This window comes from Micromonospora sp. NPDC048898, from assembly GCF_043198035.1.
Lineage (GTDB): Bacteria > Actinomycetota > Actinomycetes > Mycobacteriales > Micromonosporaceae > Micromonospora.
In genome coordinates, this window is the sequence record NZ_JBICUF010000007.1 from 227,895 (window position 1) to 282,411 (window position 54,517).

57 protein-coding genes (1 of these 57 running past the window's edge) are annotated in these 54,517 nt (G+C 72.7%); 28 read left to right on the forward strand and 29 right to left on the reverse strand.

Annotated elements, in window-relative coordinates; genetic code table 11:
• Positions 1–137 precede the first annotated feature (137 nt).
• Positions 138–2,147 carry a threonine--tRNA ligase gene (gene thrS, locus ACGFIQ_RS20730; protein WP_393245824.1) on the reverse strand — a complete coding sequence of 670 codons (2,010 nt, stop codon included), beginning with the start codon at positions 2,145–2,147 and terminating at the stop codon, positions 138–140.
• A 189-nt stretch (positions 2,148–2,336) separates the two neighbouring features.
• Between thrS and ACGFIQ_RS20735 the strand changes: the two genes are divergently transcribed.
• Positions 2,337–3,278 carry a DUF1775 domain-containing protein gene (locus ACGFIQ_RS20735; RefSeq protein WP_393245826.1) on the forward strand — a complete coding sequence of 314 codons (942 nt, stop codon included), beginning with the start codon at positions 2,337–2,339 and terminating at the stop codon, positions 3,276–3,278.
• Between the two features lie 190 nt (positions 3,279–3,468).
• Here ACGFIQ_RS20735 and ACGFIQ_RS20740 read toward each other — a convergent pair whose 3' ends face one another.
• On the reverse strand, positions 3,469–4,389 hold the full coding sequence (locus ACGFIQ_RS20740; protein ID WP_393245828.1) for an ADP-ribosylglycohydrolase family protein: 921 nt from the start codon (positions 4,387–4,389) through the stop codon (positions 3,469–3,471).
• A gap of 73 nt (positions 4,390–4,462) precedes the next feature.
• On the opposite strand from ACGFIQ_RS20740, the gene ACGFIQ_RS20745 reads away from it, so the two are divergent.
• Both ACGFIQ_RS20745 and ACGFIQ_RS20750 read left to right on the forward strand, forming a co-directional pair.
• Positions 4,463–5,152, forward strand: a complete 690-nt coding sequence (locus tag ACGFIQ_RS20745) for a response regulator transcription factor (protein ID WP_030489108.1) — start codon at positions 4,463–4,465, stop codon at positions 5,150–5,152.
• 29 nt (positions 5,153–5,181) lie between these two features.
• Positions 5,182–6,585, forward strand: coding sequence for an ATP-binding protein (locus ACGFIQ_RS20750; RefSeq protein ID WP_393245831.1), 1,404 nt, complete (start codon positions 5,182–5,184; stop codon positions 6,583–6,585).
• A gap of 248 nt (positions 6,586–6,833) precedes the next feature.
• Here the strand turns inward: ACGFIQ_RS20750 and ACGFIQ_RS20755 are convergent, their stop codons facing one another.
• The gene (locus ACGFIQ_RS20755; RefSeq protein ID WP_393245833.1) at positions 6,834–7,856 is read right to left on the reverse strand and encodes an adenosine deaminase; all 1,023 of its coding nucleotides are present in this window, start codon (positions 7,854–7,856) and stop codon (positions 6,834–6,836) included.
• A complete protein-coding gene (locus ACGFIQ_RS20760) occupies positions 7,853–8,647 on the reverse strand; it encodes a trans-aconitate 2-methyltransferase (RefSeq protein ID WP_393245835.1) in 795 nt (264 codons plus the stop codon). The genes ACGFIQ_RS20755 and ACGFIQ_RS20760 overlap by 4 nt, the downstream gene beginning before the upstream one ends.
• Positions 8,648–8,729: 82 nt before the next feature.
• Between ACGFIQ_RS20760 and ACGFIQ_RS20765 the strand changes: the two genes are divergently transcribed.
• Together ACGFIQ_RS20765 and ACGFIQ_RS20770 are read left to right on the forward strand one after the other, a co-directional pair.
• Positions 8,730–9,713, forward strand: a complete 984-nt coding sequence (locus ACGFIQ_RS20765) for an aldo/keto reductase (protein ID WP_393245837.1) — start codon at positions 8,730–8,732, stop codon at positions 9,711–9,713.
• An 82-nt stretch (positions 9,714–9,795) separates the two neighbouring features.
• Positions 9,796–9,990, forward strand: a complete 195-nt coding sequence (locus tag ACGFIQ_RS20770) for a hypothetical protein (protein ID WP_393245839.1) — start codon at positions 9,796–9,798, stop codon at positions 9,988–9,990.
• Positions 9,991–10,112: 122 nt separating this feature from the next.
• Here ACGFIQ_RS20770 and ACGFIQ_RS20775 read toward each other — a convergent pair whose 3' ends face one another.
• The 7 genes from ACGFIQ_RS20775 to ACGFIQ_RS20805 all read right to left on the reverse strand — a co-directional run bounded on the left by ACGFIQ_RS20775 (position 10,113) and on the right by ACGFIQ_RS20805 (position 14,494).
• A complete protein-coding gene (locus ACGFIQ_RS20775; RefSeq protein ID WP_030338233.1) occupies positions 10,113–10,316 on the reverse strand; it encodes a cold-shock protein in 204 nt (67 codons plus the stop codon).
• A gap of 287 nt (positions 10,317–10,603) precedes the next feature.
• Entirely contained in the window at positions 10,604–10,876 is a 273-nt protein-coding gene (locus ACGFIQ_RS20780; RefSeq protein ID WP_393245841.1) for a DUF4235 domain-containing protein, read from the reverse strand.
• Entirely contained in the window at positions 10,873–11,247 is a 375-nt protein-coding gene (locus tag ACGFIQ_RS20785) for a DUF3618 domain-containing protein (RefSeq protein ID WP_393245843.1), read from the reverse strand. Before ACGFIQ_RS20785 ends, ACGFIQ_RS20780 begins: the two co-directional genes overlap by 4 nt.
• Complete coding sequence (locus ACGFIQ_RS20790; protein ID WP_357069109.1) at positions 11,244–11,678, reverse strand: phage holin family protein; 435 nt, start codon at positions 11,676–11,678, stop codon at positions 11,244–11,246. The genes ACGFIQ_RS20785 and ACGFIQ_RS20790 overlap by 4 nt, the downstream gene beginning before the upstream one ends.
• A 297-nt stretch (positions 11,679–11,975) precedes the next feature.
• Positions 11,976–13,163 (reverse strand): mechanosensitive ion channel family protein, encoded by a 1,188-nt coding sequence (locus ACGFIQ_RS20795; protein ID WP_393245846.1) that lies wholly within the window; start codon positions 13,161–13,163, stop codon positions 11,976–11,978.
• Between the two features lie 83 nt (positions 13,164–13,246).
• Complete coding sequence (locus ACGFIQ_RS20800; RefSeq protein ID WP_393245848.1) at positions 13,247–14,068, reverse strand: DUF1206 domain-containing protein; 822 nt, start codon at positions 14,066–14,068, stop codon at positions 13,247–13,249.
• A 60-nt stretch (positions 14,069–14,128) separates the two neighbouring features.
• The gene (locus ACGFIQ_RS20805; RefSeq protein ID WP_393245850.1) at positions 14,129–14,494 is read right to left on the reverse strand and encodes a hypothetical protein; all 366 of its coding nucleotides are present in this window, start codon (positions 14,492–14,494) and stop codon (positions 14,129–14,131) included.
• A 96-nt stretch (positions 14,495–14,590) separates the two neighbouring features.
• Here ACGFIQ_RS20805 and ACGFIQ_RS20810 point away from each other — a divergent pair, with 96 nt between their 5' ends.
• Positions 14,591–15,817: a cysteine desulfurase-like protein gene (locus ACGFIQ_RS20810; protein WP_393245852.1), complete on the forward strand. Its 1,227-nt coding sequence runs from the start codon at positions 14,591–14,593 to the stop codon at positions 15,815–15,817.
• Positions 15,814–16,098: a GNAT family N-acetyltransferase gene (locus ACGFIQ_RS20815; protein ID WP_393245854.1), complete on the forward strand. Its 285-nt coding sequence runs from the start codon at positions 15,814–15,816 to the stop codon at positions 16,096–16,098. The genes ACGFIQ_RS20810 and ACGFIQ_RS20815 overlap by 4 nt, the downstream gene beginning before the upstream one ends.
• 14 nt (positions 16,099–16,112) lie before the next feature.
• Here the strand turns inward: ACGFIQ_RS20815 and ACGFIQ_RS20820 are convergent, their stop codons facing one another.
• The gene (locus ACGFIQ_RS20820; protein ID WP_393245856.1) at positions 16,113–17,603 is read right to left on the reverse strand and encodes a glycoside hydrolase family 3 protein; all 1,491 of its coding nucleotides are present in this window, start codon (positions 17,601–17,603) and stop codon (positions 16,113–16,115) included.
• Between the two features lie 216 nt (positions 17,604–17,819).
• Between ACGFIQ_RS20820 and ACGFIQ_RS20825 the strand changes: the two genes are divergently transcribed.
• The 4 genes from ACGFIQ_RS20825 (at position 17,820) to ACGFIQ_RS20840 (ending at position 21,292) form a co-directional block, all read left to right on the forward strand.
• Positions 17,820–17,945 carry a hypothetical protein gene (locus ACGFIQ_RS20825; RefSeq protein ID WP_255421242.1) on the forward strand — a complete coding sequence of 42 codons (126 nt, stop codon included), beginning with the start codon at positions 17,820–17,822 and terminating at the stop codon, positions 17,943–17,945.
• 89 nt (positions 17,946–18,034) lie between these two features.
• A complete protein-coding gene (locus ACGFIQ_RS20830; protein ID WP_393245858.1) occupies positions 18,035–18,985 on the forward strand; it encodes a TIGR03557 family F420-dependent LLM class oxidoreductase in 951 nt (316 codons plus the stop codon).
• A gap of 104 nt (positions 18,986–19,089) precedes the next feature.
• A complete protein-coding gene (locus tag ACGFIQ_RS20835; protein ID WP_393246030.1) occupies positions 19,090–20,721 on the forward strand; it encodes a RecQ family ATP-dependent DNA helicase in 1,632 nt (543 codons plus the stop codon).
• 67 nt (positions 20,722–20,788) lie between these two features.
• Entirely contained in the window at positions 20,789–21,292 is a 504-nt protein-coding gene (locus ACGFIQ_RS20840; protein ID WP_393245860.1) for a hypothetical protein, read from the forward strand.
• Positions 21,293–21,382: 90 nt separating this feature from the next.
• Here the strand turns inward: ACGFIQ_RS20840 and ACGFIQ_RS20845 are convergent, their stop codons facing one another.
• A complete protein-coding gene (locus ACGFIQ_RS20845; protein WP_393245862.1) occupies positions 21,383–22,915 on the reverse strand; it encodes an MFS transporter in 1,533 nt (510 codons plus the stop codon).
• 91 nt (positions 22,916–23,006) lie between these two features.
• Here ACGFIQ_RS20845 and ACGFIQ_RS20850 point away from each other — a divergent pair, with 91 nt between their 5' ends.
• A complete protein-coding gene (locus ACGFIQ_RS20850; RefSeq protein WP_393245864.1) occupies positions 23,007–23,771 on the forward strand; it encodes a TetR/AcrR family transcriptional regulator in 765 nt (254 codons plus the stop codon).
• A 13-nt stretch (positions 23,772–23,784) separates the two neighbouring features.
• On the opposite strand, the gene ACGFIQ_RS20855 is transcribed toward ACGFIQ_RS20850, so the two are convergent.
• Genes ACGFIQ_RS20855 through ACGFIQ_RS20890 form a run of 8 tightly spaced genes read right to left on the reverse strand, consistent with a single transcriptional unit; the run spans position 23,785 to position 32,379 of the window.
• On the reverse strand, positions 23,785–24,768 hold the full coding sequence (locus tag ACGFIQ_RS20855; RefSeq protein WP_393245866.1) for a DNA topoisomerase IB: 984 nt from the start codon (positions 24,766–24,768) through the stop codon (positions 23,785–23,787).
• Positions 24,752–25,705, reverse strand: coding sequence for a glycosyltransferase family 9 protein (locus ACGFIQ_RS20860; protein WP_393245868.1), 954 nt, complete (start codon positions 25,703–25,705; stop codon positions 24,752–24,754). The genes ACGFIQ_RS20855 and ACGFIQ_RS20860 overlap by 17 nt, the downstream gene beginning before the upstream one ends.
• Complete coding sequence (locus ACGFIQ_RS20865; protein ID WP_357069081.1) at positions 25,702–26,403, reverse strand: SDR family oxidoreductase; 702 nt, start codon at positions 26,401–26,403, stop codon at positions 25,702–25,704. The genes ACGFIQ_RS20860 and ACGFIQ_RS20865 overlap by 4 nt, the downstream gene beginning before the upstream one ends.
• The gene (locus tag ACGFIQ_RS20870; protein ID WP_393245871.1) at positions 26,400–27,824 is read right to left on the reverse strand and encodes a PfkB family carbohydrate kinase; all 1,425 of its coding nucleotides are present in this window, start codon (positions 27,822–27,824) and stop codon (positions 26,400–26,402) included. The genes ACGFIQ_RS20865 and ACGFIQ_RS20870 overlap by 4 nt, the downstream gene beginning before the upstream one ends.
• A 16-nt stretch (positions 27,825–27,840) precedes the next feature.
• Positions 27,841–28,533: an SIS domain-containing protein gene (locus ACGFIQ_RS20875; protein WP_393246032.1), complete on the reverse strand. Its 693-nt coding sequence runs from the start codon at positions 28,531–28,533 to the stop codon at positions 27,841–27,843.
• The gene (locus tag ACGFIQ_RS20880; protein ID WP_393245873.1) at positions 28,530–29,747 is read right to left on the reverse strand and encodes a glycosyltransferase; all 1,218 of its coding nucleotides are present in this window, start codon (positions 29,745–29,747) and stop codon (positions 28,530–28,532) included. Before ACGFIQ_RS20880 ends, ACGFIQ_RS20875 begins: the two co-directional genes overlap by 4 nt.
• Positions 29,732–30,706: a glycosyltransferase gene (locus ACGFIQ_RS20885; RefSeq protein ID WP_393245875.1), complete on the reverse strand. Its 975-nt coding sequence runs from the start codon at positions 30,704–30,706 to the stop codon at positions 29,732–29,734. The genes ACGFIQ_RS20880 and ACGFIQ_RS20885 overlap by 16 nt, the downstream gene beginning before the upstream one ends.
• Complete coding sequence (locus tag ACGFIQ_RS20890) at positions 30,703–32,379, reverse strand: HAD-IIIA family hydrolase (protein ID WP_393245877.1); 1,677 nt, start codon at positions 32,377–32,379, stop codon at positions 30,703–30,705. Before ACGFIQ_RS20890 ends, ACGFIQ_RS20885 begins: the two co-directional genes overlap by 4 nt.
• A gap of 154 nt (positions 32,380–32,533) precedes the next feature.
• Here ACGFIQ_RS20890 and ACGFIQ_RS20895 point away from each other — a divergent pair, with 154 nt between their 5' ends.
• The 3 genes from ACGFIQ_RS20895 to ACGFIQ_RS20905 all read left to right on the forward strand — a co-directional run bounded on the left by ACGFIQ_RS20895 (position 32,534) and on the right by ACGFIQ_RS20905 (position 34,227).
• Positions 32,534–32,980 (forward strand): SRPBCC family protein, encoded by a 447-nt coding sequence (locus tag ACGFIQ_RS20895; RefSeq protein WP_393245879.1) that lies wholly within the window; start codon positions 32,534–32,536, stop codon positions 32,978–32,980.
• Positions 32,977–33,312, forward strand: a complete 336-nt coding sequence (locus tag ACGFIQ_RS20900) for an SDR family NAD(P)-dependent oxidoreductase (RefSeq protein WP_393245881.1) — start codon at positions 32,977–32,979, stop codon at positions 33,310–33,312. The genes ACGFIQ_RS20895 and ACGFIQ_RS20900 overlap by 4 nt, the downstream gene beginning before the upstream one ends.
• A 147-nt stretch (positions 33,313–33,459) precedes the next feature.
• On the forward strand, positions 33,460–34,227 hold the full coding sequence (locus tag ACGFIQ_RS20905; protein ID WP_357069067.1) for a polyprenol monophosphomannose synthase: 768 nt from the start codon (positions 33,460–33,462) through the stop codon (positions 34,225–34,227).
• A 145-nt stretch (positions 34,228–34,372) separates the two neighbouring features.
• Here ACGFIQ_RS20905 and ACGFIQ_RS20910 read toward each other — a convergent pair whose 3' ends face one another.
• On the reverse strand, positions 34,373–35,980 hold the full coding sequence (locus tag ACGFIQ_RS20910; RefSeq protein ID WP_393245883.1) for a phytoene desaturase family protein: 1,608 nt from the start codon (positions 35,978–35,980) through the stop codon (positions 34,373–34,375).
• A 72-nt stretch (positions 35,981–36,052) separates the two neighbouring features.
• Between ACGFIQ_RS20910 and ACGFIQ_RS20915 the strand changes: the two genes are divergently transcribed.
• Positions 36,053–37,486, forward strand: a complete 1,434-nt coding sequence (locus tag ACGFIQ_RS20915) for an aldehyde dehydrogenase family protein (protein WP_393245885.1) — start codon at positions 36,053–36,055, stop codon at positions 37,484–37,486.
• 71 nt (positions 37,487–37,557) lie between these two features.
• On the opposite strand, the gene ACGFIQ_RS20920 is transcribed toward ACGFIQ_RS20915, so the two are convergent.
• Positions 37,558–37,959 (reverse strand): ChaB family protein, encoded by a 402-nt coding sequence (locus ACGFIQ_RS20920; RefSeq protein WP_357069061.1) that lies wholly within the window; start codon positions 37,957–37,959, stop codon positions 37,558–37,560.
• Between the two features lie 178 nt (positions 37,960–38,137).
• Between ACGFIQ_RS20920 and ACGFIQ_RS20925 the strand changes: the two genes are divergently transcribed.
• From ACGFIQ_RS20925 to ACGFIQ_RS20940, 4 genes are all read left to right on the forward strand, one after another.
• Positions 38,138–39,124, forward strand: coding sequence for a YihY/virulence factor BrkB family protein (locus tag ACGFIQ_RS20925; RefSeq protein WP_393245888.1), 987 nt, complete (start codon positions 38,138–38,140; stop codon positions 39,122–39,124).
• A gap of 101 nt (positions 39,125–39,225) precedes the next feature.
• On the forward strand, positions 39,226–39,642 hold the full coding sequence (locus ACGFIQ_RS20930) for a DUF2795 domain-containing protein (RefSeq protein ID WP_110564927.1): 417 nt from the start codon (positions 39,226–39,228) through the stop codon (positions 39,640–39,642).
• A gap of 53 nt (positions 39,643–39,695) precedes the next feature.
• A complete protein-coding gene (locus ACGFIQ_RS20935) occupies positions 39,696–40,157 on the forward strand; it encodes an SRPBCC family protein (RefSeq protein ID WP_357556763.1) in 462 nt (153 codons plus the stop codon).
• Between the two features lie 102 nt (positions 40,158–40,259).
• Positions 40,260–40,520 (forward strand): hypothetical protein, encoded by a 261-nt coding sequence (locus ACGFIQ_RS20940; RefSeq protein WP_357069053.1) that lies wholly within the window; start codon positions 40,260–40,262, stop codon positions 40,518–40,520.
• Here ACGFIQ_RS20940 and ACGFIQ_RS20945 read toward each other — a convergent pair.
• On the reverse strand, positions 40,478–41,839 hold the full coding sequence (locus ACGFIQ_RS20945; protein ID WP_393245891.1) for an MFS transporter: 1,362 nt from the start codon (positions 41,837–41,839) through the stop codon (positions 40,478–40,480). The two genes, ACGFIQ_RS20940 and ACGFIQ_RS20945, sit on opposite strands and share 43 nt — an antisense overlap.
• Before the next feature lie 158 nt (positions 41,840–41,997).
• Here ACGFIQ_RS20945 and ACGFIQ_RS20950 point away from each other — a divergent pair, with 158 nt between their 5' ends.
• Positions 41,998–42,207, forward strand: coding sequence for a hypothetical protein (locus ACGFIQ_RS20950; RefSeq protein WP_357069049.1), 210 nt, complete (start codon positions 41,998–42,000; stop codon positions 42,205–42,207).
• A 75-nt stretch (positions 42,208–42,282) separates the two neighbouring features.
• Here the strand turns inward: ACGFIQ_RS20950 and ACGFIQ_RS20955 are convergent, their stop codons facing one another.
• Positions 42,283–42,732 carry a hypothetical protein gene (locus ACGFIQ_RS20955; RefSeq protein ID WP_393245893.1) on the reverse strand — a complete coding sequence of 150 codons (450 nt, stop codon included), beginning with the start codon at positions 42,730–42,732 and terminating at the stop codon, positions 42,283–42,285.
• Positions 42,733–42,911: 179 nt separating this feature from the next.
• On the opposite strand from ACGFIQ_RS20955, the gene ACGFIQ_RS20960 reads away from it, so the two are divergent.
• The gene (locus ACGFIQ_RS20960) at positions 42,912–43,265 is read left to right on the forward strand and encodes a DUF6401 family natural product biosynthesis protein (RefSeq protein ID WP_393245895.1); all 354 of its coding nucleotides are present in this window, start codon (positions 42,912–42,914) and stop codon (positions 43,263–43,265) included.
• 72 nt (positions 43,266–43,337) lie between these two features.
• Here ACGFIQ_RS20960 and ACGFIQ_RS20965 read toward each other — a convergent pair whose 3' ends face one another.
• Entirely contained in the window at positions 43,338–44,150 is an 813-nt protein-coding gene (locus tag ACGFIQ_RS20965; protein WP_393245897.1) for a hypothetical protein, read from the reverse strand.
• 198 nt (positions 44,151–44,348) lie between these two features.
• On the opposite strand from ACGFIQ_RS20965, the gene ACGFIQ_RS20970 reads away from it, so the two are divergent.
• The 3 genes from ACGFIQ_RS20970 to ACGFIQ_RS20980 all read left to right on the forward strand — a co-directional run bounded on the left by ACGFIQ_RS20970 (position 44,349) and on the right by ACGFIQ_RS20980 (position 48,594).
• Positions 44,349–46,487 carry a SpoIIE family protein phosphatase gene (locus ACGFIQ_RS20970; protein ID WP_393245899.1) on the forward strand — a complete coding sequence of 713 codons (2,139 nt, stop codon included), beginning with the start codon at positions 44,349–44,351 and terminating at the stop codon, positions 46,485–46,487.
• Between the two features lie 26 nt (positions 46,488–46,513).
• Positions 46,514–47,191, forward strand: a complete 678-nt coding sequence (locus ACGFIQ_RS20975) for an HAD family hydrolase (RefSeq protein ID WP_393245901.1) — start codon at positions 46,514–46,516, stop codon at positions 47,189–47,191.
• 107 nt (positions 47,192–47,298) lie between these two features.
• Entirely contained in the window at positions 47,299–48,594 is a 1,296-nt protein-coding gene (locus ACGFIQ_RS20980; RefSeq protein ID WP_393245903.1) for a cation:proton antiporter, read from the forward strand.
• Positions 48,595–48,603: 9 nt separating this feature from the next.
• Here the strand turns inward: ACGFIQ_RS20980 and ACGFIQ_RS20985 are convergent, their stop codons facing one another.
• Entirely contained in the window at positions 48,604–49,542 is a 939-nt protein-coding gene (locus ACGFIQ_RS20985; RefSeq protein ID WP_393246034.1) for an NAD(P)/FAD-dependent oxidoreductase, read from the reverse strand.
• Between the two features lie 109 nt (positions 49,543–49,651).
• On the opposite strand from ACGFIQ_RS20985, the gene ACGFIQ_RS20990 reads away from it, so the two are divergent.
• Positions 49,652–49,867, forward strand: coding sequence for a DUF3072 domain-containing protein (locus ACGFIQ_RS20990; RefSeq protein WP_393245905.1), 216 nt, complete (start codon positions 49,652–49,654; stop codon positions 49,865–49,867).
• Between the two features lie 408 nt (positions 49,868–50,275).
• On the forward strand, positions 50,276–51,502 hold the full coding sequence (locus ACGFIQ_RS20995; protein WP_393245907.1) for an IS110 family transposase: 1,227 nt from the start codon (positions 50,276–50,278) through the stop codon (positions 51,500–51,502).
• Positions 51,503–51,584: 82 nt separating this feature from the next.
• Here the strand turns inward: ACGFIQ_RS20995 and ACGFIQ_RS21000 are convergent, their stop codons facing one another.
• Both ACGFIQ_RS21000 and ACGFIQ_RS21005 read right to left on the reverse strand, forming a co-directional pair.
• The gene (locus ACGFIQ_RS21000; protein ID WP_393245909.1) at positions 51,585–52,085 is read right to left on the reverse strand and encodes a metallophosphoesterase family protein; all 501 of its coding nucleotides are present in this window, start codon (positions 52,083–52,085) and stop codon (positions 51,585–51,587) included.
• Between the two features lie 83 nt (positions 52,086–52,168).
• A complete protein-coding gene (locus ACGFIQ_RS21005; RefSeq protein WP_393245911.1) occupies positions 52,169–53,995 on the reverse strand; it encodes a glycoside hydrolase family 15 protein in 1,827 nt (608 codons plus the stop codon).
• Between the two features lie 110 nt (positions 53,996–54,105).
• Here ACGFIQ_RS21005 and ACGFIQ_RS21010 point away from each other — a divergent pair, with 110 nt between their 5' ends.
• A protein-coding gene (locus ACGFIQ_RS21010) for a general stress protein (protein WP_393245914.1) crosses the window boundary here: on the forward strand, positions 54,106–54,517 show its 5' portion. Its footprint extends 176 nt past the window's final position; 412 of the gene's 588 nt are visible here — the first part of the coding sequence; its start codon is at positions 54,106–54,108; the stop codon falls past the right edge of the window.

Genomic DNA, 54,517 nt, shown 5'->3' on the forward strand with positions numbered 1-54,517 from the left:
CCCCCCCCCCCCCCCCCGGCGGGCCCCCCCCCCCCCCCCCCCCCCCCCCCCACTTCCTGGATCGAGCACGATCATGCGGCAGGGCCCGGCACGACCGCGAAGGGCCAGGCACGCCCGCGCCCCAGCCGGCGCGCGTGTTACTCCGCGGCGGCCGAGGGGCCGACGTTGCTGCGGGAGTTGACCACGTCCAGGACGTGGGTCACCGCCTCGGCGATCGGCACCCCGTTGCGCTGGGAGCCGTCGCGGTAGCGGAAGGAGACCGTGCCGGCGGCCACGTCGTCGTCACCGGCGATCACCATGAACGGGATCTTCTGCTGCTGCGCCGTGCGGATCTTCTTCTGCATCCGGTCGTCACCCGCGTCCACCTGGGCCCGGACACCCTCGGCGCGCAGCGCCGCGACGAAACCGTGCAGATAGTCGGTGTGGTCCTCCCGGATCGGGATGCCCACCACCTGCACCGGCGCCAGCCAGGCCGGGAACGCGCCCGCGTAGTGCTCGGTGAGCACCCCGAAGAACCGCTCGATCGACCCGAACAGCGCCCGGTGGATCATGACGGGCCGTTGGCGGGTGCCGTCGGCGGCCTGGTATTCCAACCCGAACCGCTCCGGCTGGTTGAAGTCGACCTGGATGGTGGACATCTGCCAGGTCCGGCCGATGGCGTCGCGGGCCTGCACGGAGATCTTCGGCCCGTAGAACGCCGCGCCGCCCGGGTCGGGCACCAGGTCCAGGCCGGAGGTCGCGGCGGCGGTCCGCAGCGCCTCGGTGGCCTCGGCCCAGTCCTCCTCGGCGCCGATGAACTTGGGCGAGTCGTCGCGGGTCGACAGCTCCAGGTAGAAGTCGTCCAGGCCGTAGTCGCGCAGCAGGTCCAGCACGAAGCTGAGCAGCGTGGACAGCTCGCCGGCCATCTGCTCGCGGGTGCAGTAGATGTGCGAGTCGTCCTGGGTCAGGCCACGGACCCGGGTCAGGCCGTGCACGACACCGGACTTCTCGTACCGGTAGACAGTGCCGAATTCGAACATCCGCAGCGGCAGCTCCCGGTACGACCGCCCGCGCGACCTGAAGATCAGGTTGTGCATCGGGCAGTTCATCGCCTTGAGGTAGTAGTCCGCGCCCTCCAGCTGCATGGGCGGGAACATCGTGTCCGCGTAGTACGGCAGGTGACCGGAGGTCTGGAACAGCTGCGCCTTGGTGATGTGCGGCGTGTTGACGAACTCGTACCCCGCCGCCTCGTGCCGCTGACGGGAGTAGTGCTCCATCTCGCGGCGGATGATGCCGCCCTTGGGGTGGAAGACCGCCAGGCCGGAGCCGATCTCGTCGGGGAAGCTGAACAGGTCCAGGTCCGCGCCGAGCTTGCGGTGGTCGCGCCGGGCGGCCTCCTCCAACAGCTTCAGGTACGCCTTGAGCTCGTCGCGGGTCGGCCACGCGGTGCCGTACACCCGCTGTAGTTGGGGGTTCTTCTCCGACCCGCGCCAGTACGCGGCGGCCGAGCGCATCAGCTTGAACGCGCCGATCAGGCGGGTGGTCGGCAGGTGTGGGCCCCGGCACAGGTCCGACCAGCAGACCTTGTCCTCCTTGGCGTCGAGGTTGTCGTAGATGGTCAGCTCGCCGCCGCCCACCTCCATCACCTCGTCGGTGTCCAGGCCCTCGCCCTTGACCTCGATCAACTCCAGCTTGAACGGCTCGTCGGCCAGCTCGGCGCGCGCCTCGTCCAGGCTGCCGAAACGGCGGCGACGGAACCGCTGGCCGGACTTGATGATCTCCTGCATGCGCTTCTCAAGCTTGCTGAGGTCATCGGGCTGGAACGGCTTGTCGACGTCGAAGTCGTAGTAGAAGCCGTTCTCGATGGGCGGGCCGATGCCCAGCTTGGCCTCGGGGAAGATGTCCTGCACGGCCTGGGCGAGCACGTGCGCGGTGGAGTGGCGCAGCACGGTGAGCCCGTCGGGCGAGTCCAGGCTGACCGGCTCGACGACGGTCTCCTCGGCCGGCGACCAGTCCAGGTCGCGCAGCTGACCCTGCGGGTCGCGGACCACGACGATCGCCTTGGGGCCGTTCGCGGGCAGTCCGGCCGCGGCCACCGCGTCGGCCGCCGTGGTCCCGGCGGCGACGACGACGGGGTCGGCCACGGCGGGGGTACGGGGTGCGGACACGGTGACTCCTCCAAGTGGTACGAAACGGTGCCGATCCTCGGCTCCTGCCGATGCTATCGGTCCACCCACCCACGGTCGGGAACGGCACCTTCCTGTCGGTTGGCGTTGAACCTTTCGGGCCCCGGAGCCGAACTAGAGGGTGTGGTCGGAAACCGGTGCCGGTCGCGTCGACAGGGATGGGGGCACAAGATGGCGAGCACGCACGGCGGTGGACGTCGGCGGCGGATCGGGGCGGTGACCGCGCTGGCCGCGGCCGGGTTGCTGCTCTGGCCCGGTACGGCGCAGGCCGTGGACGTGACGACCACCCCGAGCGAGGCACGGCAGGGCGACGCCGTACGTCTGGAGTTCACCGTGCCGGAGGAGCGGGCCGGCACGAGGACCAACCAGATCGAGGTGCGGTTGCCCGCCGGCGCGCCGATCGCCGAGGTCTACCCGATGTCGGTGAACGGTTGGGCACCCAAGATCAGCTCCCGCACGCTGGACAAGCCGGTGGCCGGTATCCACTCCTCCGGGGTGAGCACGGTGACCACGGCGGTGACCTGGGTCCGGGTCGGCGAGAGCGACCCGGGGCCGGCCCGGCTGGCGCTGTCCATGGGCCCGATGCCGCAGGCGGAGCGGCTCACCTTCGAGGTCGTCCAGACGTACGCCGATGGCACGGTGGTCCGGTGGGCGGACGCCGCCGGTCCGCACCGGGCCCCGGCGCTCAACCTGCTGCCGGCGGCACCCGGTGCGGCGGGTCCGGTCGCCCACGGCGGGCACGGCGGCCCGGCCGCCGGCGCGCCAGCCGCCGCGGACAGCGGTGTCGACGCCCCGGCCGCCGATGCGGGCGGCGCCGACGAGGAGTCCGGCAACGCCGACGGGATGCTGGCCGCCGGCCTGCTGGCCGGGCTGGGCGGCGGTGCGGCGATCGGCTGGCTGGTCAGCCGGTGGCGCCGACGCGACCCGGCCGAGGCCACCGCGCTCGCCGAGGTCACCGGCGGCCCCGACGAGGACGAGGCCGCCACCCTCGCCGAGATCACCGGCCGCGCGGACGACACCGCGACGCCCCCCGACCGGATTCCGGCCGACGCGACGCCCGCCGACCCCCAGCCCGCCAACCCGCAGCCCGCCGTGTCCGCGGCCTCGCGGTAATCCACGCCGCTTCCGCCACCTCGCGGTGACCCACTCCGGTTTCAGAAACCCGTGGCATCCCTGCCGTGCGGATGCCCCGAGTTGCAGAAAGCCGAGTTGACCTTGGGCAGGGCAGCCCGACGCACGCGGATCGCAGCCCGGCCAACACCGACACAGCCCGGCCGGGGCAGACACAGCCCGGCACGGGCGGTCAGGCTGCCCAGGTGGGTAGCGGTTCGCGGGCGGACAGCCACGACTCGGGTACGCCGCCGGGGGTGCCGACACCCGTGTACGCGGCCACGATCGCCCCGGCGATGGCGGCGGTGGTGTCCAGGTCACCACCGGCCTGGACGCAGCGCTGGATCGTCGCTGGATAGTCGTCGAGGTGGGTGGCGGCCACCCAGAGGGTGAAGCCGACGGTGTCCTGGGCGGTCACCCGGGAGCCGTTGCCGAGTTCCGCCACCACCCGATCCAGTGGCCGACCGAGCAGCGCCGCCGCCCGGTTGACACTCCGGTGTACCTCGGTGCCCGGGTCCAGCCTGGCGGCGATCCCGGCGAGCAGCCGTTCCGGGGTCGGCCGGTGCCCGTCGAGGCGGGCCCGGGCGGCCAGCGCGGCGGCGACGGCCACCGCGACCGCCCCGGCGATTCCCTCCGGGTGCGCGTGCGTCACCTCGGCGGAGGCTCGGGCCTGCGCCGCGGCACGCGCGGTCGAGTCGGCGAAGTACGCGCCCAGCGGACCGACCCGCATCGCCGCGCCGTTGCCGCAGGAGCCCTGGCCGTCGAAGGCGGAGGCGGCGGCCAGCGGCCACGGGGTGCCGGTGCGGATCAGCCGCAGGATCGACATCGCGCCGACGCCGTAGCCCCGGCGCGGAGAACACCGCCCGGCGAAGGCGAGGGCCAGCCGGTCGGGGTTGATGCCGCCGGAGTGGGCCAGCTCGGCGAAGACCGAGCAGGCCATCTCGGTGTCGTCGGTCCACTCCCAGGGGGCCGGCGGCAGTACGCCCCCGGCGAGATCCGGGGGCGCCGCCCTCGGCAGGAAGAACTGTGCGCCGAGCGCGTCGCCGGTGGAGAGACCGGCGAGGCTGTCCCGGGCGAGCGCCAGGCGGGCATCGACGAACAGGGTGAACGACATCGTCGTACCAGCTTGCCCGCTCGCCAGGCACGTCGCAACGCGATCAACTTGCCAGGCCAAGTACGGTCTTGTCGTGGCCTCCGTGCTCCTGGTCGAAGACGATCACGTCGTACGCGGCGCGATGCTGCGGTCCCTCACCGACCGGGGGCATGCCGTGCACGCCGTGGGTACGGCGCTGGACGCGTTGCGCCGGGTCGCCGCGGAGACACCCGACCTGGTGGTGCTCGACCTGGGCCTGCCGGACCTGGACGGCTCGGACGCGCTGCGGATGCTGCGCGGCATCACCGATGTCCCGATCATCATCGCCACCGCCCGGGACGACGAGCAGTCGGTGGTCAAGCTGTTGCGTGCCGGCGCGGACGACTACATGGTCAAGCCGTTCACCGGGGCGCACCTGGACGCGCGGATCACCACCGTCCTGCGCCGGGCCGGACGGGCCAGTCGGACGGTGCAGCCGGCGGTGCACAGCGTCGGCGGGCTCCGGGTGGACGTGGGCGAGCGCAGCGCCCAACTCGACGGGGAGCCGCTGGCGCTGACCCGTAAGGAATTCGACCTGCTGGCGTATCTCGCCGCACGACCCGGGCGGGTAGTGTCCCGCCGGGAACTCTTGGAGGAGGTATGGCGGCAGCCATCGGTCGGCGAGGATCAGACCATCGACGTTCACCTGTACTGGCTCCGCAGAAAGATGGGCGAGTCCGCGGCGAAGCCGCGCTACCTGCGCACCGTGCGGGGGGTCGGGTTCCGGCTGGTGGCACCGGACTGAGGACGGCGCTGGCCCTGCTCACGGCCGGCATGTGCAGCCTCGTCGCGCTCGCGTTCCTGATTCCGCTCGGGCTGAGCCTGCGGGAGCAGAGCCGGGACGAGGCGATCGCCGACGCGGCCCGGCGCAGCGCGCTGGTGACCGGCGCGCTGGCGGTGAGCACCGACCCGGCGGTGGTCGAGCGGGCCGTGGTGGCGAGCGCCGAGGGCGCACCGACCCGGCCCGTCGTACACGGCCTGGGGCTGGACGAGTCCGCTGGTCGGGCCAGCGGCGGCGACCTGGACCGGGCCCGTGCCGACCGGCGGTCGCTGGTCGTCGACGTGGACGGGGGCGTGGTCCGGCTCGACCCGGTCGTCCTCGGTGACCGCACGGCCGTGGTCGAGGTGTTCCTCCCGGACTCGACGCTGGGCGAGGGTGCCGGCGGCACCTGGCTGCTGCTGTTCGCGGTCGGGGCGGCGATGGCCGGCGCGGCGGTGCTGGTGGTCGACCGGGTCGCCGCCCGCGCGGTGGACTCGACCCGAGGTCTGGTCCAGGCCGCGCTGTCCATCGGCGACGGCGACCTCGGCGTACGCGTCGAGCCGACCGGTCCGCGCGAGTTGGCCGAGGCCGGGTACGCCTTCAACCGGATGGCCGACCGGCTGGACGCGGCCCGCACCGACGAGCGGGAGTTGGTGGCCGACCTGTCGCATCGTCTGCGTACCCCGTTGACCGTGCTGCGGTTGGACGCGGAGGCCCTGGAGTCCGACGACACGAGCGTGGGTTCGTTCAGCCCGGCGGAGCTGGACCGGCTTCGCGGCATCCGGCGGATCCGACAGGCGATCGTCACCCTGGAGGGTGAGATCGACGTGTTGATCAAGACGACCCGCAAGTCGGTGGCGCACGAGACCGGGCCGGCGATGTGCGACGTCAGCGAGGTGGTCCGGGATCGGATGGTGTTCTGGGCGGCCCTCGCTGGCGACCAGAACCGGCCACACCGGGTCAACGGCGCGCAACTGCGCATCCCCGCGCCGGTGCCCCGGGCCGAGTTGGCCGCCGCGCTGGACGCGGTGATCGGCAACGTCTTCCGCTACACCCCGCAGGGCACCGCGTTCGAGGTGGCGGTGTCCCGGCGCGACGGTTACGTGGCGATCCGGATCGACGACGCCGGTCCCGGCATCGCCAACCCGGACCGGGCGCTGCGCCGGGGCGCCAGTGACCAGGGCTCGACAGGTCTCGGCCTGGACATCGCCAAGCGGGTGGCGTTGCAGGCCAACGGGTCGGTGAGCATCGACCGCGCCCGGCTGGGCGGGGCCAGCGTGGTGATGCTGCTCGCCGATCCGGAGGCGACGCCGCGGCAGGTCAGCCGCTTCGGTCTGGTCGGACGGATGGCCCGCGACGCCCGGGACACGAAGGCCGCCGGACGTCGGTGGCCGCGCCAGCGTCCCACCGACGACTGACCGGGTTGTGGGCCGTCGCAAGTCTTCCTTAGATCGCGGTTAACGAGCGGGCTGGACCGGCCGCTGACTGACAGGATCAGAGCACGAACCCACCAGTTTCACCGGCCGAGCGGACACGCGCCCACGACCGGTGAAGCCGCGCGCGCGGCGGGAGTCACAGGTCCCCCCACACCAACGCTCCCGCCGCGCGCCCTGCTCCCTACGCGATCGCACCGCGACGGGCCCGGCGGGCTCAGCCGGCGGCGGGCTCAGCCGGCGGCGGCGAGGTACGCGTCGATCTCGGCCACGATCCGCTGCTTGCCGGCGGGGTCGAGGAAGGACACGGCCACCGCGTTGCGGGCCAGCCCGGCCAGCCCTTTGGCGCCGACCCCGAGCAGACGGGCCGCCACCGCGTACTCGTCGTCGAGGGTCGTGCCGAACATCGGCGGGTCGTCGGAGTTGATGGTGACCAGGAGCCCGGCCTCGACCAGCCGGGGCAGCGGGTGCTCGTCGAGGGTGGCCACCGCCCGCGTGCGGATGTTCGACGTCGGGCAGATCTCCATGCCGATCTGCCGCTCGGCCAGGTACGTGAGCAGCTCCGGGTCCTGGGCGGCGGAGATGCCGTGCCCGATGCGCTCGGCACCCAGCTCGTTGAGCGCGTCCCAGATCGTCTGCGGCCCGGTGGTCTCCCCCGCGTGCGGGACCGAGTGCAGCCCGGCGGCGCGGGCCTGGTCGAAGTAGGGCCGGAACTGCGGCCGGGGTACGCCGATCTCCGGGCCACCCAGACCGAAGCTGACCAGCCCCTCCGGGCGCTCCTCCAGCGCGATGCGCAGCGTCTCCTCCGCCGCGGGCACGCCCGCCTCGCCGGGGATGTCGAAGCACCACCGCAGGTCGAGGCCGAAGTCGGCCAGGGCACGCTTGCGGGCGTCCTCGATCGCCTCGCAGAACGCCGGCGCGGGGATGCCCCGACGCACGTGCGAGTACGGGGTGATGGTCAGCTCCGCGTACCGGACCTGTTGGCGGGCCAACTCCCGGGCCACCTCGTGGGTGAGGAGCCAGACGTCCTCCGGGTCGCGGATGAGGTCCACCACGCTGAGGTACACCTCGACGAAGTGCGCGAAGTCGCGGAACTCGAAGTAGGTGGCGAGCGCCTCCGGGTCGGCCGGCACGGGGGTGCGTCCCTCGTGGCGGGCGGCCAGCTCGGCGACGATCCGGGGCGAGGCGGAGCCGACGTGGTGCACGTGCAGCTCCACCTTCGGCAGGCCGGCGATGAAGGCGGACAGGTCGGTCACGGGCTCTCCTCTGCTCGGTCGCCGGTGCGGGCGACGACGAAGACGCGGCGGAACGGGAAGTACACCTGACCCTGCCGCACGGGGTAGGCGGCGCTGAGGCGTACCCCCAGTTCGGCCCGGAAGGCCGACCAGCCGGCGTCGTCCAGCGCGGCCCGGACCGGGCGCAGCGCGGTGCCCTCCATCCAGGCCAGCACCGGATGCTCCCCGCCGGGGAGGGCTGGCAGCAGGTGCACGTAGGTAGTCTCCCAGGCGTCCACCGCACAGCCGGCGGCGGTCAGCAGCGCCGCGTAGTCGGCCGGGTCGTCGACCGGGTCGGCGCGCAGCAGCGGGGCGACGTCGGCCCGCCAGGTCGGCTGGTCGGCGACCGCCCGCAGCGCGCGATGCGATTCGGCGGCGAAGTTGCCGGGGACCTGCACGGCGAGCCACGTCCCGGCGGGCAGCTGGGCGGCCCAGCGGCGCAGCAGCTCCTGGTGCCCGGGCACCCACTGGAGTGCGGCGTTGCTGACCACCACGTCCTCGTCGCCGGCCGGCTGCCAGTCGCGCAGGTCGGCGACGGCGAAGTCGACGGGAGCGCCGAGGGCGGCGGCCTGGTCGATCATCTCGGGCGAGGAGTCCAAGCCGCGCACCCGGCTCGTCGGCCAGCGCTCGGCGAGGGTGGCGGTGAGCTGGCCGGGGCCGCAGCCGAGGTCGACCACCGCCCGGGGGTGCTCGACCGGAATCCGCGCGACCAGGTCGTGGAACGGCCGGGATCGTTGGTCGCCGTAGCGCAGGTAGGTCGTCGGGTCCCACATCACTGCCTCCCAAACCGTACGTCCGTCTTGCAAAGGTACGGCTCGCCTGGCCGCGTGGCAACCCGATCACTAGGCTCGGGGCATGGAACAGCGCAGCTTCAACCGGCTCGGCCGGACCGTCGGGGCGGTCGGCCTGGGCGCCTGGCAACTCGGTGCGGACTGGGGCACCGTCAGCGAGGACGACGCGATGGCGGTGCTCACCGCCGCCGTGGACTCCGGAGTCACCTTCCTCGACACCGCCGACGTGTACGGCGACGGTCGCAGCGAGCAGCTGATCGGCCGCTTCCTGCGGTCCCGGCCGGACGCCGGGCTGACCGTCGCCACCAAGATGGGTCGCCGCGTCGAGCAGCGGCCAGAGGCGTACACCCTGGACAACTTCCGGCAGTGGACCGACAGGTCCCGGGCCAACCTCGGCATGGACACCCTGGACCTGGTCCAGCTGCACTGCCCGCCCACCGAGGTCTTCTCCTCCGACGAGGTCTTCGACGGCCTGGACACCCTCGTCGCCGAGAAGGCCATCGCCGGGTACGGGGTCAGCGTCGAGACCTGCGACCAGGCCCTCACCGCCATCGCCCGACCGGGGGTGGCGAGCGTGCAGATCATCCTCAACGCGGTCCGGCACAAGCCCCTCGAACGTGTCCTGCCGGCAGCCGCGGCGGCCGGAGTGGGCATCATCGCCCGGGTGCCGCTGGCCAGTGGCCTGCTCTCCGGCCGCTACGACGAGCACACCGAGTTCCCCGCCGACGACCACCGCAACTACAACCGGCACGGCGCGGCCTTCGACGTCGGGGAGACGTTCTCCGGAGTCGACTACGAGCGGGGTCTGGCCGCCGTACGCCGGCTGGCCCCCCTCGTCGACGCGGACCGCACGATGGCGCAGTTCGCACTGCGCTGGGTGCTGGACCAGGCGGGCGTCACAGTCGTCATCCCCGGGGCCCGCGACGCCGACCAGGCCCGGCGCAACGCCGCGACGGCGGCCCTCTCGCCGCTCACCGAGGGCCAACTGACCGCCGTACGCGAGATCTACGACGAGCTGATCCGCCCGCAGGTGCACGACCGGTGGTGACTCGCGCACCCGGGGTGCTCGCGTCGCGTCGCCCGACCGGCGATGCTGGGAGGCGACGCGCGGGCGGCGGAGAGGGGACGCGATGAGGGGCTGGCTTGCGCTCACACTCGGCCTGTTGGCCGTCGTGATCGGTGCGGTGTGGACGGTGCAGGGCCTCGGCTACGTCAGCGGCAGCGTCATGACCGACAAGAAGATCTGGGCGGTGATCGGCCCGCTCGTGGCGCTGGCCGGGCTGGTCGTGCTCTGGTTCGGCCTGCGCTCACGCCGCCGTAACTGACCCGCCGGTCCACACTGGCGCCCGACCCGCCATGAGCGAAGCCCCGCATCCCGGACGGGATGCGGGGCTTCGCGACGACCCTGGCCGGGTCATCCCACTGGCCGGCGGACCGGCCGTCTCACTCAGATGGGACGGACCTGCTCGGCCTGCGGGCCCTTCTGACCCTGTGCAATCTCGAACTCCACCCGCTGGTTCTCCTCCAGCGAGCGGTAGCCGCTGGTCTGGATGGCCGAGAAGTGGACGAACACGTCAGCACCCCCACCATCGACGGTGATGAAGCCGAAGCCCTTGTCAGCGTTGAACCACTTCACGGTTCCCTGAGCCATGTGTATCTCCTTCTAACAACTGGTGGCCGTGCACGCCGTGCGGCCGATTGGCCGTTTTCGAGCAGCGGCGTCTGAGGCGGCCCCACGAAGGAGACTTCTCTCAACCCACGCCATCTCGCAACAGCGTGGACCAGCAAATCACGTACGCAAAAAGTCTGTCACGACCCCTGGAACGAATTTCTCCGACATGTGACCTGACGGATGCCTGAGATCCGCTGGGCGGCGTCCGATGTCATGCGAAAGCCCCCTTCCCATCGATGCGGGGAGGGGGCTGAAGTCGCAGGCGATCAGTCTGGCCAACTGCCGGTCATCCGTCGGACGCCGACCGCGCCACCGCGGTCCACAGCAGCCCGGACCACGGCGAAGATGGCGCCCTGCAACGCCGCGGCGGCCAGCACCTCACCCCAGCCGCGATCCTCGTCCGTCGCGCTGGGCGCCTCACCGTCGCCCGCGGTGACCTTCCAGACCTGCCGGAAGATCGCACCCGCCACCGCGCCTGCGGCGATACCCAACAACACGCCGACCGGCCGGTACGCGACCCTGCCGATGCTCTTGCTCACCTACGCCTCCCCCGCACGATCATCAGCACCACCACGGTGGCCACCGCACCGGCCGCGATGGCCGCCCACGGCACCGGGTTGCGGCGCACCAACTCACCCTTGTCGTACGCCTGCGCGCGCACCATCCCACCCTTTTCGTACGCCTGCGCCCGCGCCATACCGGCACCACGCGCGGCCTGCCCGCGGACCCGAGCGACGGTCTGCGCCGCCTGCTCCCGCATCCGCTCCTTGGCCTGCTCGGCGGACTCCTTGAGACGCGCCTTGACGTCGGCCTTGGCGGCCAACGCCTCCATCGTCTCGCCCAGCTCGACCCGGGTGCGACGGATCTCCTCGCGGAGGGCCTCCGTGTCGCCGGTCCCGTTGCCGGTCATTGCCGCCCCCTGTCCTTCACCGCGGCGGTGACGGTGTCCACGTCGGCCCGGAGGCTGCGGACCGTGGCCGCCGGCACCGGCGGGACGGCCCGACTGACCTGCTTCTTGCCCACCAGGGCGAGAACACCGGCCACCAGGAAACAGGCCACCGCCACGATCAGCGCGGCGGCCCAGGCGGGCAGCACCAGGTCGAGCAGCAGGATCGCCGTGGCGACCAGCGCGCCCAGGCCGAAGAACGCCAGCGCGCCACCGCCGCCGAACAGGCCGATCCCGATGCCCGCGTGCTTGCCCTTCTGGGTCAACTCCGCCCGGGCCAGCGCCAGTTCGTCCCGAATGAGCCGGGAGACCTGCTCGGTGGCCCGCTGCACCAACTCGGCGGTGGAGGGCTCGCTCCCGTTGTGGGATGTGCGGGCGTTCGCCACGTCAGCCATGCTGTCCTCCTTTCCCTATCACCGCGCTGTATGCCCGGAGTTGCCGCTCGTCAATCCTAAAACGCGGCGAGCGGCCCACCGTTCCCGTTGTCGGAACGCCGCGCCGAAGGTTCGGCTCTCCGGCGATCACGCCAGAGACGTCCGGCAGCACATCCCCCACCCAAGCCCGAACAAACCTCCCACCCGAACCCCACCGAGCTGCTGATCATGAGGTTATTGCCCCGACACGCCGAGGCGGCGAGCAATAACCTCATGATCAGCGGGGTGGGTCAGGCGGCACACACCTCGACACACTCCCTAGGTGCGGGATTCTTCGGGGCCCACGAACGCTTCGCTGCGGGCGTCGCCGTCGTCGCTGCCGCCGAAGACGCGGGCGTCGTCGGGTGCCTCGGTGTCGGACAGGCGGCGGGCCGGCCGCCGCGGCTGCACCCACTGCCAGGGCAGGTTGCTGTTGGCGTCGCCCAGCTCGGTACGCAGCCGGGGCATCACCGTCGGGCGGTTGTCCCGGATCCAGGCCACCAGGTGCTCGCGCACGAGGCAGCGCAGGTCCCACAGACTGCCCGCGTCGGCGGCGCTGACCAGGGCACGCATCCGCACCATCCCCCCGGTGGCGTCGGTGACCTGCAGGACGCAGACCCGCCCGTCCCACAGCTCGGTGCCCTCGACCAGGCGGCGCAGCTCCTCCCGCATGGTCTGCACCGGCACCGACCAGTCCACGTCGAACTCGGCGGTGCCGAGCACCGCCGACTCGGTCCGGGTCCAGTTCTGGAACGGCTTGCTGGTGAAGTACGAGGTGGGCAGGATCAACCGCCGGTCGTCCCAGATCTGCACCACGACGTAGCTGAGGGTCAGCTCCTCGATCCGACCCCACTCCCCCTCGACGACGACCACGTCGTCGAGTCGGACGGCGTCGCTGAAGGCGAGCTGAAGGCCGGCGAAGACGTTGCCGAGCAGGCTCTGCGCGGCGAGCGCGGCCACCACACCGACCACACCGGCCGAGGTCAGCACACCGGCCCCGATGCCCCGCACGCTCGGGAAGGTCATCAGCATCACGCCGACGGTCAGGATGACGATCACCGCGATGGTCAGGCGACGCAGCATCACCACCTGGGTCCGGACCCGCCGGGCGTGCCGGTTGTCGGGCACGTCGACCCGGAACCGGGCCAGCGCGGTGTCCTCGACGACCACCAGCAGCGCGGCGACCAGCCAGGCGGTGGTGGCGATGACGGCCAGGATGAGCAGGTGCAGCAGCAGTCGGCGCCAACTCTCGCCAACCGCGTACCCGGTGCTGAACCGGACGGCGAACTGCACGGCCAGGACCGTCCCGGCCACCTGGAACGGGCGGTGCGCATGGTCGGTCAACTCGGTCAACAACTGGGATCGGCGGCCGAACCGCCGGGTCAGCCGGTGGACGACCTCGACCAGGAACAGGGCGACCGCCGCCGCGACGAGCGCGGCGACGGTCGTTTCGAGATAATTCTGCACGGTTTCGGTGCTCCCCTTCGACAGGGCGTCGGGCACTTCGGGCAAAAGCCCAAGAGTGCCCGACGTTCCTGGAATCGACCAGCTCAGACCTTGCGGTACCGGGACTGGAGGAAGCAGAAGACACCGAAGGCGGCGATGCCCAGGGCGACCAGGGTCAGCAGGAACACGCCGTACGACTGCTCGCGCAGCAGGTGCAGCGCGGCGTCCAGACCACGGGCCTTCTCCGGGTCGTAGTTCACCGCCGCCACGATGACCAGCAGACCGGCGATGCCGTACGCGACGCCCTTGGCGATGTATCCGGCCATGCCCAGCCGACGGGCCAGCGTCCGGGTCTTGGCGCTCATCTCGCCGGTCTTCAGGTGCTTCTCGAACCGCTTGACGGCCCCGTAGATGACCAGGCCGACACCGATCGCGGCGAGCACCAGCCCGGCCAGGCCGACCAGCCAGCGGCCGCCGCTGGAGGTCATCAGCTTGCCGGTCAGGGCCTCCTGCTGGTCGGCGCTGTTCGAGCCGACATCCTTGAAGACCTTGAAGGCGGTCCAGGCGAAGTAGAGGTAGACGATGGTCCGGCCGGCCGAGGCGAGCCGTTCGATGACCCGTTCCCTGCCGCGCTCGGCGCGGTGCCCGACCGCCGCCTCCAACGCCTGCCAGATCGCCATGGCGAGCAGGCCGACCGCGGTGGCGATGACCAGGAACTTGCCCAGGGGCTGTGCGGAGAGGGTGCGCAGCGCGCCGGACTGGTCGCCGTCGTCGGACGACGTGCCGAACGCGATCTGCAACGCCAACCAGGCGAAGAGGAGGTGGACGATGCCGTAGCCGATGAAGCCGGCCCGGGCGAGAACTTCCAGCCACCGGCTGTCCGCCGTACGGGAGGCGGTGGCTTCGGCGCTACGGGTGAGTGACATGGCGTCACAATCTCCGATTCTGGAGATCCCCAAACGTCCTGCCGCCACCGCCCGCCCAGGTCAACTGCCCGGGTTGCGGGCCACGCGGATCTTGACCTGCTGGTCGGTGACGCTGTCCAGGGTGACGGCGAAGCCGCCGGCCTCGGCAGCCTGCTGCCCGGTGGTGAGGGTGAGCTGCTCACCGGCGACCTCGACGGTCACCTGGTCGCCCTCGGCGCCGACCAGTTTGGCCTCGACGCCCAGGATGGTGGCGCTCGCGTCGACACCCCGTTCGAAGGTGACGGTGCAGGCGTCCAGACCGCAGTCGGTCGAGGCGCCCTGCGAGCTGCAACCGGCGAGCACGGCGAGGCCGAGCGCCAGACCGGCGAAGAGACCGGCGGCGCGGCGGGCGGGGGGAATGGGCATGCTGGCGGGTCGGTTCGTCACCCCGCCAAGAGTACGAGACGTCCGCGACACCCTCACCCGATGGTGATCCACCGCCGGCCGACCAGGGCACCAGGAGCACCGGATAGGGTCCGGGACATGCCGTTCGACATCGCCCGCACCCGGGCCGCCTACCCCGCCCTGACCGAGGGTTTCGTGCACTTCGACGGGGCCGGTGGCACCCAGACCGCGGCCGGCGTGATCGACGCGGTCACCGACGCCATGCGGACGGCGGTCGGCAACCGCAGCACCGCCAACGTGCCGGGCCGCCGGTCGTTGGAGCTGGTGGCCGAGGCCCGCGCGGCGGTGGCCGACCTGCTCGGCGCCGACCCGGCCGGGGTGGTGCTGGGCCCGAGTGCCACCGCGCTGACGTACACCCTGGCCCGCACGCTCGGCGCGACCTGGCGCCCGGGTGACGAGGTGGTGGTGTCCCGGCTCGACCACGACGCGAACGTCCGCCCGTGGGTGCAGGCCGCCGAGGCGGCCGGCGCGACCGTGCGCTGGGCCGAGGTCGACCGGCAGACCGGCGAGCTGCCCGCGGCCCAGTACACCGACCTGGTCGGTGAGCGGACCCGACTTGTCGCGGTGACCGCCGGCAGCAACGCCATCGGCACCAGGCCGGACGTGCCGGCGATCGCCAAGATCGCCCACGCGGTCGGCGCGCTGGTCTGCGTCGACGGGGTGCACTCGGTCCCGCACGGGCCGACCGACCTGAGCGCGCTCGGTGCCGACGTGCTGGTCACCAGCGCGTACAAGTGGTCCGGGCCGCACCTGGCGGCGATGGTGGCCGACCCGGCCCGCTGGGCGGCGCTGCGCCCGGCGAAGCTGGTGCCGTCCTCCGACGCGGTGCCGGACCGGTTCGAGTACGGCACGCCGAGCTTCCCGCTGCTGGCCGGTGTGAGCGCGGCGGTGGACCACCTGGCGGGCCTGGACCCGGACGCGGTCGGCGACCGGCGTACGCGGCTGCGGGCCGGGCTGGCCGCCGCCCAGGCGCACGAGGCGGCGCTGCTGGACCGGCTGCTCGCCGGGCTGGCGCGGCGGCCGGCGATCACCGTGTACGGCTCGCCGGCCCGGCGCTGCCCGACTGTCTCGTTCCGGGTCGCCGGGATGTCGCCGACGTCCGCCCAGGAGGCGTTGGGCGCTGCCGGGTTCTGCCTGTCCGTCGGCGACTACTACGCCTACGAGTACTTCCAGCTGATGGGTCTGCGCGACAGCGGCGGTGCGGTGCGGGCGAGCATCTACCACTACAACACCGTCGACGAGGTGGACCTGTTGCTCGGCGAACTGGACGCGCTTGTCGACGGCGCGGGGAGAATGGCCGGATGAGCACCCTGGTCGAGGACAACCCGGCGAAGCACCGCTTCGAGATCCTGGTGGACGACGCGTTGGCCGGCTTCACCGCGTACCTGATGCGTGGGGAGGTTCTGGTCTTCACGCACACGGAGGTGGACCGGGACTTTCAGGGCAAGGGGGTGGGCGGGGCGTTGCTCCGGGGCACCCTGGACGAGGTCCGTGCCCGGGGCGCGACAGTGGTGCCGCAGTGCCCGTTCATGGCGGCGTTCATCGACAAGCCCGAGTACGCCGACCTGGTCGCCGACCTCGGGTAGGGCCGCCCGGCCGGTCAGCGGGCGCCGGTGAGCACCTCGGCGGCGGCCCGGCCGCTGGCCCGGGTGGCACCGTGGGTGGCCAGGTGCACCGCCCCGGTGACCACCTCGGGCACGCCCAGCTCGACCACCACCGCGTCCGGTCGAGCGGCGAGAGCCCGTCGCACGGCGGCGCGCATCCAGTCGTGCCGGTGCAGGTCCCGGACCACCAGGACCAGCGGGCGGGCCCCCGCCCCGGCGCCCGGGTCGGCCGGCACGTCGGGTTCGGCGTAGCGGACGGTGCTCGTGCCGGGCAGCAACTCGCCCAGCGGCGCGCCGATGCCCCACGGGGTCTCCGCGCCGATGGCGATGTTGCGCAGCGGCTCGAACTCGACGACGTACGCCGCGCGGGTCAACGGCAGCGCCTTAGTCGCGGTCCGGGCGGCGGTGACCCGAACGGCCCGACGGGCGGCGACGAGCCCGACGTCGGCGGCACCACGCGCTCCGGCCGATCCGGCGGTGCGCGCGGCCATCGTCCAGGCGGCGAGTTGACCGACGCGCTTGGCGGCCTCGGCGAGGCGTTCCTCGGGCAGTTCCCCGGAGACGACGGCGGCCACGACGGCGTCGCGCAGCTCCAGGGCCGACTGCTCGTCGGCCCGTTCGCCGCCGATGCAGATGGCGTCGGCGCCGGCGGCGAGGGCGCGGACCGTCGCACCGGCGAAGCCGTACCGGTCGGCGACCGCGCGCATCTCCACCGCGTCGGTCACCACCACCCCGGAGAAGCCCATCTCGTCGCGGAGCAGGCCACCCAGGATGCGCTGACTCAGCGTCGCCGGCAGGTGCGGGTCGAGCGCGGGCACCAGCAGGTGGCCGGTCATCACCGCCTGCACCCCGGCCGCGACGGCGGCCCGGAACGGAACCAGCTCGCAGGTGTCCAGCCGGTCCCGGTCGGCGGTGATGCGGGGCAGGTCGTGGTGGGAGTCGACACGGGTGTCGCCGTGCCCGGGGAAGTGCTTGGCGCAGGCCGCCACGCCACCGGCCTGGAGCCCGCGCACCCAGGCTGCGGTGTGCCGGGCGACCAGTGCCGGGTCGGCGCCGAACGAGCGGACGCCGATCACCGGGTTCGCCGGATTGGAGTTGACGTCGGCGTCCGGTGCGTAGTTGAGGGTGACGCCCGCCTCGGCCAGCTCGACGCCGAGGTCCCGGGCGACGGCCTCGGTCAGCTCGGGGTCGTCGACCACGCCGAGGGCGAAGTTGCCGGGCCGGGAGCTGCCCCGGACCGACTCCAGTCGGGTGACGTCGCCGGCCTCCTCGTCGATCGCCACGATGACGTCCGGGCGCTCGGCGCGCAGTGTCGCGGTGAGAGCGGCCACCTGCTCGGGGTCGACGACGTTGCGGGCGAAGAGCACCACCGAGCCGAGGCCCGCACCGAGCCAGCGGCACACCCAGGGTGGCGGGGTGGTGCCGACGAACCCGGGCTGGAGGACGGCGGCGGCGAGGGCCGGAAGGTGCCCGCTGGGTGTGGTCACGCCACCCCCTCCTGGCACTCGGCCTCGGTCACCGGTGTCGGTGCACCCCCGTCGACCCGCTGGTTGCGCTCGCTCATGCGGCCCCCGTACCCCATCTCTCGCGCGCCGTCGGCGCACCGCCACCGGCAGGCGGTCATGCCATGGTCACACCGAGCGATTCAATAGTCAATAAACCTTACAGTTGCCCGGCGGCCCGCTCGGCGGGAGAGTGCGGGGATGGACCCCGCCCTGCTGGCCGACGCGACGAGCCCGGCCGACATCCCCGGTGTACGCCTGCTCGGCCTGGTGGTCGGCGCCCTGCTGCTGCTCGCCGCGATCCGGGCGATGTTCGGTCGACGCTGAACGCTTCCGGCCCGGCGCGCGGGGGTGTGACCGACCCCGACCGGGGTACGGCTTTCCCATCAGCAGGTCCGCGCGCCGAAGGGAAAGCGATGAAGATCGGATATTTTCTGTCCAGTGAGGAGTTCACGCCGGCCGAGCTGCTGGAACAGGCACGTGGTGCCGAACGGGCCGGCTTCGAGGCGCTGTGGATCTCCGACCACTACCACCCCTGGGTGGACGCACAGGGCCAGAGTCCCTTCGTCTGGTCGATGATCGGCGCGCTCAGCCAGGTCTGCTCGCTGCCGGTGACCACCGCGGTGACCTGCCCGACCGTGCGGATCCACCCGGCCGTGATCGCCCAGGCGGCGGCCACCAGCGCGGTGCTGCACGGCGGGCGTTTCGTGCTCGGCGTCGGCACCGGCGAGGCCCTCAACGAGCACATCTTCGGCGATGCCTGGCCGCACGCCGACGTCCGGCTGGAGATGCTGGAGGAGGCCGTCGAGGTGCTGCGCGAGCTGTGGGGCGGCGGCTTCGTCAACCACCGCGGCAAGCACTACACCGTGGAGAACGCCCGGATCTACACGCTGCCCGACACGCCACCGTCGATCTACGTCTCCGGCTTCGGCCCGAAGGCCATCGACCTGGCCGCCCGGATCGGCGACGGCTACGTGAGCACCATGCCCGACGGCGACATGGTCCGGCGCTTCCGCGAGAACGGCGGCGGCGACAAGCCGTGCCAGGCCGGCTTCAAGGCGGCGTACGCCGACAGCGAGGACGAGGGCACGCGCATCGCGTACGAGCGCTGGCCCAACGCCGGGGTGCCGGGCGAGTTGTCCCAGGTGCTGCCCTCACCGCGACACTTCGAGCAGGCCGCCGAGCTGGTCGAGCCGGAGATGGTGAGGAAGGCGTTCGTCTGCGGCAACAGCGTCGACGCCCACCTGGAGATGATCGACAGGTACGCCAAGGCCGGCTTCGACGAGGTCTACGTCGCCAACACCGGCCCGCACCACCAGGGGCTGTTCGACCTCTACCAGCGCGAGGTCCTGCCCCGGCTGCGCTGAGACCGGAATCAGCCGAGCCGGCCATCGAGGGCATGGACGGTGCCCTGCCCATGATCGTCCGGATGCGTTTCGGCGGTCATGGGCTCGGGTACCTCCGGCCCTCGATGAAACTGTCCACGCACTCGATGACGTTGCGCCGCGCGGCCCGCAGCCTTTTCGGCTGGAAGGCGCTGCGGCCCAACCAACTGGCCGCCATGCGCGCGGTGATGAAGCGACGTGACGCCCTGGTGGTGTTGCCCACCGGTGCCGGCAAGTCGGCCATCTACCAGATTCCGGCCAGCCTGATCCCCGGCCCCACCGTGGTGATCTCCCCGCTGCTGGCCCTCCAACAGGACCAGATCGCCTCGCTCAACGAGCGGCAACGCCCGGAGCTGCGGGCGGTGCGGATCAGCTCGAACGAGTCGCCCACCCAGCAGGCCCAGGCGATCACCGAGATCCGCGAGGGCCGGGCGGAGTTCCTGTTCATCACTCCGGAGCAGCTGAGCAACCCGGCCCGGATGGCCGAGGTCGCCGCGCTGGGGCCGGCGCTGGTGGCGATCGACGAGGCGCACTGCATCTCGGCCTGGGGGCACGACTTCCGGCCGGACTACCTGGCGCTCGGGCACCTGATCGAGGGCATCGGCCGACCGCCGGTGGTCGCCCTGACCGCCACCGCCTCCCCGCCGGTACGCGACGACATCATCGCCCGGCTGCGGCTGCGCGACCCGGAGGTGGTGGTCTCCGGACTGGATCGGCCCAACCTGTTCGTCGAGGTGACGCACTGCCCCGACGAGGACTACCGGTGGCGGCGCCTGATGACGATGCTGCGCGACGAGGGGCGGCCGGGCATCATCTACGTGCCGACCCGCCGCGCCGCCGAGGAACTGGCCACCCGGTTGACCGACGCCGGCTTCCCGGCGCAGTTCTACCACGGCGGCATGCCCGCCGGAGCCCGCGCGGAGCTGCACGAGGCGTTCCTCGCCGACGAGGTCCCCATCATGGTGGCGACCTCGGCGTTCGGCATGGGCATCGACAAGCCGAACATCGCCTGGGTGGTGCACACGGCACTGCCGGACTCGCCGGACAGCTACTTCCAGGAGATCGGCCGGGCCGGGCGCGACGGGCAACCGGCCCGGGTGCTGCTGCTCTGGCGGGCCGAGGACGTGGGCCTGCAACGCTTCTTCAGCGGCGGCCTGCCGGACACCGAGGAACTGCGCGACCTGGCCGCGCTGCTGCGGCGCAAGCCGGCCACCAAGACCGAGCTGCGCGAGACCACCGGCCTCGGGCCGCGCAAGCTGGGCCAGTATCTCTCCCTGCTGGAGCAGGTCGGGGCGGCCGAGCCGCGGGCCCGGCAGCGCATCGGCGCGCCCCGCTACTCCCCCAACCCGACCGAGGCCGCGGCGGCGGCGCTGGCGGAGGCGGAGCGCCAGCAGACGGTGACCCGGTCCCGCACCGACATGATGCGGGCCTTCGCCGAGACCAGCGCCTGCCGGGGGCAGACCCTGCTGGCCTACTTCGGTGAGCAGATGGCCGAGGTCTGCGGGCACTGCGACAACTGCCACGCCGGCACCAGTGTCGCCGACCAGGGCGCGGTCGGGCCGTTCCCGGTGCACGGCCAGGTGCGTCACCCGGAGTGGGGGCGCGGCATGGTGCTCTCCTACGAGGACGACAAGATGACGATTCTCTTCGATGAGGTCGGGTACAAGACGTTGTCGGTGCGCGTGGTATCCGAACAGGGCCTGCTGACCCTGGACTAGCCTGACCCGGGCACCGGTGCGGGGCCCGTGGATTGACCACACTGAGCAGGGCGGAAGGGGCGTTGCCGTGATCGAGCAGCCGGCGTACACCGGGTTCGGTTTCTCCGACGGGGAGTGGGGGCTGCTGGTCGGCCTGCCGCAGTCGGTGCTGACCGCGGCGAGCGCCGCCGAGTCCGACGGCACCCGCCGGACCATGGCGGAGACCGCGGCCGGGCTGGAGACCATCTCCGCTGGTCGGGAGTCGGCCAGTCCGCTGGTCGCCGCCGTGGCCGGCGAGATCGTCACCCGGGTCGGTGACCCGGACACCGGCGAGGAGTTGCCGGCCATCGCGCCCGCCGACCCCGCGGCGTACATCGACGACGTGCTGCTGCGGGCCGGCGAGGCCGCCGCGTTGCTGGCCGCGCGGGTCGACGAGGGCGAGGCCGGCGCGTACAAGCACTGGCTCGTGAAGATCGCCGAGCAGGTGGTGGGTGCCGCGTCCAGCGGTGGGCTGCTCGGCATCGGCGGCGAGGCCGTCAGCGATTCCGAGCGGCGCTTCCGCGACCGACTCGCGCACGTGCTCACCGACTGATCGACCGGCCTGTCGACTCGGTTTCCTGGCGCTTGATCGACTCGGTTTCCTGAAAACCGCGGCTTCCCCACGTCTGGGACGGCCCGCTTTTCAGGAAACCGAGTCGATCATGTCCGCCGGTCGGACGCCGCGCAGTGCGGTCAGCGCGGCCACCGCGCCCAGCAGCATCGCCAGCATCGCCGCGATCGCGGCCAGGTGCAGACCGTCGGTGAACGCGACCCGGGCCGCGTGCAGTACCGCGTCGCCCAGGTCGGCGGGCAGCCCGTCGGCCACGGCCAGCGCACCGCCCAGCGTCTCCCGGGCCGCGTCGCGGGCGTCTTCCGGCAGCCCGGCGGGCAGCCCGTCGAGCACCTCACGCCGGTAGACCGCCGCGCCCACGCTGCCGAGGAGGGCCATCCCCAGCGCGCCGCCCAGTTCGCTGCTGGACTCGGTGAGCGCCGACGCGACACCGGCCTGCTCGGGCGGCGCCGCGCCGAGGACCAGTTCGGTGACGAGCGACATCACCAGCACCAGGCCGCCCGCGTAGATGCTGGCGCCGACCAGCAGCACCCACAGCGCCGAGTCCGGCGTGACCTGGGTCAGCACCGCGAAACCGAGCACGGCGATCGCGAAGCCCGCACCGATCAGGTACGCCCGTTCGACGCGTTGGGCGAGCGCGGCGGCGGCCGGTGCGACTCCGCCCACCGCGAGGGACGGCACCAGGCTCCACAGTGCCGCGCGCAGCGGGCTCAGGCCGAGCACCAACTGGAGGTGTTGGGTGGTGAAGATGGCGAAGCCGACGATGGCGAACATCGCCAGCACGTTGACCGCGAGCGACCCGGCGAAGCCGCGGCGGCGGAACAACGCGAGGTCGACCATCGGGTACGCCCGGGTCCGCTGCCGGTGCAGGAACAGCGCGCCCACCAGCAGACCGGCCACGATGACGAGCACCCGTGGCGCGCTGACCCCGTCGCGGGCCATCTCCTTGATGCCGTAGATCACCGGCAACAGCGCGCCGAGCGACAGTGCGGCGCTGAGCAGGTCGAACCGCCCGGTCGCCGGGCTGCGGAACTCGGGCACCAGGAACGGGACGAGCAGGAGCAGCAGCATCGCCGGGATGTTGATCAGGAAGATCGAGCCCCACCAGAAGTGCTCCAGCAGGATGCCGCTGAGCACCGGCCCGATGGCGATGCCGCCGGTGAGGGTGGCGGTCCAGATGCCGATCGCGGTGCCGCGCTGCTTCGCGTCGTGGAACATGTTGCGGACCAGGGCGAGCGTGGAGGGCATCAGGGTGGCCCCGCCGATGCCGAGGACGGCACGCGCGGCGATCAGCGTCGCGGCGCTGTCGGCGTACGCGGCGAGCAGCGACGCCGCGCCGAACGCGGTCGCGCCGAGGAGCAGGAGTCGGCGGCGGCCAATCCGGTCACCCAGTGCGCCCATCGTGATGAGCAGCCCGGCCAGGACGAAGCCGTACGTGTCGAAGATCCACAGCTGTTGGGTGGCGGTGGGACGCAGTTCCTCGCTGATGAACGGGACGGCGAAGTAGAGCACCGAGACGTCCATCGAGACCAGGAGCAGCGGCAGCATCAGCACCGTGAGCCCGATCCACTCCCGCCGGCCCGCCTTCGGTGCCGGTGTGGTCATCGTCGTCATGATCCAGTCCCCTTCTGCGTATGGCGTACGCTGTTATGCGTAGACCATACGCAGAACTAGGATGGCGAGGCAAGGAGGAAAAGTGGCGGCGAAGACAGACGACAGCGGGCCGGTTCTACCGCCGGCCATCGAGTACGCCTGGGGACTGCGGGACCGGCCACCCAAGGGCCCCCGGCCCGGCATGAGCGTGCCCGCCATCGTGGACGCCGCCGTACGCGTGGCCGACGCCGACGGGCTGGCCGCCGTCTCGATGAGCCGGGTGGCCAAGGAGGTGGGCGCCGCCACCATGGCCCTCTACCGCTACGTCGGCTCCAAGGACGAGCTGCTGACCCTCATGGTGGACGCCGGGTACGGCCCGTCGCCCGGCCCGCCCCCGCCGGACACCGACTGGCGCGCCGCGCTGACCCGGTGGGCCTGGGCCGAGCACGACGCACTGCGGCAACGGTTCTGGCTGCTGCACGTGCCCATCACCGGCCCACCGATCACCCCGCAGCAGCTCGGCTGGATGGAGGACGGGCTGCGTTGCCTCGACGGCACCGCGCTCACCGAGGGCGAGAAGATGTCGACGCTGCTGTTGCTCACCGGGTACGTCCGCAACGAGGCCACCCTCGCGTCCCAGATCGCCGAGGGCAGCCAGGCCACCGGCGCCAAGCCGAGTGAGATGATGCCGGCGTACGGCCGGCTGCTGGCCCACCTCATCGACCCGGCCCGCTTTCCGGCACTGCAACGGGTACTGGCCGCCGGGGTGCTCAGCCAGGACGACGACCCCGACGACGAGTTCACCTTCGGCCTGGACCGGATCCTCGACGGCGTCGACGCCCTGATCCGACGGCGAGCGGCGACCTGAGCCCGCGGCCCGGTCAGGCTTTCTCCAGCAACTCCAGGACGACCCGCTCGGCCTCCTCCCGGGGCGCCCGCGGATCCACCGACGCCACCACCCCGTCGTGGTAGAGGTCGACCACCCGCGGGTCCACGTACGACGCACGGGCCACCGTCGGGGTGTTGCCCAGCAGGCCGGCCACCTCGCGCATCACGGCTACCACCGCCTTGCGCCGGGCCGTCACCGAGCGGGCCGGGCCGGCGGTGGCCAACTCGGTGGCGGCGAGCACCGTGGCGTGCCAGGTGCGGAAGTCCTTGGCGGTCATCTCGCCGCCGCTGGCGTCGCGCAGGTAGCCGTTGACCTCGTCGCTGCGCACGTCGCGCCACTCCCGGCCGTCCCAGTAGCCGAACAGCCGGTCGGCCCGTCGCCGGCGGCGGCGCAGGTTGAGCAACACCTGGCACAGTTCCGGGTCCTCGATCCGGCGTACCTGCTCGATGCCACCCTTCGCGGGAAACACGAAGACCACGCAGCCGCCCCGGGACCGGGCGTGCTCGGGGCGCAGGGTGGACACCCCGTACGTCGGGTCGTCACCGGCCGCGTACTGGTCGCTGCCGACCCGGAACATCCCCATGTCCAGCAGACGGGCCACCGTGGCCAGCACCCGGTCCCGGCCCAGCCCCCGGCCGTCCAGGTCACGCCCCACCCGCTCGCGCAGCGCCGGCAGTCGCCGGGCCACCTCCAGCATGTGGTCGAACTTCGCCTCGTCCTGCTTCTCCCGCCACCGGGGGTGGTAGACGTACTGCTTGCGCCCGGCCGCGTCGACTCCGATCGCCTGGATGTGCCCGTTGGCGTGCGGCGCGATCCAGACGTTCTGCCAGGCCGGCGGGATGACCAGCTCCCGCAGCCGGGCCAGCACCTCCGGATCCCGGACCGGCTCTCCGGCCGGGTCGACGAAGAGCCAGCCCCGTCCGCGCCGGCGCCGTCCGTACCCCGGTCGACCCGGGTCGCTACGCCGCAACCGCACCGGAGACCCGCACCACCTTTTCCACCTCGGCCACGGCGGCCAGCACCTCGTCGATGCGCAGAGCCGCCATCGTCGGGTGGCTTCCTACCCCGTCCCATCCCGGCCAATCGCCCTCGCCGGCCCAGAGCACCCGGTGCCGGGGGCGGTCCACCGGCGGCCCCCAGTGCGCCGGCGGCACCGGCCCGAACAGCACGACCGACGGCGTGCCGAATCCGGTGGCCAGGTGGGCCACGCCGGTGTCCGCGCTGACCACCAGACGGGCACCGGCCACCAGCGCGGCGAGCGCGCCGAGGTCGGTCCGCCCCGCCAACACCTGGTCGGGCACCAGGCCGGCCGCGTCGGCCACCCGGGCGGCCAGCGCCCGTTCGTCGGCCGAGCCGGTGAGCAACACCCGGTGGCCCTGCTCGGTGAGCGCCCGGGCCAGCGCGGCGAACCGCCGGGCGGGCCACCGCTTCGCGGGGATCTTGCTTCCGGGGTGCAGCACTGTGACGCCGGTGGGCAGCCCGGTCGAGCCGGGCCGACGCAGACCGAGGTCGGTGCGGTCGGCCGCGATGTCGTACCAGGACAGCAGCCGGCACCACCGGTCCACCTCGTGCTCGTCGACGGACCACCGCGGACCGTCGACGTGGCCGGCGTCGGCATTGGCGAAGGCGAGCAGCCGACCGGGTCGGGTGCTCGCCAGCACCCGGTGCGACCGCGGGCCGCGCCCGTGCAGGTTCACCGCGACCGACACCGCCGACCCGACCCGCGGCGGCCGGTCCAGCCCGGCGGTGTCCACCAGCCGGTCGACACCGCCGACGAGATCGACGAGCGGGGCCAGCCAGGCGGGCGCGGCGAGCGCCAACTCCCGACCGGGGTACGCGGCCCGCAGCGCGCGCAGCGCGGGCACCGCGGTCACCAGGTCGCCGACGCCGAGGGCGCGCAGCACGAGGATCACGGGTACGAGGTCTCCTGCTCGGCGCAGACCACCAGCTCCCGCACCGCGCAGCCGGGCGGCTGGTTGAGCGCGAACATGATCGCGGCGGCGGTGTCGGCGGGATCGTTGAGGATCGCGTCCGGCCCCGGCTTGTACTGCGGGTCGCGCTCGTCGAAGAAGGACGTGCGCATCCCGCCGGGGATGAGCAGCGTGACGCCGACCTGACCGGCGAGTTCGGCGGCGAGGGCGCGGGTGAAGCCGACCACGCCGAACTTCGCCGCACAGTAGGCGGTGGCGTCGCTGACCGCCTTGACGCCCAGCGTGGAGGCGACCGTGACGATGCGGCCCCGGGACGTCAGCAGGAACGGCAGGGCAGCTCGGATCACCGCGGCGGTGGCCAGCAGGTCCACGGCGATGATCCGGTCCCAGGTCTCCCCCGGCACGTCGGCGAGTCGACCCGGGACGTCCGTTCCCGCGGCGGTGACCACCGCGTCCAGGCCGCCGGCCTGCTCGGCGAGGTGCTGGGTGGCCACCTCGGCGGCCCGGGTGTCGGCCAGGTCGCACTCGGTCCAGGACACCCCGTCGGCCGGCGGTTGCCGGTCCAGGACGACCGGCCGACCACCGGAGGCGGCCACCGCGGCGACCACCGCGGCACCGAGCCCACTGGCACCACCGGTGACCAGGACGGTGGGCCCGGCACCCGGGCGTGTGGCGGTCATCGGGTCCGCTCCGCGAGCGTCCGGACGATCATGTCGGTGGTGGAGCGACCGTCCAGGTAGGGCACCACCACCGTGTTCCCGCCCCACCGTTTCAGGACCTCCGCCTCCGGCAGGGTGGCGGCGTCGTCGCCACCGCCGGTGGCGTAGTCGCCACCCTTGACCCAGACGTCCGGTCGGACCCAGGACAGGGCCGCGTCCGGGGTCGGCTCGTCGAAGATCAGGACCGCGTCGACACAGCTCAGGGCGGCCAGCAGCCGAGCGCGGTCGCCCTCGGACATCACCGGTCGATCCGGCCCCTTGAGCCCGGCCACGCTGGCGTCCGAGTTCACGCAGACGATCAGGCAGTCGCCGAGCTGTCGGGCGGCCTGCAGGGTGGCCACGTGCCCGGCGTGCAGCAGGTCGAAGCAGCCGCCGGTGGCCACCACCGTGCCGCCGGTGGCCCGTACCTCGGCGAGCAGGGTGGCGACCGGCGCGACGCCCACCCGGTCACCTCCCGGGCCGACGACGCTCGTCGGCATGGGCCGTGCCGGCGGCGGCAGTGCCGCCGCCACTCCCCCACCGGCGACGTACGCGGACGCCTCGGCGACCGCCGCCTGCACCGCCTCGGAGACCAGCGCGCCCTGGGCCAACGCCAGACTGGCGGCCGCCGCGAACCGGTCGCCGGCCCCGCAGGTGTCCCCCTCGGCGCTGCCCGGCGTCGGCACCACCAGGGGCGTCGACCCGGCATGGCAGAGCAGCGCGCCGTCCCCGCCCAGCGTCACCGCCACCGCACCGGCCCGCCAGCGTCGCCGCAGCCCCTGCGCGCCGCGCGAGGCGGTGGCCAGCCGGGAGGCACCGGGCAGTGCGGGGACCAGGTCACGCACCTCCGACTCGTTCGGGGTGGCCAGATGGACGCCGGGGATCGCCGCCGGGCCACGGGGGTGCGGGTCCCACACCACCGGCGCGCGGGTGGCGGACAACGCGTCGCGCAGCGCGGGTTGCCGGGCCACCCCCCGGCCGTAGTCGCTGACCAGCACCGCGGACGCCGCGCCGATCACCCGCAGCACCTCGTCGGAGGGCTGACCCGGCTCCCCGGACGCGCCGCCCCGGTCGTGGCGCAGCAGCACCCGACCCCGCGCCCGCAGCCGGATCTTCTCCGGCGTCGCACCGGACAGGGCCAGCGGATACACCCGCACGCCGGCCGCGGCGAGCAGCGCGCTCAGTCGGGCCCCGCCGGCGTCGTCGGCGAGCGCGGTCACCAGCACCACCTCGGCGCCCTGCGCGGCGGCGAACACCGCCGCCAGACCGGCGCCACCCGGTCGGTCGCTGGCGGCGGTCTCGTCCAGAACCGGCACCGGGGAGTCCGGACAGAGCCGGTTCACCACCCCCTCCACGTCCCGGTCGAGCAGGGTGTCCCCGAGCACCACCACCGGTCCCCTCACGCTTGCCTCCCCATCCTCACGCGTCGACCTGCTGTCCTGGCCCACCGTCGAGCACCACCTCGACGCCGGTGCGCACCGGTGCCGGCTCCCCCGACGCGGGGTGCACGACCACCGGATCGGCAACTGCCGCCAGTGCGGCGGGCAACTCCTGTTCGAGGTACTCGCAGAGCAGATGACTTGTCACCAGGTGCAGCTCCTGGACGACCTGGGTGTCCGGAGACGCCACGGCCAGCACCTCGTCGCAGGCGTCGGCGAGGGAATTGGGAGCCGTGCCGGTGAGGGCCCAGGTCGTCACGCCGACGTCGCGGGCGGCCTGGGCGGCACTGACCAGATTGGGGCTGGTGCCGCTCGTGCTCAGCAGCAGCAGGACGTCGCCGCGACGACCGTGTGCGCGCACCTGACGGGCGTACACGTCGGTGTAGCCGTAGTCGTTGGCGATGGCGGTGAGCGCGCTCGTCTCGGCGTGCAGCGCGATCGCGGACAGCGGCTGACGGTCGTGGTGGAGCTTGCCGACCAGCTCGGCGGTGAGGTGCTGGGCCTCCGCCGCGCTGCCGCCGTTGCCCGCCACCAGCAGGCGTCCCCCGGCGGCCAGCCGGTGGGCCAGGTCCGCGCCCCAACGCGCCAGCTGCGACTCACACCGCCGGTACGGCACCAGCGCCGCCGCGAGGTTCGTCAGGTGGGTGTCGAGCAGGCTGCCCGCCGGCATCAGGCCACCACCCGGGCCGGCCGGCGGACGGCGGCCACCTCGCTGTAGACCTCGACCAGCCGCTCGGCGGTGGCCGCCCACGAGTACCGCGCCCGAGCCCGCTCACGCGCCGCCGTCGCGTACGCGAAGCGCCTGATCCGGTCGTCGAGCAGGCCCTGGATCGCGGCGGCCAGCGCCTGCGGGTCCCGGGCCGGCACGAGGTCACCTGTCGTCCCGTCGACCACGGTGTCCCGGATGCCGCCCACGGCGGTGCCGACGACCGGCACCCCACAGGCCATCGCCTCCAGCGGGGTCAGCCCGAACGGCTCGTACCAGGGTGCGGCGACCAGCAGGTCCGCGGAGCGGTACCAGCGGCCCATCTCCTCCCGGGGCACCGCGCCGACCAGGTGCACCCGGGCGGCCACCCCGCACGACTCGGCGAGGGCCCGCAGCCGCCGGGCGTACGGGTCGGTCTCCAGCAGCCCCTCGGGTGGGCCGCCGACGACCACGCACTCGGCGTCCGGCACCAGTGCCATCGCCCGGATCACGGTCTGGAAGCCCTTGCGTTCGACAAGCCGGCCCACGGTGAGGATCCGGGCGCGTCCCGGCTCGCGGTCGGCGGCCGGACCGAGCGGGGCGAACGTGCCGAGGTTGACCCCCGACGGCACCACAGTCATCCGGGACCGGGGCACCCCCATCCGGACCAGTTCGCCCACCTCGTCGCGGCACTGGGCCACGATCCGGTCCACCGAGCGGCCCAACTCCCGCTCGTAGGACACCCGCCGGGCCGGGCTGGTGTCCTGTACGCCCTGGTAGCGGCGCTTCACCGTGCCCAACGCGTGGTACGTCTGCACCACCGGCACCCCGGTCTGCCGACCGGCCGTCAACGCCGCCAGACCACTCATCCAGAAGTGCGCGTGGATCACCTCGGGCACCCAGTCCCCGCCCCGCCAGCGCTCGATCAGCCACCGGCTGAACTCCCGCATGTGCGGCAACAACGCGTCCTTGGCCACCGGCTCGGCCGGGCCGGCCGGCACGTGCACCACGTCGTACCCGTCCGGGCTGCGTACGGTCACCGGCAGGTCGAACGCGTCCCGGCGGGTGTAGACCCGCACCTCGTGCCCCGCGGCGGCGAGCGCGGCGGACAGCTCCGCGACGTGCGTGTTCTGACCGCCGGCGTCCTCCCCTCCGAGGACGGCGAGCGGGCTGGCGTGCTCCGAGATCATCGCGATCCGCATACTTCCTCCTCCAGCAGCCGGTCCCAGTCAGCGAGGAAACGGTCGAGGCCGTACCTGTCCCGCGCGGCGGTTCGCGCCGCCGCGCCGGCCTGGCGCGCGGTCGCCGGTTCGGCGATGAACCGGCGGGCGGCGTCGAGCAGGGTGTCGGTCCGGGTGGCGAGGGCGCCCGCCTCCGGGGGCACCGCCGTCACCGCCTCGGTGGTGGCGAGCGCGACGATCGGCATGCCGATCGCCATCGCCTCGATGAGGCTGAGCCCGAGCGAGGTCCACCGGCACAGGTGCAGGTACGCGCGCCGCCGGGCCAGTTCGGCGTGCATCCGGTCCTGGGGGACGTCGTCGTGGCTGGTGAGCCGGTCGGCGGGCAGCCCGAGGTGGTCGGCCAGGCCGGCGACGCCCATCCCGAACACGTCCAGCGGCGCGATCTCGGCGAACTGGGGCAGCAGGTCGGTACCGGTGACCCGACCTCGTCGTACCGGCTCGTTGATCACCACGGCGAGTCGGTCGAGCTCGCCGGTGTAGGTCGCGGAGGGAGCGACGATGCCGTGGTCGACCACTGTGGTGCGGGTGCCTCCGGTGTCCCAGAAGATCTGGTTGAACCCGGTGACGTGGGCGATGAGCAGGTCGTCGCGGTCGGCCATCGGGTGCCGGGTGTTCGGCACGTCGCCCTTCGGGGTGTTGTGTTCGACGTAGATCGCGGGCAGGTCGCGGCCGGGGCGGCGGCGCAGCCACTCCCGCGCCCGGTCGATCTCCTCGGGACGTTGCAGGATGACCAGGTCGACGTCGGTGTCCGGCAGTTCCTCCGGGGTGACCTCGACCGCGCTGTCCGGCCAGGGGTAGGTGCGGGCCCGGCCGAGGCCGTACGGGCCGCGGTCGGGTGTGGTCGGGATCAGGTAGCGGTGACTGCCGTGCACGAACGACGTGGTCCAGGAACCGTGCACGTGCCAGAGCAGGATGTTCATCGTCGGCCACCACCGGTGACGGCGAGCGTCCGCAGCGCGTCGACCACCTCGTCCGGGTCGACACCACTGAGGCAGGGGTGCCCGGGGACCGGGCAGCTGGCCGCCCGGGTGTCCCGGCAGGGCGCGGCGGCGTCGCCGAGCCGGACGGTGGGCACCCGGTAGGGCCCCCACTGGCCGAACGGCACGGTCGGCGCGAACAGACTCACCACCGGTACGCCGGTCGCGGCGGCCAGGTGCGCGGGGCCGGTGTTGCCGACCACGACCGCGCTGGCGTCCGCGACGATCGCGGCCAACCCGGCCAGGTCGGTCCGGCCGCCCAGGTCGGTGCCGCCGGCAGCCGCCACCCGGGCGGTGATCCCACACTCGTCCCGGCCGCCGGTGACCAGCACCCGGTGCCCGGCGGCGGTCAGCGCCCCGGCGATCCGGGTCGCCACCTCGGGCGGACAGGCTCGGCTCGACGCGGCCGAGCCCGGGTGCAGCACCACGTACCCCGGGTCGCCGAGCTCGGCCGGGCGCGGCGCCACGGCGTCGCGCCGCAGCCGGAGCACGGGCTCGTCGCCGTCGGGCAGCCGATGGCCGGCGGCGGCGGCGAGGGAGAGGGCCCGTTCGGGTTCGGGGACGCCCACCGGCACCCGGTGCCGGACGTCCAGCAGCGAGCCCGGGTAGTCGTCGCTGATCGCCGCGATCCGGCCGATCCCCGCCATCCGCAACAGCAGCGCCAGCGGCAGGGCGGACTGGTGGAACGAGGTGAACACCACCGCCTGGTCCGCGCCGACCGCGCCGAGGCGGGCAGTGAGGCTCCGCACCGACTCCGGGTCGACCGGCCCCGGCGTGCTGTCGATCCACGGCAGCGGGTACTCGATGATCTCGTCGATGCCGGGCAGCAGGTCGGCGGCGGCACGGCCGCGTGGCCCGCACAACAACACCACCCGCTGCGCTCCGGCCGCGACGGCGCGGATAGCCGGGCCGGTGACCAGCACGTCTCCCGCCGAATCCGACCGGACCACCAACGCGGTCCGCACCGGGTCGCCCGGTGCGGTCACCGGTTGCACGGCCTGTTGGCGACGCAGGATCTCGTCCACCGCCGCCGGCAGATCGTGGGCCACCCAGCCGGCGGCGGCGATCTCCTCGGGCCGGGTCACCGGGGTGGGCACCAGCACCCCGGCGGCGCCCGCGGCCAGCGCGGCGGCGACGTCCCGGCCGATGTCGCCCACCATCGCGCACCGGGACGCGGTCGTACCCAACTCCCGGGCGGCGGCGTGCACCAGGCCGGGTGCCGGCTTGCGGCAGGCACAGCCGTCGGCGTCGTCGTGCGGGCAGATCAGCCACGCGTCGAACCGACCCAGCAGTTCCTCGACACGGGCGTGCACCGCCCACATCTGCTCGGCACTGAAGTAGCCCCGGGCCAGGCCCGACTGGTTGGTCACGACCGCCAGGCGCAGCCCGGCCGCCCGCAGCCGGTCCAGCGCCGCCCGCGCCCCCGGTACCGGCCGCACCTTCTCCGGGTCACCGTTGTACGGCACGTCCTCGATCAGGGTGCCGTCACGGTCGAGCAACACCGCGTCGTACAGGACTCCCGCTGAGCTGTCGACGGACCGGGAACCGGCGCGGTCAGCAGCGGCGTATGCCCGGGCTGACCTGCGCTGATACGGATCCTCCTGGTCCTGTCGCACAGCCGGCGGGTTCCCTGCGCCCCGAGGAGTAAACGTCGCCGTGGAGGCGCCGGGCCGGTGCCGCCGGCAGTGCCCGTGTCGGCCTTACCCGCCGTGCCGCAGAAGCTAACCCGCCAGCCGTTAGCCCCTGCCGTGCTCAGGGTATGGGAGCCCAGTGGCGATTGTGGAGAAAGTGATCGACGCTCCCCCGCAGCAGGTGTTCGACGTGCTCGCCGACGGATGGACGTACAGCGACTGGGTGGTCGGGACGGCTCACGTACGCGACGTGGACGACGCCTGGCCCCGGGTGGGCAGCCAACTGCACCACCGCGCCGGACCGTGGCCGTTCTCCCTGCAGGACGCGTCGACGGTGCTGGCCTGCGAACCGCCGCACCGGCTCGTGCTGAAGGCCGGCCTCTGGCCGGCCGGCGAGGCGATCGTGGCCTTCACGCTGCAACCTGTCGACGGGGGCCGCACCCGCGTCCGCCTCGGGGAGGACTTCGCCGCCGGTCCGCTGCGCTGGATCCGCAACAAGGTCAACGACCTGGTGCTGCACCTGCGCAACCGGGAGACGCTGGACCGGCTCGCCGACATCGCCACCCGGCAGAAGGGGACATCGTGACGCAGACCGTGGTGGTGACCGGGGCGAGCGCCGGCGTCGGTCGGGCCGTCGCGCACGCGTACGCGGCTCGGGGCGCCCGGTTGGCGCTGCTGGCCCGCGACGGCTACGAGAGTCAGCAGACCAGCGAGGAGATCGATCCGCGTACCTGGCGGGACAATCTCGACGAGCCCGGCGACGACGACACGGACCGGGGCACCGAGGGCGTGTTCCACGACCGGGCGCGTAACCGGTCGGCGGCGCTCTGGGTCGGCACCCACAAGCCGGCGCTGTCCGGTGTCGCGCTCGCCGCGGCGGCACTCGCCCTCACCGCCGTGGCCCGTCGCCGACGCTGACGCAACGCCTGCGACCAGCGGGATCGATGTCCACACCCGGTACGGCACGGCCATGCGCAACGCCCGGTAGGGGTGCCTCTTCAACCCGAATGTGACAACTGGATACCCTTTCCGGGAGTCCCCCGTCCGCAAACCGAGGATGTCCGCATGATCGTGCCTGTGCAGCTGCCGTCGCCGTGGCGGGACGCACGCCTGACCGTCGTCGTGCCCACCTACAACGAAGCGGGCAACCTGCCCACGCTTGTGGAGCGGCTGCTCGCCCTGCCACTGCCCGGCCTGCGCATCCTCGTCGCCGACGACAACTCCCCAGACGGCACCGGTGACGTGGCCGACAAGCTGGCCATCGAACATCCGGACCGGGTGGAGGTCGTGCACCGGGCCGGCAAGGAGGGCCTCGGCCGGGCGTACGTCGACGGGATGACCCGGGCGATCGAGGGCGGCGCCGAGTACGTGGCGCAGATGGACGCGGACCTGTCGCACCCGCCGGAGGCGCTGCCGGGGATGCTGGGCGCGCTGCTGTCCACCCAGGCGAGCGTGGTGATCGGTTCCCGCTACGTGCCCGGTGGTGAGCTGGACGAGAACTGGCCGCTGTACCGTCGGGCCCTCAGCGGCTGGGCGAACCTCTACGTCCACACCCTGCTGCGGGTACGCATCCGGGACCTGACCGCCGGCTTCAAGATCTGGCGGGGCGACGCGCTGCGCGACATCGGCCTGAACCGGGTGCAGTCCAACGGCTACAGCTTCCAGGTGGAGATGCACTACCTCGCCACCAAGCTCGGGCACACCATCCTGGAGGTGCCGATCCGCTTCGAGGAGCGCCGCGACGGCATCTCCAAGATGACCACCGCGACCAAGGTCGAGAGCGCCCTGATGCCGTTCCGCCTCCGCAGCAAACACCGCAACATAACCCGCTAGTCCCCCACCCCGTCCCACCCACCCACACCCACCCCCGCCCGTTGATCATGGGGTTATAGCCACTCGCATCGGCGTGTCGCCGCTATAACCCCATGATCAACCGGGCTCGGCGGGGTGCGGGGGGAAGGGGGAGGGGCGAGGGCTGTCAGGTGGGGTAGATGGCTCGGTGGGCTGTGGCGATGGCTGCGGCGTAGGCGGGGCCGGTGAGGGCGCGGTCGCGGGCCAGCGCCGCGCGGGCCGCGTTCGCGCCCGGTGCGCCGTGCACCCCGCCGCCGGGGTGCGCCGAGGCGCTGGCCAGGAAGAGCCGGTCCACCGGGGTGTCCGCCCGGCCCAGGCCGGGAATCGGGCGCAGGAAGAGCTGCTGGTACGCGGCGGCGGTTCCGCCGCCCAGCGCGCCGCCGACCAGGCTCGGGTTGTCGTTCTCCAGGTCGGCGGGCCCGGCCACGTGTCGGCCGACGACACGTTGACGGAACCCCGGCGCCGCCGCCTCCAGCACCTCCTCCATCCGCTGCACGTGCCCGGCGACGTCCTCGGCGCGCCAGTCCCGGCGAAACGGCAGGTGGGTGTACGCCCAGAGCGACTCGGTGCCCGGCGGAGAGTGGCGGGGTTCGGCCACCGACATCTGCCCGACCAGCAGGAACGGGTCGCGGGGCAGCTCGCCACGGGCCAACTCGCCCGCGTAGGAGGTCAACCCGTCGAGGTCCGCGCCGAGGTGCACGGTGCCGGCGCCGGCCAGCTCCCGGTTGGTCCACGGCACCGGCGCGGAGAGTGCCCAGTCCACCTTCAGCGTCGACCCGTCCCACCGGAAGTGCGCCAGGTCCTCCACCAGCCGTGACGGCAGGGCCGCCGCGCCGACCAGGTCGAGGAACAACGCTGGCGCGGGCACGTCGGCGAGCACGGCCCGGCGGGCCCGCCACAGCGCGCCGCCCTGCGTGCGTACCCCCATCGCCCGGCCCCGGGCGGTGAGCACCCGGTCGACGCGGGCGCCGTAGAGGATCGTCCCCCCGCGTTGCTGTATCCGGGCCACCAGCGCGTTGGTGATCTGCTGTGCGCCGCCCTCGGGCACCGGCCAGCCGATCTGTTGGCCGAGCATGGCCAGTAGCCAGCCGTATACCCCGGAGCCGGCCTCCTCCGGGGACAGGTCGGTGTGCAGGGCGCAGCCGGCCAGCAGGGCCGGCCCGCCGGCGCCGTCGAAGAGTTCGTCGCCGAGCTTGCGGACCGGCACCACCAGGCGTCGCGCCAGTCGCAACGCGCCGGCGACGCGCAGCCGACGCAGCAGACCCAGCCCGCCGCGGACCGGCGGGAACGGCGTGGTGATGGCCGCCAGCATCGGCTCGGCCACCTCGACCCAGTCGGTGTACGCGTTGAGCCAGCGCTTGCCGTCGCCGGGCGCGAACTGCTCCAGCGAGGCGGCCGTGACGTCCGGGTCTCGGTTGATCACCGCGGCCCGCCCGTCCGGGAACAGGTGCGCCAACACGTCCGGCGCGTGCCGCCAGGACAGGCCGTGCGCACCCAGGTCGAGGTCGCGCAGCACCGGTGAGGCGTACCCGAGGGGGTAGAACGAGCTGTACAGGTCGCTCAGGTAGCCGGGCGCGGTCACCTCGGCGGAGCGGATCGCGCCGCCGGGCACCGCTGTCGCCTCCAGCACCACCACCTCCCAGCCGGCGTCGGCCAGCAGGTTGGCCGCCACGAGACCGTTGTGACCGGCCCCGACGATGACGGCGTCCGCGCTCGGCGCGGCGGTGGTAGTCATCCGATCCGCCTACCCGGGGCGCCACCGGGCGAAACGCGTTTGTCGCGCCGAGGCCGGGGCATCCAGCGCCGCATGTACACGGTTGCGCAGTTGGTGGGCGGGGTGTGGGGCGCGGGCGGCGACGGCGGCGAACTCGTTGTGCGTGATCCGGCGGACGACACGCCGGTCAGCACGGTGCCGGTGGCCACCGCCGACGAGGTCGGCAAGGCGACGCAGGCGGCCCGCAACGCGGCGGCTCAGTGGGCGGCGACCGCCCCGGCCGAGCGGGCCGCGGCGCTGCACCGGGCCGCGGACGCGGTGGCGGAGGCCGTCGAGGAGTTGGCCGCGGCGGTCACCGCCGAGATGGGCAAGCCGTTGGCGGACGCCCGCGGCGGCATCGAGGCGGGCATCGGCACCCTTCGACAGTACGCGGAACTGGCCCCGCTGCGCGGTGGGCGCACGCTGCACGGCGCGGCGGACGCGCTGGACTTCCTGACCCCGCAGCCGCGCGGGGTGGTGGCCGCGATCACGCCCTGGAACGACCCGGTGGCGATCTCCTGCGGGCTGCTCGGCGCCGCCCTGGTGACCGGCAACGTGGTGCTCTACAAGCCGAGCGAACGGACCCCCGCGACCGGTTGGCTGCTGACCCGGGCCCTGGACCAGGCGTTGCCGGCCGGCGTGTTGTCGCTGCTCACCGGTGGTGGTGCGGTCGGTGCGGCGCTGGCCGCCCAGGACGTCGACGTGGTGGCGCACGTGGGATCCACGGCGACCGGGCGGGCCATCGCCGCCACCGCGGCCCGCACCGGGGCGAAGGTGCTGCTGGAGAACGGGGGCAGCGACCCGATGATCGTGGACGCGGGCGTCGATCCGGAGTGGGCCGCCGGTCAGGCCGCGCTCGGCGCGTTCGCCAACGCGGGGCAGATCTGCGTGGCGGTGGAGCGGATCTACGTACACCGGGAGGTGGCCGACGACTTCGTGGCCGCGCTGGTGCGGCGCGCCGACGCCCTGCGGGTCGGGCCGGGCCGGGCCCCGGACACCGACCTGGGCCCGTTGGTCGACCGGCGGCACCGCGATCAGGTGCACGGGCAGGTGGTGGCGGCGGTGGCGGCCGGCGCACGGGTGCGGATCGGCGGCGAGGTGCCGGACGGGCCGGGGGCGTTCTACCCGGCCACGGTGGTCACCGACTGCCGCCACGACATGCCGTTGGTGCGGGAGGAGACGTTCGGGCCGGTCGCCCCGGTGGTGGTCGTCGACTCGTTCGACGAGGCGCTGCGCTGCGCCGCTGATTCCCCGTACGGCCTGGCCGCCACCGTGTTGACCACGTCGATGAGCCACGCGCAGCGGGCCTGGCGGGAGCTGCCGGTGGGCACCGTGAAGGTCAACGCGGTGTTCGGCGGTGCGCCGGGGGGTGCCGCGCACCCGCGCCGGGCCAGTGGCCAGGGCTTCGGGTACGGCCCGGAGCTGCTGGACGAGTTCACCGCCACGAAGGCGGTGCACATCGAGGCGCCGGGCGGCGGACACTGGTGAACAGCACGGGCGGACGCAGGGGTGGCGCGTCCGCCCGTACCGCGTCGGGTGGTGCTCCTCGGTGGTGGCGGTCAGTCGCCGCGGGCCTTGCGGGTGGCCCGGTCGTTGGCCTTCTCGATCGCCTTGACCAGGTCCGGTTTGGTCATGCTGGACCGGCCGGGAACGTCGAGTTTGCGGGCCACCGACATGAGGTGGTCCTTGGTGGCGTTGGCGTCCACTCCACCGGCGGTGGGTGCGCGCCGTTCCGGCCCGCCGCCGGCGGCCTGCTGATCGCTGGGGCCCTTGCGGCCCTTCGGCTCCCAGTGGTCGCCCACCTTCTCGAACTGGTGCTTCACCGCGGCGAAGGCGGTGCGGTGCGACCGCTCTCCCTCGCCGTAGGTCTCCACCGCCGAGTCGTGTGTCTTCTCCCAGGTGCGCTGCGCCTTCTCCGGGGAGCGTCGCAGCGTGCTGGGCAGGTCCTCGCGCCCGGGCATCTCGTCCTCCTCCGTGTCGACTGGGGTCACCCTGACCGTTCCCCGGTGACGCGCCGGCAAACCGTAGCGGTACGGGTACGGCGCCGAGCGGGTTTGTCGATTTCGTGATCCGGGTACCGGCCGCCGCAGGCCCGACCGGACGACCGGTCATCCGGTGGCCGGGGCGCAGGGAGCGGGCATGACGACCACGGAGCCCGACACGACGCGTGACGGCGAACGCGGCACCCCCGTGCCCCGCCGGATGCGGCAGTTGAGCTGGCGGACCTGGCGTGGGGTGCTGGTGCGCAGTGTGCGGAACTTCGTCAACGACAACTGCTCCGACTGGGCCGCGGCGCTCACCTACTACGGGGTCCTGGCGCTCTTTCCGTCCGCCATCGTGGTGGTGGCCCTGGTCGGCCTGGTCTCCGACGGCGAGCGGACCCTGGACACGGTGGTCGACCTGGCCAACCAGGTGGGCGCCGGGTCGGTGGTGACCGGCGACGACGGCGGCGTGGTCGGGGTGATCCGCACCGTGGTGCTCGACCAGAGCAACCCCAAGCTGTTGCTGAGCTTTGGCCTGCTCGGTGCGTTGTGGTCCGCGTCGGGATTCATCGGCGCGTTCACCCGGGCCTCGAACTCCATCTACGGGGTGACCGAGGGCCGGCCGGTCTGGAAGTTGCGGCCCATCCAGATCGTCCTGGCCGCGGTGACGCTGGTGCTGCTCGCGGTGGTCGCCCTCGCGCTCATCGTCAGCGGCCCGGTCACCGACGCGGTCGGCGAGCTGATCAACGCCGGTGGCCTGGCCCGCACGGTGTGGAGCGTGGCGAAGTGGCCGGTGCTCGCCATGGTCATGATGGTGCTGCTGTCGCTGCTGTTCTGGATCGCGCCGAACGTGCGTCAACCCCGCTTCCGCTGGCTCACCCCCGGCGGCGCGGTGGCCCTGGTGTCCTGGACGGCGGTCTCCTTCGGCTTCGGCTTCTACGTGGCCACCGTCGCCTCGTACAAGACGACCTACGGCAGCCTGGGCGCGGCCATCGCGTTCCTGGTCTGGCTCTACCTGTCCAACTCGGCGCTGATGCTGGGCGTCCAGATCAACGCCGAGGTGCAGCGCGGACGCCAGTTGCAGGCCGGCGACCCCGACCCGGAGGATCCGGTGCTGCCGCCACGCAGGCCCGCGAACTCCTGACCGACGGTTCCCGACCGGATGTCCGGTGCCGAGCCCGACCGGGGGCCGGTTCGTGGCCAGGTGCCGGTTTAGCGGGCGGGGTGCCGGGTAGCGCAGAAGGCATGGAGCGTGGCAACAGCAAGCACGGACCCCGGATCGACGAACAGATGAGTCAGGAGGTCAGCGGCCTCGTGCAGGGGCCGGGGACCGGTGGCTCCCGGGTCGACGAGTCGCGGGTGCCGGAGCCGGCTGGCGAGGACCAGCCGGAGACGACCACCGCGCCGGCCGGCGACCTGCGCACCGGCACCCCGCAGGGCATGAGCTCCACGGACGTCGAGCAGCGCAGCCGGCTCGGCCGGTTCATCTCGATGAGCGCGCTGCCGGGCGACCGCCTGGTGCTCATCGCCAGCGCCCGCGAGAACGAGGCGCCGGACGACATCGTGGCGGCACTGGAACGACTGCCCGAGGGCACCCTCTACCAGACGGTTTCCGAGGTGTGGGCCGCGCTCGGCAACAAGAACGAGACAACTCGCTGGTGAGCGGGATCGCCCCCGATCCGACAACCACCAGTGACTGAAGGAGGTTCTAACCGATGAGTGGCGTAACCGAACACGTTGACGTTTCCGTGCCCGTGCGTACCGCGTACGACCAGTGGACGCAGTTCGAGGAGTTCCCCGAGTTCATGGAGGGCGTGTCGGAGGTCAAGCAGCTCTCCGACACGATGACCCACTGGACTGTGGACATCGCCGGGGTGAAGCGTGAGTTCGACGCCGAGATCACCGAACAGCTCCCCGACGAGCGGGTGGCCTGGCGCTCCACCGACGGCACCCAGCAGGCCGGCGTGGTGACCTTCCACCGGCTCGACGCGGACAAGACGCGGGTCACCCTGCAGCTCGAGTTCGAGCCGCACGGGGTGGTCGAGCAGGCCGGCGACAAGCTCGGCATCGTCGACCGGCGGGCCAAGGGCGACCTGGAGCGGTTCAAGACCTACATCGAGCGGCGCGGTCAGGAGACCGGTGCCTGGCGCGGCTCGGTGGACCGTCCGCAGCCGTGACGATGAGCAGTGACACCGATGGCCGCCAGAGCCTGGCGGCCATCGCCGTGTCCGAGCCTCGTCGCCCGTTTGCGATCATCGCGCCCGGGTACCGCTGAAGACATGACCGACGACAACATCAGGGTGTGGCGGGACGAGGAACGGCTTCCGTTGGAAGAGCTGGAACAGGCGGTGTCCGGCTCCAGCCTCGACGGGCAGGCCGACGACGTGACGGCCAACGACGCCGGCGAGGAAGCCGCGTTCGGGCACGGGCCGGCCGCCTCGGACCGCGACGGCGAGGCCCGGGGCACGGCCCGGGAGGCGACCGACCCGCAGCGCGCCTACCGCCCCTCCACCACCGGCCGGACCGGGCCGGACGTCTGATCCTCCCCGCCGGGCTGAGCCGGCACCGTTGGCACCGCCCGCCCGGCGGTGGGTCGACGGGCACCCCACTCGTACAGCACGATCAACGCCAGCGCGAGCACCAGCAGGGCCGCGCCCAGCACCTGCACCGACGTGTGGCCGATCAGCACACCGAGCCCACCCGGGACGAGCGCCGCACCGATGCCGGAGGCACCGATCTGCAACCCGATGGCCCGGTCCGCGTGCGCCGCGCCGACCCGATCGGCGGTGGTGAGGGTGAGCAGTGGGAACACCGGCGCGGCGGCGAAGCCCACCACGACCAGGCCGAACACCGCCAGCGCGGCCGGCCCGGGTACGGCGATCAGCGTCGCGCCCACGGCCATCCCGGCCAGGCTGGCGCGCAGCACCTGCGTGGCACCCAGGCGCTCGGCCACCACGCCCTGCACCACCCGACCCACGAAGAGACTCCCCCAGTACGCGGAGACGCAGCCGCCGGCCACCGCCGCGCTCACGCCGCGCCCCTCGGTCAGCAGCAGGAACGCCCACAGTCCGGCGGACACCTCGATGGCGACGTACAGCGCGAAGGCGAGCGTCCCGGTCCACACCGCCGGCAGCCGCAGTGTCGCCCCGACCGGCAGCCGAACGGTCGCAGAGGCCCCGGCACCCACGGCGTCCTGAGCGGGCGTCGTCCCGACCGCGGCGGCCCCGGCAGGCGTCGTCGAGGCGGCGTCTGCGGGCAGCGTCCCGCCGGCAGCGGCCCCGGTCGGCGCCGGCTCGCGGTGCCAGGCGCGCACGGTGAGCACGAACGCCATCGCCAGGGCGAACTGGGCGGCGGCCATGATGCCGTAGCCCCAACGCCAGGCCAGCCCGGCGCTCAGCACCCCCGTCATGATCAGCGGACCGATCGCCACGCCCAGGCCGAAGAAGGCGTGCAACCAGTTCATGTGGCGTGGTCCGAACGCCCCGGCGGCGTACGCGTTGAGCCCGGAATCGACCGCGCCGGACCCGAGCCCGAGCAGCAGCGCACAGCCCACCAACACGGCCAGCACCGGGCTCAGCGAATAGCCGGTCAGCGCCAGGCTGGCCAGCACGGTGCTGCCGGCAAGCAGCGCGCCCACGCCGATGCGGGCCAGCGTGAACCCGGCCAGGACGCTTGAGGTCAGATAGCCGACGGTGCCCGCGGTGAGCACCAGACCCACCGCCTCGGTCGGTACGTCGAAGTCACTCCGGGTGGAGGGCCAGGCGACACCGAGCAGGCCGTCGGGCAGGCCGAGGCTGACGAACGCGAGGTAGGCCAGCAGGAGCAGCGAGGCACGGGGGCGCACGGACGTGGTGGACACGAGACACCATCCTGCCGCAGGGGCACTTTAATGCCGTAGGCCACCGATCGCGCACCGCGCGAAGAAGTCATGTCCGGACGGTCGAGAAAACGGACAGCTCATCCAGAATCGGCCGATCGGAGGACGGCAAGCGGGCTTGTTCGCGTAAGAATTTCGGGATGCATCAAGGCTCCGGAATCCTCTCGACGCGTCAGCGCCGGCTCGCCTGGCTCGGCTTCCTGCTCGCCGCCCTCCAGGCGCCCGTGTCCGCCCGGCTGGTCGCCGACGAGTCGTGGCTGTTCAGCCTCTGCGTCGCGCTGATGGTCGCGACCGTGATCATCGCCGACGACGCGGCCCGGCGTCGCCCGGCCGACGCGACAAGCGACTAGAGCCCGCGTCAAAGTCCTCGGTCGAGCCGAGGCGGAGTCCAGGCGGCGATCCGGCAAGGGGCTTTGACGCAGGCCCTAGCCCTCGCCGCCCGGCCGGGCCTCGTGACCCGGCCGGCCCCGGCTGCGGCGGCGTTCCTTCATCTCCGCCTCGTAGAGGTGGCGTCGCCCACCCACCAACTCGTCGCGGGCCCGCTGGTCCAGCTCCCGAAACAGCGCATGGTAGCCGTCGTCGAAGTCCTCGACGATCTGGAACGTCCACCGCCCGGCGATGACGTTGCGACCCAGCAACTCCGTGTCGATCCGGTCGGCGAGGCGCGGATGCCCGGCGGCGCGCAACTGCTGCACGGCGTCGCCGAGCGTGAGGTCGGCGTGCCCGATCAGCTGGTGCACCGAGTACAGGTGCCCCCGTGCCCGCTCCACGCACTCCAGCGCCTCGCTGAGCTTGCCGAGCGCGGCGACCGTCGCGTCGCTCACCCCGGGAGGTCGCCGGTGCCGCTCGTCCGGTCCGTCCGGCTGCTGTCCCATCGCCTGCCTCCGTGCCGTGTGCCGCGAAACGCCGTGTGCCGGGTAACGCTCGTGGTTCTCCTGCTGCCCCGTCTGTGGCGGATCAACCCTCGCGGTCAGCACCGGTCGCCAGTGGCGCAGCCGACATCCGCCGAGTGGCCGACGGCGACACCGTCACCTGTCGGTTAGCCTCGGTCACCATGCGTGTGCCGTTCAACCGGGTCGCCTCCCGTACCGCCGTCGACTCGGCGCGGTCCACCCTGGCCGCCCTCACCGTGTCCGTCGGCACCGTCGGGCTCGCCGCCGCCGCCGCGCGACCGGGGCTGCTGGCCCTCGTCGACCAGCACGCGGCCGCCGTGCGGGACAGCCTCGACGGTGACCGTGAGCCACTGACCGCCGCGACACTCGCCGGTTACGCCGAGGGGGTCCGGGCCGCCGCCCTGGAGCACGGGTGGGCAGCACCGGACGGGCCGGTGGACTGGAGTCGCCCGGACTGGCTGCTCACCCGACTGCTCGCGGTCTGCGCGCTGGCCCGCTCGCTCGACCGAGCCTGACACGCGCGGGGAGGGCACCCCGCGCACCGTTGCGCGGACCACCCTCCCCACCTGCCGTGCCGTTCCGCCTCGTCAGGCGCGGTACTGCGGAGCTTCCTCGTCCACCCGCGGCATCGCCTGGGTACGATCGCCGCCGCGGTCGGCCATCTGCCGCTCCACGTCGCTCCGCCCGGCCGCGTTGGCCTGACGCTGCTGCTGCACCGCCCGAGCTTCCCGGGCGGCCCGGTCCAGCCAGCCGTCCCAGCGGTTCTGCATCGGCTTCACGAGACCGCCACCGACGCCGACGATCAGGATGCCGGCCACCGTGGCGAGCACCGCGATCAGCACCGGGGTCGTCACCGTGGTGGCGATACCCACCTGGTTCAGCGCGGCGATCACACCGAGCGCGATGATGAAGATCGCCGTCAGGTCGGCAAGCACCTTGCCGTACGAGAGCCCGCCCAGCGCCCCGGTGACCAGATCCCGGACGGCGTTGGCGATCGCGGCCGCCACCACCACGATGACGATCGCGATGAACGCACGCGGCAGCCAGGACACCACGCCGCTGATCAGGTCACTGATCGCGTTGGGCCCCCAGACTCCGAACGCGAACTGCAGCGTGAACAGCAGTACGGCGTAGTACGCCAGTCTGGCCAGAATGTCCGAGGCGTCGTACTTCGTTCTCTCCAGGGCCCGTTTGATACCGCCACGTTCGACCGCCTGGTCGAAGCGCACCCGTTCCAGCACCGTATCCACGATCTTGAGGACGGCTCTGGCGATGAGCCAGCCGACCACCAGGATGACGATGAAGGCCACTGCCTTCGGGATGAAGAGCAGCACCGACCTCCAGGTGTCGGCGATGGCATCGCCGATGTCGGCCTGCCGGACCGCGAGGGTCTTCAGCATGATGTCCCTCCTGTCGCATGGACTGCGCCGGGCGCATACCCGGCTACCGGTCGGGCAGTCCGCGCAACGCGCCGAGTTTTTCCCGACAGGCCGACGATCATGGGCCCTGAACTGCCCAAACAGGCATCGCGGCGATGACGGCGGCGGGCCACGGCCATGATCGGATGCCTTTTTCGGTGGGCCGACTAGGCTGCGAACATGCCAGGAACGGTCGGGCGAGTCCCCACGCCAGCAACTCCGGCCCCGGGTGCGTCCACCGGCTCCGGTGTGGCCGCTGCCGTGCTCGCCCACGACTGGGCCGGCACCCCGCTGGGCCCACCGGACAGCTGGGACGTGGCGGTCCGGGCCGTGATCGAGCTGATCCTCGCCTCGCCGATGCCGATGGCCCTGGCGTACGGCGACGACCTGGTTCTGCTCTACAACGCCGGCTACGCCGAGTTGCTGGGCACCAAGCACCCGCGGGCCCTCGGCCGCCCGGCCGCCGAGGTGTTCGCCGAGATCTGGGCGCTGCCCGGCGTCGGTCCGGTGTTCGAGCGCACCTACCGGCAGGGGGTGTCGTTCCTGGAGAAGGAGTCGACCCTGCCGTTGGTGCGTGGGCACTCCGCGACGGTGGAGCAGGCGGTCTTCACCCGGGGCTACTCACCGGTGCGGGACAGCACCGGCACGATCGTCGGCATGTTGACGGTCGCGGCCGAGACCACCCACGTCACCGAGCAGTTGCAGAGCCTCAGCGAGGTGGCCGCCGCGCTGGCCGGCACGCTCACCCTCGACGACGTGGCCCGGGTGGCGCTGCGGTACGCGATCACCACGTTCGACCCGGACCAGGCCTCGTTCGCGGTCGACGAGGGGGGCGGTGGTTGGCGCATGGTGCGCCGGGTCCGCGGCGAGTTGCTGGACGAGGCCGACGAGCGGCTTCCCCCGCTGTGGCGGCGCGCTCCGGCGGACTGGTCGGCCCCCGTGGTGCAGGCGGCCGGCTCCGGCGACCCGTCCTTCGTCCGTGACGGGCAGCCGCTGCGCGAGATCGCGGTGGACCGCCACGACCAGAAGGTCCGCTCGATGGCGGCCCTGCCCCTGGGCACCTCGGTGGTGCGCGGCGGGCTGGCGGTCGGCTACCAGGTGCCGCACACCTGGTCGCCTGCCGAGCGGGCGCTGCTGGCCGCCTCGGCCGAGCTGATCGGCCAGGCCGCGGAGCGGGCCCGCCGGTTCGAGACCCAGCACGGCACCGCCCAGTTGTTGCAACGCAGCATGTTGCCGGAGCACCTGCCGGACCTGCCCCGGTTGCGGGTCGCGGCCCGCTACGACCCGGGGGTGGACGGCAACGCCGCCGGCGGTGACTTCTACGACGCGTTCCTCCTGCCCGGCGGCGCGCTCGGCGTGGTGCTGGGCGACGTCGCGGGCCACGACGTGCAGGCCGCCGCGCGGATGGGCCAGGTCCGGGCCGCGCTGCGCGCGCTGGCACTCGCCGACCCGGCGCCCGACGCGGTGCTGGCCGGGTTGGACCGGCTGGTGACCAGCCTGGGCGCGGAGGCCAGCACCCACGAGCTCTTCGTCACCGTGGCCTTCGGGGTCATCGACGCGGAGCGTCGAGAGCTGACCCTGGCCAGCGCCGGTCACCCCGCGCCGCTGATCCGCCGCGGCGACCCGGACGGCCGCTCCTTCGCCGAGTACGTCGACGTGCCGGCCGGCCCTCCGCTGGGCCTGGGCGGTCGGCCGGGCACCAGCACTGTCGCGTTCCGCCCCGGTGACACCCTGCTGCTGTTCAGCGACGGGGTGGTGGAGCGTCGGCGGCAGAGCCTCACCGCCGGGCTGGCCGCCCTCAGCGAGGCCGTCGCCAAGGCCAGCAGTGGAGACCCCCGCGCGCTGTGCGCCGTGGCCACCGCGGCGGTGCCGGGCAGCACCGAGGACGACGTGGCCGTGCTGGCGGTCGAGCACGCGCTCAAGCCGAGCCGCTCGGCGAGCATGGAGGTGCCTGCCGAACCCACCGCACCCAGCCGGGTTCGGCACTGGATGACCGGGCAGCTCACCGAGTGGCAGGTGGCCGAGTCGGTGATCGGGGCGGCGGTGCTGTGCACGAGCGAACTGACCACCAACGCGTTGCTGCACGCCGGCACCGCCGCCCGGGTGGAGATCGACCTCAGCCCCGAACGACTCCTGGTCTCGGTCGCTGATTCCGGCACCCGGGGCACCGTGACCCGGACCCGCACCGACACGTTGAGCAGTCGTGGGCGCGGCCTCGGCCTGATCGAGGAGCTCAGCGACGCCTGGGGCACCGACCCGTCGGTCCGCGGCTCCACGGTCTGGTTCGAGATTCTCATGCCACCGGCCGCGCATCCCTGAGACGTCCGAGGGGTAGGAGGACGCCCATGCGTACCGACGAACCCGCCGGAGTCCTCTTCGACGTCGATGGCACCCTGGTCGACACCACCTACCTGCACACGGTGAGCTGGTGGGAGGCCCTGCGTCAGACCGACCAGCCGGTGCCGATGGCGACGGTGCACCGGTCGATCGGGATGGGTTCGGACAAGCTCCTCGACCACCTGCTCGGCCCCGAGCGGGACCGGGACGCCGATCCGAAGCTGCGCGACGCGCACGACACCCTGTACGCCGAGTACTGGGAACGACTCACGCCGCTGCCCCGGGCCGCCGACCTGCTGCGCGCCTGCGCCGAGCGCGGGCTGCGGGTGGTGCTCGCCACCTCCGCCTCGGGACCTGAGGTGGACGCGTTGCGCCGGGCCCTCGCCGCCGACGATGTGATCGACACGGTCACCTCCTCCGAGGACGCCCAGCAGAGCAAGCCCGCACCGGACATCCTGGTCGCCGCGCTGGAGCAGTCCGGGTTGACCGCCGAGCGGGTGGTCTTCGTCGGCGACTCGGTGTGGGACGTCGTCGCGGCCGGCAAGCTGAGCATCCCGTGCGTGGGGCTGACCTGCGGCGGCACCAGCCGCGGTGAGCTTGCCGGCGCGGGCGCGGTGGCGGTGTACGACGACCCGGCCGCACTGCTGGGCGAGTTGGCCGACTCGCCGTTGACCCGACCCAGATGAGGTTCACTCCGGTTCACCGGCCCGCGCGCGCATAGCCGGGGCCTCGCCGGGGCATGGTCTGTCACCACCTGCCCCGCGCCCCGCGGGTGCGGCGGAAAGGTGGTGCCGTGGAGCCGGTAGACGTGGCGTTCGCGCTGGTGGGAGTGGGCGCTCTGCTCGCGGGCATCCTGCCCCGGGTGTTGGAGCAGCGCCCGCTGTCCATGCCGATCGCCTTCCTCGCCCTCGGCATGCTGGTGTTCCTGCTGCCGGTCGGGCTGCCGACACCCGACCCGCTGGCCCACCCGGAGCTGACCACCCACCTCACCGAGATCGGCGTCATCGTCGCGCTGATGGGTGCCGGGCTCAAGATCGACCGACCGTTGAGTTGGCGGCGGTGGTCGTCCACCTGGCGGCTGCTGGCGATCGCCATGCCGCTGTGCATCGCGGCGGTGGCCCTGCTCGGCTGGTGGTGGGCGGGGCTGGTGCCGGCCGCCGCACTGTTGTTGGGCGCCGCGCTGGCCCCGACCGATCCGGTGCTCGCCGCCGACGTGCAGGTCGGCGAGCCGACGGACGTGGAGGACTCCGAGGACGAGGTCCGCTTCGCGTTGACCTCGGAAGCCGGCCTCAACGACGGGCTGGCGTTCCCGTTCGTCTACGCCGCCATCGCCATCGCCTCGACAAGCCTCGCCCCGGGCGACTGGCTGGCCGAGTGGTTCACCGTGGACGTGCTCTGGAAGATCGGCGTCGGGGTCGGCGGCGGGCTGCTGATCGGCTGGTTGCTCGGCAAGCTGTTCTTCCGCGCCCCCAGCCAGCTGCGGCTGGCCCGGCACGCCGAGGGCTTCCTGGCGCTGGCCGCCACGTTCCTGGCGTACGGGTTGGTGGAGGTGGTCGGCGGGTACGGCTTCCTGGCGGTGTTCGTGGCCGCGCGGGCCATCCGGGCCGCCGAGCGGACCCACGAGTTCCACTCGGTGCTGCACGACTTCGCCGAACAGGTCGAACGGTTGCTCACCCTGGTGCTGTTGCTGCTGCTCGGCGGCGCGATCGTGGGTGGCCTGCTGGCCCCGCTGACCTGGCCGGCGGCCGCCGTCGGGCTGGCCCTGGTGTTCCTGATCCGGCCGCTGTTCGGCTGGTTGTCGCTGCGGGGCGCGCCCGGCCGGCCGGCCGAGCACTGGGTCATCTCGTTGTTCGGCATCCGCGGTGTCGGCTCGTTCTACTACCTCGCGTACGCCACCACGAAGGCCGACTTCCCGCAGGCCGAGTTGCTCTGGGCGACCGTCGGGCTGGTCGTGCTCGTGTCCGTGGTGGTGCACGGCATCACGGCAACACCGGTCATGCAACTGCTCGACCGGGAGGGCGAACGCACCTCCGACCCGGCCGAGCGGGACTCCGACGCCCGACCGGTAGCCGCAGCCGGCCACGCCTGAACGAGCAGGTCACGTCAGGCGGGCGGCGATGGCGCGGCCCAGGTCCCGACCGGAGCGCCAGGCGCTCTGCACCCGGGGTTTGCCGAACGCGTCGCCGGCCAGGCCGATCCCGTCGGCATCCAGGTGGTGGGTGTCAGCGGTGGGGCCGCCGGTCGGCTTCGCGTACGTCCAGCGGTGCACGCGCACGTCGACGGCCCGCTCCGGCAACCCCAGCAGGTCCCGGACGGCCTGCTCGACCGCCGGCCCGGCACCGCTGGGCTGGGCCAGGTGCCCGGCGGCGAACTCCGGCACGGTGTGCGCGACGAGCACCGGAGCGCCGTCACCGCGCCGGTCGCCGTCGTCGCAGACCAGACTGACGACCGGGTGGCCGTTGACGAACGCGCCCCGGAAGTCCGGCCAGCGCCGCGTCGGGAAGCGCAGCACCACGGCCAGGGACGGTGACCAGCGTTGGGCCTGCACGACCCGGGTGGCGTCGGCAAGCGCCGGGTCGAGCAGCAGGGCGGCCTGCGGACCGGGCATGGCCAGCGCGACCGCCGCGCACGCCTCGCCGTCCACGGACGGTCCGGAGTCCACGCTCAGCACCAGCCGGTCGACTGTCACCGGTACCGCGCTGGCCAGGTGTTCGACCAGCACGCGCAGCCCGCGCGGGGCGGCGAAGCGCATCGGGCCGGGCACGTCGTGTCGCCCGTTCTCGTCGTACGCCTGGAAGGTGTCGGTCCATTCCCGGACCAGACCGGCGGCGCGCCACTGCTCGATGACGGCGACGAAGTCCGGGTCGGTGGCGGTGAAGTACGCGGCACCGATGTCCGCGGGGCGGCCGTCGAAGCGTTTGCTGGCCATCCGGCCGCCGCAGACGTGCCCACGCTCCCGAACCTGCACCGGCACCCCGGCCCGCGTCAACTCCACCGCACAGGCCACCCCGGCGATGCCCGCCCCGACCACCACCACCTTCGACCGGTCCACGTCCATTCGGTGATCGTAGGTGGCGGCGAGCGGACAGGCATGAACCCTGGAGATCAGGGTACTGGCACACCTGTTCGAAGAGAGGATGACGACGATGACTGACCGCGCCAACGAGCAGGCCGACCAGAGTGCCGCGATCAAGGACCCGGACGAGTGGGTCACCGGCGACGAACCGCCCACCGCGGCCCAGGAGTCCTATCTGGGCACCCTGGCCCGGGAGGCCAACGCGGAGCTGCCCAGCAACCTGACCAAGGCCGAGGCGTCCAAGCGCATCGACGAGCTACAAGCCGAAACCGGCCGAGGCCAGTAACCCTCCCACCCGCCCCGCCCCTGCCCCCGCGATCTTGCACTTTCTGCCGCGACATAAGCATGGATAAGCCGCAAAACAGAGACAGAAAGTGCAAGATCGCGCGCAGGACGGGGGCGCGCAGGCGGGGCGGGGGCGGGGTTAGTCCTTGTCGCCTCTGGCGAGGTGGCCCGTTCCGGGCTGAAAATCGTGGTGGTCGCTCGCTGACGTCGTCGCTTCTTGGTCCGTGTGAGGTCGTGGGTTAGTCGGACGCTGGTAGCCGCGTTATGGGCCCTTCACTGTTGCTGCGAGCACGCGAGTTAGATTCACCCGTTCTGTGGCTGCCGCGGGCGACCGCCCTGATGTTCGCGCTGGTGGGGAGGGGTTCGGTTGCTGGAACAGGCGCAGGACGAAGAGCAGATCATTACGCGTGTGGCGGGGTTGGACATCGGTAAGGCGTCATTGGTGTGTTGCGCGCGGGTGCCGGACGAGGCGAAGCCTGGACGGCGGCTGCAGGAGGTACGGACCTACCCGACGATGACTCGTTCGCTGACCGGGTTGGCGCAGCGGCTGGCCGTGCTGGGGGTGACCCGGGTGGTGATGGAGGCGACCAGTGACTACTGGAAGCCGGTGTTCTACCTGCTTGAGGCGCATGGGTTCGAGGTGTGGCTGGTCAACGCCCGTGACGTGAAGCATCTGCCGGGACGGCCGAAGACGGACAAGCTGGACGCGGTGTGGTTGTGCAAGGTCGCCGAGCGGCAGATGATCCGGCCGAGTTTCGTGCCACCGGCACCGATCCGGATGCTGCGGGACCTGACCCGCTACCGCGTTGACCTGATCGCTGAGGCCGGCGCGGAACGCCAGCGTGCGGAGAAGCTGCTCGAAGACGCGCAGATCAAGCTGTCGGTCGTGGTCAGTGACCTGTTCGGCACGTCCGGGCGGGCGATGATGGCCGCGCTGATCGGCGGGCAGCGTGACCCGCACACTCTGGCCGAGTTGGCCCGTTCCAGCCTGCGCCGCAAGATCCCTGACCTGCGGGAGGCGTTAACCGGTCATTTCACGGATCATCACGCGTTCCTGCTGGGCAAGATGATCACACGGATCGAGCAGGTCGAGGCCGACATTCGCGAGGTCGATGCCCGGATCGAGGCGCACCTGGCCCCTTTCGCCCCAGCGGCGGCCCGGCTGCGTGAGATCCCCGGGATCGGCTCGGCCGCCGCTGCCACGATCATCGCCGAGATCGGCGTGGACATGACCCGCTTCCCGACCCCAGCCCACCTGGCCGGCTGGGCCAAGTTCGCCCCCGGCGTCAAGGAATCCGCCGGCCGCCGCAAAGGCAACGGATCAACCGGACACGGCAACCGCTACCTCGCCCGCGTCCTCGGGCAGATCGCGGTCTCCGCCGCCCGCACCACCACGTTCCTCGGGGAACGCTACCGGCGCATCGCCCGACGACGCGGCGCCAAACGCGCGATCGTCGCGGTCGGCCGCTCCATCCTGACGATCATCTGGCACCTACTGTCCGACCCCACCACCGGATTCCATGACCTCGGCGCCGATTTCTACCTCAGCCGCACCGACACCGAACGCCGCAAACGCAACCACATCCACCAACTCGAAGCCCTCGGCTACCGCGTCACCCTCGACCTCGCCGCCTAACCACCGCTACACCACGACCCATCCCACGCCGCTTCGCGACGCGGGATGCTGCCGCGTGTCTACGTACGGTTCGATTTTCGAGTCAGGGGCGGGGTAGGGCGTGCAGCGTGACCTTGGTCAGGCGACCTGTGTCGATCTCGGCGGTCAGGTAGGTGGCGTGCGGCTGGGAGCGGCGGTCGGTGGGTGAGCCGGGGTTGAGCAGCCGCAGCCCACCCGGCGCCTCGGTGTCCCACGGGATGTGTGAGTGCCCGAAGACCAGCAGGTCGACATCGGGGAAACGGGCCGCGCACCGCTGCTCACGACCGGTCCGTGGCCCGGTCTCGTGCACCACCGCGACCCGCAGGCCGTCGAGGTCCACCCGGGCCACCTCCGGCAGCCGGGCGCGCAGGGCCGGGCCGTCGTTGTTGCCGTACACGCCGACGAGCCGGCGCGAACGCGCGGTCATCGCGTCGAGCAGCGACTCGTCGACCCAGTCGCCGGCGTGCACCACCACGTCCGATTCCTCGATGGCCGCCCAGAGCGGCCCGGGCAGGTCGCGGGCCCGCTTGGGTACGTGAGTGTCCGCCGTGAGCAGCAACCGCATCCCGCCATTCTTCCCGGCTCGCGGCTGCCCGTGCACGCGGCCCGCCGCCACTACCGAACCGCGCACGCGGGACGGCGGCGGCACTACCGGACCGGGGAGAAGTGCGACGGCGGCATGCCCCGACCGCGCAGTGTCGGGTCCTGCTCCACGTCGGTGAGCACACCGGCGGCGTTGATCAGGCCGATGTGGGAGAACGCCTGCGGAAAGTTGCCCAGTTGCTCCCCGGTCAGCGGGTCGATCTGCTCGGCGAACAGGCCGAGGTCGTTGACCCGTTCCGCCAACTCCCGGAACAGTTCGTGCGCCCGGTCCCGTTCACCGGCCAGCGCCAGGCAACACACCAACCAGAACGAGCAGATGAGGAACCCCGCCGGGTCGCCGTCCCAGCGCCGCAGCAGGCCGTCGTGCGACAGCCGCTGCTCCACGGCGCGGATCGTCGACCGCATCCGCGGATCGTCGGCCGGCAGGAACCCCACAAGTGGCATCACCAGCACCGACGCGTCCAGGTCTTCGGATTCGAAACTCCCGGTGTACGACTGGAGCCGCTCGCTCCACCCCCGCTCAAGCACCTGCGCGCGGACCCTGTCGCGGACCGCCGCCCAGCGTGCCACGTCCTGCGGCTCGCCGAGCTGGTCAGCGAAGCGGACCGCCCGGTCCAGGGCGACCCAGCACTGCACCTTCGAGGACACGTGGTGGTGTTCGACGCCGCGTTCCTCCCACATCCCCGCGTCGGGCAGCTCCCAGTCGCGGGCGGCCTGGTCGGCGAGCAACCGGAGGACGTGGCGTACCTCCTGGTCCATCGGCTCCAGCTTGTCGCGCATCAACCAGGCGGCGTCCAGCGCCTCGCCGAAGATGTCGGTCTGCCGCTGTTGCCAGGCGTCGTTGCCGATCACCACCGGCGGGCTGTCGTGGTAACCGCCGAGCTGTTCCAGGCGGTGCTCGGTGAGATCCCGCTCCCCCAGCACCCCGTACATGATGGGCACCGGCTTGTTGTCGACCCGGCCCATCGCCCGTCCCAACCAGGCGAACTGCCGCTGCACCTCGTCGAGGCACGCCGTTCGCCACAGCGCTCGCAGGGTGAGACTGAAGTCGCGCACCCAGACGTAGCGGTAGTCGTAGTTGCGGTCCCCGCCGAGCTTCTCCGGCAGGGACGTGGTCACCGAGGCCACCACCGCGCCGCTCGGTCGGTACGTCATGCCCTGCACCACCAGCCGACTGCGCCGCACCTGCTCGGCGTAGAGCCCGTCGTACCCGTGCTCCGCCGTCCAGGACCGCCAGCCGGCAACGGTGTCGGCGATGGTCTGGTCGGCGTCCGGCACCTCCGGCAGCGGGGAGTCGTAGGTCGGGGCGTACCCGAGGGTGAAGTTGTGGCTGGCGCCGGTGCGGACGGTGAACGTCGCGGCGGCCTCGCCGTCGCCGGAGGTCAACCGCACGCTGCCGCGCAGGGTGAGCCGGGCGGCCCCGGCGATCGCCTCCAGCATGTCCTCCCGCTCGATCAGGTACGCGATGGTGCGGCCGTACTCGAAGCGCGGCCGGTAGTGCACGCGCATCGGCACCGCACCGGACAACCCCTCCACCGAGCGGACCAGCACCTGCGGGGAGTGCAGGCCGATGTCGTGACCGCGGGAGCCGGGCTCGAAGGCGAGCGCGTCGGTGAGGGCGACCTCCCCCTGCGCGGTGCGGAAGACGGTCCGCAGCACCAGGGTGTCCTCCAGGTAGCCGCGCTGCACGGTGTAGTCGCCCTCCGGCCGGATGGACCAGTGCCCGGCGCCGTCGTCGAGCAGCCGCCCGAACACCGACGGGGCGTCGAACCGGCCCGGGCACCACCAGTTCACCGAGCCCGTGGCGTCCACCAGCGCCGCGCTGCGGCCGTCGGCGAGGAAACCGTAGTCGCTGATCTGTCCGCTCTTCACCTGACTGCCTACCCGGGCCGCCCGCGCTCATTCCCCTCCGACCTCCGGCGAACACCGCGTTACCGGTCGACCTGGAGGGGAAGCCGGGGAGCTGACGAGGGAGGATGCTCATGACGTCAGCTTCGGGGCCGACCGCCGCGTGGCGGCCCGGCACACAGGATGGCGACCTGCTTCCATCCGGGCCGGCCGGCCGCCTGTCGACGGCGGGTGGTGACGGCCACGGGCCGCAGACCGGGTCGCCGACCGTGACGATCGGTTCGTACCCGGACTATCCGGCCGCACAGCGGGTCGTCGACTATCTGGCCGACAATCGCTTCCCGGTGGAGCACACCGCCATCGTCGGCACCAACCTCACTCTGGTGGAGACGGTGCTCGGGCGGATGACAACGGGTCGGGCCGGGCTGCTCGGCGCCGGTACCGGCGCCTGGTTCGGGCTCTTCATCGGCCTGCTGTTCGGCATCTTCACCGTCGGCAACTGGCTGGCGGTGATCCTGGTCGGGCTGGTCATCGGTGCGATCTGGG

Coding starts and splice junctions, on each gene's coding strand:
- ACGFIQ_RS20990 (WP_393245905.1), top strand. CDS start 49,652: ATGACTGACCGCGCCAACGAGCAGGCCGACCAGAGTGCCGCGATCAAG.
- ACGFIQ_RS20940 (WP_357069053.1), top strand. CDS start 40,260: ATGACCGACGACAACATCAGGGTGTGGCGGGACGAGGAACGGCTTCCG.
- ACGFIQ_RS20750 (WP_393245831.1), top strand. CDS start 5,182: ATGTGCAGCCTCGTCGCGCTCGCGTTCCTGATTCCGCTCGGGCTGAGC.
- ACGFIQ_RS20770 (WP_393245839.1), top strand. CDS start 9,796: ATGAGGGGCTGGCTTGCGCTCACACTCGGCCTGTTGGCCGTCGTGATC.
- ACGFIQ_RS20950 (WP_357069049.1), top strand. CDS start 41,998: ATGCATCAAGGCTCCGGAATCCTCTCGACGCGTCAGCGCCGGCTCGCC.
- ACGFIQ_RS20975 (WP_393245901.1), top strand. CDS start 46,514: ATGCGTACCGACGAACCCGCCGGAGTCCTCTTCGACGTCGATGGCACC.
- ACGFIQ_RS20735 (WP_393245826.1), top strand. CDS start 2,337: ATGGCGAGCACGCACGGCGGTGGACGTCGGCGGCGGATCGGGGCGGTG.
- ACGFIQ_RS20775 (WP_030338233.1), bottom strand. CDS start 10,316: ATGGCTCAGGGAACCGTGAAGTGGTTCAACGCTGACAAGGGCTTCGGC.
- ACGFIQ_RS20885 (WP_393245875.1), bottom strand. CDS start 30,706: ATGAACATCCTGCTCTGGCACGTGCACGGTTCCTGGACCACGTCGTTC.
- ACGFIQ_RS20920 (WP_357069061.1), bottom strand. CDS start 37,959: ATGCCCGGGCGCGAGGACCTGCCCAGCACGCTGCGACGCTCCCCGGAG.
- ACGFIQ_RS20845 (WP_393245862.1), bottom strand. CDS start 22,915: ATGACCACACCGGCACCGAAGGCGGGCCGGCGGGAGTGGATCGGGCTC.
- ACGFIQ_RS20925 (WP_393245888.1), top strand. CDS start 38,138: ATGACGACCACGGAGCCCGACACGACGCGTGACGGCGAACGCGGCACC.
- ACGFIQ_RS20760 (WP_393245835.1), bottom strand. CDS start 8,647: ATGTGGGACCCGACGACCTACCTGCGCTACGGCGACCAACGATCCCGG.
- ACGFIQ_RS21000 (WP_393245909.1), bottom strand. CDS start 52,085: ATGCGGTTGCTGCTCACGGCGGACACTCACGTACCCAAGCGGGCCCGC.
- ACGFIQ_RS20800 (WP_393245848.1), bottom strand. CDS start 14,068: ATGTCACTCACCCGTAGCGCCGAAGCCACCGCCTCCCGTACGGCGGAC.
- ACGFIQ_RS20970 (WP_393245899.1), top strand. CDS start 44,349: ATGCCAGGAACGGTCGGGCGAGTCCCCACGCCAGCAACTCCGGCCCCG.
- ACGFIQ_RS20955 (WP_393245893.1), bottom strand. CDS start 42,732: ATGGGACAGCAGCCGGACGGACCGGACGAGCGGCACCGGCGACCTCCC.
- ACGFIQ_RS20910 (WP_393245883.1), bottom strand. CDS start 35,980: ATGACTACCACCGCCGCGCCGAGCGCGGACGCCGTCATCGTCGGGGCC.
- ACGFIQ_RS20915 (WP_393245885.1), top strand. CDS start 36,053: ATGTACACGGTTGCGCAGTTGGTGGGCGGGGTGTGGGGCGCGGGCGGC.
- ACGFIQ_RS20740 (WP_393245828.1), bottom strand. CDS start 4,389: ATGTCGTTCACCCTGTTCGTCGATGCCCGCCTGGCGCTCGCCCGGGAC.
- ACGFIQ_RS20830 (WP_393245858.1), top strand. CDS start 18,035: ATGAAGATCGGATATTTTCTGTCCAGTGAGGAGTTCACGCCGGCCGAG.
- ACGFIQ_RS20880 (WP_393245873.1), bottom strand. CDS start 29,747: ATGCGGATCGCGATGATCTCGGAGCACGCCAGCCCGCTCGCCGTCCTC.
- ACGFIQ_RS20785 (WP_393245843.1), bottom strand. CDS start 11,247: ATGACCGGCAACGGGACCGGCGACACGGAGGCCCTCCGCGAGGAGATC.
- ACGFIQ_RS20810 (WP_393245852.1), top strand. CDS start 14,591: ATGCCGTTCGACATCGCCCGCACCCGGGCCGCCTACCCCGCCCTGACC.
- ACGFIQ_RS20965 (WP_393245897.1), bottom strand. CDS start 44,150: ATGCTGAAGACCCTCGCGGTCCGGCAGGCCGACATCGGCGATGCCATC.
- ACGFIQ_RS20905 (WP_357069067.1), top strand. CDS start 33,460: ATGATCGTGCCTGTGCAGCTGCCGTCGCCGTGGCGGGACGCACGCCTG.
- ACGFIQ_RS20835 (WP_393246030.1), top strand. CDS start 19,090: ATGAAACTGTCCACGCACTCGATGACGTTGCGCCGCGCGGCCCGCAGC.
- ACGFIQ_RS20765 (WP_393245837.1), top strand. CDS start 8,730: ATGGAACAGCGCAGCTTCAACCGGCTCGGCCGGACCGTCGGGGCGGTC.
- ACGFIQ_RS20815 (WP_393245854.1), top strand. CDS start 15,814: ATGAGCACCCTGGTCGAGGACAACCCGGCGAAGCACCGCTTCGAGATC.
- ACGFIQ_RS20790 (WP_357069109.1), bottom strand. CDS start 11,678: ATGGCTGACGTGGCGAACGCCCGCACATCCCACAACGGGAGCGAGCCC.
- ACGFIQ_RS20930 (WP_110564927.1), top strand. CDS start 39,226: ATGGAGCGTGGCAACAGCAAGCACGGACCCCGGATCGACGAACAGATG.
- ACGFIQ_RS20935 (WP_357556763.1), top strand. CDS start 39,696: ATGAGTGGCGTAACCGAACACGTTGACGTTTCCGTGCCCGTGCGTACC.
- ACGFIQ_RS20825 (WP_255421242.1), top strand. CDS start 17,820: ATGGACCCCGCCCTGCTGGCCGACGCGACGAGCCCGGCCGACATCCCC.
- ACGFIQ_RS20865 (WP_357069081.1), bottom strand. CDS start 26,403: ATGACCGCCACACGCCCGGGTGCCGGGCCCACCGTCCTGGTCACCGGT.
- ACGFIQ_RS20960 (WP_393245895.1), top strand. CDS start 42,912: ATGCGTGTGCCGTTCAACCGGGTCGCCTCCCGTACCGCCGTCGACTCG.